Source organism: Streptomyces sp. NPDC026246 (assembly GCF_055567995.1).
Genome location: NZ_JBVHPJ010000002.1, coordinates 622207 through 679505 on the forward strand (window position 1 = coordinate 622207; position 57299 = coordinate 679505).

Consider the following 57299-nt stretch of genomic DNA (forward strand, 5'->3'; position numbering starts at 1 on the left):
CACCCGGGCCCGTTTCCCCATGGGGAGACGGGCCCGTCCCGATCCGTGCGGTGCCGGCGTCACCGGTGTCACCCGGGTCTCGTGCGTTTCGACTTTCCGGGATCGGGCGCCCGGGGGGAACCCGGGGTGGGGGCGGGGCGTCAGATCTGCGGCCGCCGGGGAGCCACCTCGGTGCGGTATCGGCCTCGCTCCGGCTGCGATCGCCGACCACCCTCTCCGCCGTACCGCGGCCGGCGGCCCCGCCGTCACCGGCACGTCCCCCCTCCAACCGTGCCGGTGGCGGCCCCTTCCGGCCGCTGCGCGTTCCCTTGACTGGCAGAAACTTCCCGGATATTGGTGACCGGTTGGAAGTTTCCTTCAGCGGATCCGAGCGGATCACCTCCGGAAGGAGCGCACGTGCACGACACCGGCACGGCAAGTACGGGAAGCACCGCACAACCCTCCAGACGCACGGTTCTCGCCGCCACGGCCGGCGTCACCGCGACCCTCGCGGCGACGGGCCCCGCGCACGCGGCCCCCGCCCCGGACGACAGCGGCCTGCGCGCGCTGGTCTCCCGGATGACGCTGGAGGAGAAGGTCGGCCAGCTGTTCGTGATGCGGGTCTACGGCCACTCCGCCACCGCCCCCGACCAGGCCGACATCGACGCCAACCTCAAGGAGATCGGCGTCCGTACGGCCGCCGAACTGATCGAGCGGTACCGGGTCGGCGGCATCATCTACTTCACCTGGGCGCACAACACCCGCGACCCGCACCAGATCGCCGACCTGTCCAACGGCATCCAGCGGGCCTCCCTCGGACTGCCCAGGGGCCTGCCCGTCCTCGTCTCCACGGACCAGGAGCACGGGATCGTGGCCCGGGTCGGCGAACCCGCGACCCTGTTCCCGGGGGCCATGGCCGTCGGTGCGAGCGGATCGCGCTCCGACGCGCGCACCCTGGGGCGGGTCGCCGGGCGCGAACTGCGGGCCATGGGGATCCGGCAGGACTACTCCCCCGTGGCCGACGTGAACGTCAACCCGGCCAACCCGGTCATCGGCGTACGGTCCTTCGGCGCCGACCCGCAGGCCGTGTCCGCGCTGGTGGCGGCCGAGGTCGCCGGGTACCAGCGGTCCGGCGTCGCCGCGACCGCCAAGCACTTCCCCGGGCACGGCGACACCAACGTCGACAGCCACACCGGCTTCCCCACCATCACGCACAGCCGGGAACTGTGGGAGAAGCTGGACGCCCCGCCGTTCCGGGCGGCGATCGCCGCCGGCATCGACTCGATCATGACCGCACACCTGATGGTCCCGGCCCTCGACGACTCCGGCGACCCGGCCACCCTCTCCCGCCCCATCCTCACCGGCATCCTTCGCGAACGCCTCGGCTACGACGGGGTCGTGGTCACCGACTCCCTCGGCATGGAGGGGGTGCGCACCAAGTACGGCGACGAGCGGGTGCCGGTGCTGGCCCTGAAGGCGGGGGTGGACCAGCTCCTCAACCCGCCGGACCTGGACCTCGCGTGGAACGCCGTGCTGAACGCCGTGCGCGAGGGGGAGCTGACCGAGGAGCGGCTCGACCGCTCGGTGCTGCGCGTCCTGCGGCTGAAGGCCAAGCTGGGGCTGTTCCGCGAGCCGTACGTCCGGCTCGGTGACGTCGACCGGACCGTGGGGACGCGGTCGCATCGCGCGGCGGCGGACCGGATCGCCGAGCGGAGCACCACCCTGCTCGTCAACGAGGGGCGGCTGCTGCCGCTGTCGCGGCGCCGGCACCCCAGGGTGCTGGTGGTCGGGGCCGATCCGGCCTCGCCGTCGGGGACGACCGGACCGCCCACGGGCGTGCTGGCGGGCGCCCTGTCCGAACTGGGCTTCACCGCCACCGCGCTGTCCACCGGCACGGCCCCCTCGGCGGCGACGATCGCCCGGGCGGTGGCGGCGGCGCGGGACGTGGACGCGGTGGTGGCGGCCACGTACAACGTCGGCGCGGCCGGCAGCCAGCGGACGCTGGTCGAGCAGCTCGTGGCGACGGGCACGCCGGTCGTGGCGGTGGCGATCCGCAACCCGTACGACGTGGCCCAGCTGCCGTCGGTGCCGGCGTACCTGGCCGCCTACTCCTGGACGGACGTCGAGGTGCGGGCCGCCGCCCGGGTCATCGCGGGGCGGGTGAGGCCGCGCGGGAAGCTGCCGGTGCCCGTGCAGCGGGCGGACGACCCGGAGCAGGTGCTGTACCCGATCGGGCACGGCCTGGCGTACTAGACGTACGCCACGGAACGGGCGCACCACCCCCAACGTGCGCAAAGCCTCCTGTGTCCCTGGCGTGCGCCCGTCGCGGCGGGCCACGCTGGGTGGGCACAACCGGGGGGTACGGCCATGCGTGGGAGATGTTCCGTGGGGGTGGTCTGCGGGCTGCCGGCGCTGCTCGGCGTGCTGCTGGGGGGCTGTCAGAGCCCCTCGGGCGGGCTGGGCGGGGACGGCCGGCCGAGCGGCCCCGCGACCGGACGGACCGCCCCGGCGTCACCGGCGCCGGCCCGGACGCCCGCCGGGTTCGGGGCGGTGTTCCTCGCGGTCGGCGAGTGCAGTTCGTTCGGCACGACGAGCTTCACCGAGGTGCCGTGCTCCGGGGAGCGGGCCGCGGCCCGGGTGACGGCCCGGCACACCGGCACGGTCCGGGACGGGCCGCGCTGTCCGCCCACCACCGACTTCGTGCTGCACATCAGCGAGCAGCGGCCCTCCTTCGACGAGGACGGCGACGGGGCGGTGCCGCGGGGGTACGCCTGCATGCGCAACCTCCAGCCGCCGCACCCGGGCGATCCCGGCGCCGGGGGCGGGCCCCGCACCATCGTGGGCGACTGCGTCTACGGCTCCGGCGGCGGGCAGGTCCGGGAGACGGCCTGCGACGGCGCGGGTGAGGAGAAGCCCGAGTACGAGGTCACACGGGCGGTCGCCGGGCGGGCGGACTGCCCGGGTACGACCGCCCTGTACGTGCGGCTGGGCGGCGAGCGGCCCGTGGGGTGCGCCCGGCCGCTGTGAGCGGCCGGGCGCGGGTGCGTCACGGACGCAGCGTCATCTCACGCCGCACGTCACGCTTGTCGAGCTTGCTGTCGAACTTCGCCAGCGGCTTGGCCGCCTGCGGGTCGGCCTGGACCGTGCCGGAGGCGACTCCCGCCCAGTCGAGGATGCGGGCGGTGGCCAGCGCCTTCTGCTCGGGCACCAGGCCCGCGACGTTGGCGCCGTGGTTCATGCCGGGGGCGGTGAAGACGTAGGAGTCCTTCGCGCCCTTGCCCACGCGGAACGGCTCCGCGCCCCACGGGTCGTTCTGCCCGTAGACGAAGAGCATGCGGCGGGCGTTGTGGCGGACCCAGGTGTCCACGTCGCGCATCGCCGACGGCTGGAACTTCATCGGGATGTCGCGCGGCACGAAGTTGCGCGGCGGCTGGTAGCCGTAGCGGATGTACCGCTTCTCGATGTACGGGAAGTGGATCGTGGGTGCGCCGAGCTGCGTGCCGGCCTGGTAGTAGTACGGCGTGTAGGTGGACAGCCCCTGGTCGGCGTAGGCGGAGAAGCCGGAGATGGCGTCGACGGAGTTCCAGATCTCCTCGTCCGTGGCCGTCTTGGCGTCGGCCGGGATCTGGTCGCAGTCGGCCAGCAGGCTGTACTGCCAGAAGCCCCACACGTAGTCCAGGACGGTGGCCTCGTAGGCCTTGTCCAGGCTGCCGATGGTGGTGAAGGTGAGGCCGTTCTCCTCGGCGTAGGCCGCGTACTTCTTCTCCAGCGGCTCGCGGCGCACCAGCGCCTCGCGCTGCACGGCGTTCAGCCGGTCGCGGCACTCCTCGGTGCCGACGCGGGCGAAGAAGCGGTCGTAGGCCGAGTCCTCCTTGTTGACCACGTCGTTGGGGGCGACGTAGGCGACCACGCCGTCCATGTCACGCGGGTAGAAGCGCTCGTAGTAGGTGGCGGTCATGCCGCCCTTGGAGCCGCCCGTGGAGATCCACTTCTTGCTGTAGACGCTCTTCAGCGCGGTGAAGACGCGGTGCTGGTCGCTGGCGGCCTGCCAGATGTCCAGCTTCGACCAGTCGGCCGGGGCGGGACGCGACGGCGTGAAGTAGCGGTACTCCAGGGAGACCTGGTTGCCGTCGACGATCTGCGTCGGCTCGCTGCGGCGGGGCGTCGTGGAGACGTTGTAGCCGCTGGTGAAGAAGACCGTCGGGCGCGCGACGTCCTTGTGCAGCACGGTGATGCGCTGCTGGAACGTGCCCTTGGACGGCTTGCGGTGGTCGATCGGCTGCGTGTAGTTCAGGACGAAGAAGCGGTAGCCGGTGTAGGGCTTCTCCTCGACCAGGCTCATGCCCGGGACGGACAGCAGCCTGTCCTTGATGTCGGTGGTGCCGGTGGCCCCGGCGGCGGTGGCCGCTCCCGCCGTGCTCAACGTGCCTATCAGCACCGTGAGCGCCAGCAGCCATCTGAGCGCCTTGCGCATGCGCACTCCCCTGTGAGACATATGTGCGCCGGAAGCTAGCGGACCAACTCACCGGAGCACCAGGGGACATGGGGAAAACCCTGTGCGCGGGGACGTACGGCCCCCCCGGGACGGGGTGTCAGCAGAGGATCCAGCCGGAGCTGAACCGGCCCGCCCCCACCCGGCCCTTGAGCCACACGCAGCGGCGTCCGGCGTGCACGGTCACCGGTCCCGCGTGGTGGGCGTACCGGCCCTCGTCGACGACCGGCCGGTTGCCCCGGGCCTGCACGCTCACGGACATCGCGCGCTTCACGCCGGGCCGCCTGGTGGTGGTCACGGCGCAGACGTAGCCGCCGCGCTTGTAGACGAGGACGGTGCCCGTGGAGAACGGCAGGGTGCGGACCTTGCGGCCGGGGCAGGACGCGGAGGCGGCCTGCGCCTGGCCCGGCACGGCGACGGCGAGCAGCCCCGCCGCGGTCAGCAGGGCCAGGCCGAGCGCGAGCCGCCGGCGTATCGGTCCACTGTCCACTGTCGTCCTCCGCGTCGTCCGCGACCATCGGCGTACGGCAGTACGGACGCATGACGTATGTCGGACGGTTGCACGGGCGTTACGAAACGGGCTCATCCGCGTGGTCAGCGGCTCACGCCGACCGGCTCCTCCGGCTCGGCGCCGACGAACGTCCGCCACAGGCGCGCGTAGCGCCCGCCGCGTGCGAGCAGTTCGTCGTGGGTGCCGTCCTCCGCGACGCGGCCGCTGTCCATGACGACGACCCGGTCGGCGCGGGCCGCGGTGGTCAGGCGGTGCGCCACCACCAGCGTCGTGCGGCGGCCCGCCAGGCGGTCGGTGGCCTGGTTGACCTGGGCCTCGGTGGCCAGGTCGAGGGCGGCCGTCGCCTCGTCGAGCAGCAGGACGTCCGGGTCGACCAGCTCGGCCCGGGCCAGGGCGATCAGCTGGCGCTGGCCCGCGGACAGATTGCGGCCGCGCTCGGCGACCTCGTGCAGGTAGCCGCCCTCCAGGGTGGCGATCATCTCGTGCGCGCCGACCGCCCGGGCCGCCGCCTCCACCTCGGCGTCGGTGGCGTCCGGGCGCCCGTAGGCGATGGCGTCGCGGACGGTGCCCTGGAAGAGGTACGCCTCCTGCGGGACGACCCCGAGACGGTGCCGGTAGGACGTGAGGTCCAGCTCCCGCAGGTCCCTTCCGTCGACGGTGACGCGGCCCGCGGTCGGGTCGTAGAAGCGGGCGACGAGCTTGACCAGCGTGGACTTGCCGGCGCCCGTCTCGCCGACGAACGCGACGGTCTGCCCGGCGGGGATGCGCAGGTCGATCCCGGCGAGGGCCGCCTCGCCCTCGTCCCCGTACGCGAAGCGCACGTCCTCGAAGGCGATGTCGCCGCGCAGGGAGGTGACCCGGGCGGGCGCCGCGGCGGGCTGCGTCGAGGCCGGCTCGCGCAGCAGCTCCTGGATGCGGCCCAGGGAGACGGTCGCCTGCTGGTAGCCGTCGAAGACCTGGGAGAGCTGCTGCACCGGCGCGAAGAACAGGTCGATGTAGAGCAGGTACGCCACCAGCGAGCCGATCGCCAGCGTCCCGTCGTCGACCCGGGCGCCGCCCACGATCAGCACGGCCGCGGCCGCGACGGACGACAGGAACTGCACGAACGGGAAGTACACGGAGATCAGCCACTGGCCGCGGATGCGGGCCTGCCGGTAGCTGTGGCTGCGCTCGGCGAACCGTCGCCCGCCGTCGCGCTCGCGCCGGAACGCCTGCACGATCCGCAGCCCCGACACCGACTCCTGGAGGTCGGCGTTGACCGCCGACACCCGCTCGCGGGCCAGCTCGTACGCCTTCACGCTCGCCCGGCGGAAGAAGAACGTGGCGATGATCAGCGGCGGCAGCGTCGCGAAGACGACCAGGGCGAGCTGCACGTCGATGACCAGCAGGGCGACCATGATGCCGAAGAAGGTGACGACCGAGACGAAGGCCGTGACCAGACCCGTCTGCAGGAACGTCGACAGCGCGTCGACGTCGGTGGTCATCCGGGTCATGATCCGCCCGGTCAGCTCCCGCTCGTAGTAGTCGAGCCCGAGGCGCTGGAGCTGGGCGAAGATCTTCAGCCGCAGCGCGTACAGGACCCGCTCGCCGGTGCGCCCGGTCATCCGGGTCTCGCCGATCTGGGCGGCCCACTGCACGGCCACCGTGCCCAGCCCCAGCAGGGCCGCCGCCCACACGGCGCCGAGCGCGGCCTGGGTGACGCCGGAGTCGATGCCGTGCCGGATCAGCACGGGCAGCAGCAGGCCCATGCCCGCGTCGGTGGCGACGAGGGCGAGGGCGATCAGCAGTGGGCGGCCGAAGCCGCGCAGCAGCCGGCGCAGTCCGTAGGAGTCCTCGGGGCGCACGGCCCGCGCCTCGTCGACGTCGGGCACGTCGGTGGCCGGAGGCAGCGCCTCGACCTGGGCGAGCAGCTCCGGGGTGGCGGGGCTGTCGGCGAGGGCGGTGTCCTGGCGCTCGCGGTCCCCGGTCCACAGCCGGGGGGTGACGCCGCGCTCGGCGTCGTACTCCGCGTCCAGCTCGTCCCGGACGGAGGTGTCCTCCTCGGGGCAGGCGGGCGGGGTGTGGCCCGGGGAGACTCCGCCCAGCTCGTCGGGGTCGGTGAGCAGCCGCCGGTAGAGGGCCGAGCGGCGCTGGAGCTCGTCGTGGGTGCCGATGTCGGCGAGCCGGCCGCCGTCGAGGACGGCGATGCGGTCGGCGAGGTTCAGGGTGGAGCGCCGGTGGGCGATCAGCAGCGTGGTGCGGCCGCGCATGACACCCTTGAGCGCCTCGTGGATCTCGTGCTCGACGCGGGCGTCCACGGCCGAGGTGGCGTCGTCCAGGACCAGCAGGCGCGGGTCGCTGAGGATGGCGCGGGCCAGGGCGATGCGCTGGCGCTGCCCGCCCGACAGGGTCAGTCCGTGCTCGCCGACGGTGGTGTCGTAGCCGTCGGGCAGGTCGGCGATGAACCGGTCCGCCTGGGCGGCCCGGGCCGCCTTCTCGATCTCCTCCTGCGTGGCGTCCGGGCGGCCGTAGGCGATGTTCTCGCGGACGGTGTCGGAGAAGAGGAACGAGTCCTCCGGGACCAGCCCGATCGCGGACCTCAGCGACTGCAGGGTCAGCTCGCGCACGTCGTGGCCGCCCACCAGCACGGCACCGCGGGTGACGTCGTAGAAGCGCGGCAGCAGCAGGGACACGGTGGACTTGCCGGAGCCGGAGGAGCCGACGACGGCGAGGGTCTCGCCGGGGCGGATCCGGAAGGACAGTCCGTCGAGGACCGGGCGGTCGGCGTCGTAGCCGAAGGAGACGCCGTCGAACTCGACCGTCGCGGGCGCGTCGGCCGGCAGGTCCTTGTCGCCGTCCCGGATGGCGGGCTCGGTGTCGATCAGCTCCAGGACGCGTTCGGTGCCGGCGCGGGCCTGCTGCGCGACGGTGAGCACCACCGCGAGCATCCGGACCGGCCCGACGAGCTGGGCCAGGTAGCTGGAGAACGCCACAAACGTGCCGAGCGTGATGTGCCCGCGCACCGCCAGCCAGCCGCCGAGCGCCAGCATCGCGACCTGGCCGAGGGCGGGGACGGCCTGCAGGGCCGGGGTGTAGACCGAGTTGAGCCGGACGGTGCGCAGCCGGCCCGCGTAGAGCCTGCGGCCGACCTGGCGCAGCTTGCCGGTCTCCTGCTCCTCCTGCCCGAAGCCCTTGACGACCCGGACCCCACTGACGGCCCCGTCGACCACACCGGCGACGGCGGCGGCCTGGGCCTGGGCGTACCAGGTGGAGGGGTGCAGCCGGGTGCGGCTGCGCCGGGCGATCCACCACAGGGCGGGCGCGACGGCCAGGGCGACCAGGGTCAGCGGCACGGACAGCCACGCCATGACCACCAGGGAGATCAGGAACAGGGCGAAGTTCCCGATGGTCATCGGGAGCATGAACAGCAGGCCCTGGATGAGCTGGAGGTCGCTGGTGGCACGGCCGACGACCTGGCCGGTGGACAGTTCGTCCTGGCGGCGGCCGTCGAGCCGGGTGATCGTGCCGAACATCTCCGTGCGCAGGTCGTGCTGGACGTCGAGGGCGAGCCGTCCGCCGTAGTAGCGGCGGACGTAGGCGAGGACGTAGACGGCCAGGGCGGCGGCGACGAGGAGCCCGGCCCAGGTGGTCATGGGCCGGGAGTGGTCGCTGACGACGTCGTCGATGATCACCTTGGTGATCAGCGGCACGAGCGCCATCACGGCCATGCCGGCCAGCGAGGAGCCGAGGGCGAGGACGACGTCCTTGGGGTGGCGCCATGCGTAGGCCCACAGCCGTCGTGCCCATCCCCGTTGCGGTGTCACACCCGTGCCTTCCGGTCGTCCTGGTCTGCCGGAAGGCACCAACGCCGTGAGCGGCCGATTTCATCCCGCCGTAACAATCCCGCCTGCCGGCGGGGAGGGCGGGCCGGGGCCCGTCAGCTCGCCGCCAGATCGCGGTGGATGACCTTGGCCACGGCCTGGATGGTGGCGATGCCGTAGCTCATGGTGCTGTTGCCATGGGTGAGCACCGTCATCGTGTAGTCGTGGCCACCGCCCTTGAACGCGCCGATGCTGTGCACGCGCCAGCCGTTGCCGGCGCGCTCCAGCCAGCCGTTCTTCACGGCCACGGTGACACCGGAGGGCACCCCGTACGGCGTCCCCCAGCGCTGGGACGACACGACCTGGCGCATCAGCTTCAGGATGTAGGCGCGGGAGCTGTCGCTGAGCACCGTGTTCTTGCCGGTGATGAGCTTGAGCAGCTTCTGCTCGTCGGTGACGGTGATCTGGGTGAGGCCCCAGTAGCCGTCGGCGCCCGGCTTGGTCTGGGTCATGCCGGCGGCCTTGAGGAAGTTCTTGATCTTCGTCATGCCGAGCTGCTTCCACAGCGCGGAGGTAGCGGCGTTGTCCGACTTGGTGATCATGGCCTTGGCGAGGCCGGCCTCGCGGTCGGTGAGGTACCGGTTGGTCTTCTTCGCGTCCCACAGCAGCGTGGCGAGCACGGTGACCTTCACGACGCTGGCCGAGTCGTAGGCCGTACCGGCGCGCAGCGTGCAGGTGGTGTTCGTGCTGCGGTCGTGGAGGCCGACGGCGACCGTGCCCTTGCGGGTGGCCAGCGCGGCGGTGATGTCCTTGGCCAGCTTGGCGGCCAGGCCGGCCTTGGCGGACGTGCAGGTCACGGCGGGCGGGGCAGCGGCGGCGGGGGTGGCGGCGGCGACGAGCGGCACGAGGACACCCGTACCCATGGCCACCGCCAGCACTCTCGCGCGGCGGGATATCCCAGAGGTCATGCACCCCTTGACCGCCGGGTGCCGTCGAATGGTTGTAGGGAGTGCGAAGGATTGTGCGAGTCGTTACCGGGTCGTAGGCATCGGCGAGCGCGGCGGACGCGCCGGCACCGTGCCGCTCAGTCCAGGTGCGTCGGCGCGAACATCCGCAGCACGGCCGGCAGCACCACCACCGAGGGGCCGGGCGACGCGAACGCCTTGGCGAGGTCCTGCTCCAGGTTCTCCGGCGTCGTGCGGACGCCGGGCACGCCGAAGGACTCGGCCAGGGCCACGTAGTCGGGCCGGGTCAGTTCGGTCGCGGTCGCCTCGCCGAACGCGTCGTTCATGTACTCGCGCAGGATGCCGTAGCCGCCGTCGTCGACGATGAGCCAGGTGACGTCGAGGTCGTACTGGCGGGCGGTGGCCAGCTCGGCGATCGAGTACAGGGCGCCGCCGTCGCCGGAGACCGCGAGGACCGGGCGGGCCGGGTCGGCCGCGGCCGCGCCCAGGGCCGCCGGGAAGCCGTAGCCGAGGCCGCCGGCGCCCTGCGCGGAGTGCATGTGGTTGGGGCCCTTGGCGTCGAAGGCCGACCAGGCCCAGTACGCCAGGATCGTCATGTCCCAGAAGGACGGGGAGTCGGCGGGCAGCGCCCGGCGCACGGACGCCAGCACCTCCTGCTCCAGGGTGAGTTCCTGGGCGGCGATGCGGCCGGCGACCTTCGCCAGCACCGCCCGGACGCGGTCCGCCGCGGTGGCGTCCTCTCGGGACGCGACCGTCTCCAGCAGGGCCTGGAGGGCGAGGCGGGCATCGGCGTGGATGCCGAGGGCCGGGTGGTTGGACTCCAGCTTGCCGAGGTCGGCCTCGATCTGCACGACCCGGCCGCGCGGCTTGAACGTGTGGTAGTTGGAGGAGAGTTCACCGAGTCCCGAGCCGACGACCAGCAGGACGTCCGCGTCCTCCAGGAAGTCGGTGGTGTACCGGTCCTCGATCCAGGACTGCAGGGACAGCGGGTGGTCCCAGGGGAACGCGCCCTTGCCGCCGGGTGTGGTGACGACGGGTGCCTGGAGCCGCTCCGCCAGCTGCTTCAGCTTCCCCGAGGCGTCCGCGCGGACCACGCCCCCGCCCGCGATGATCGCCGGCCGCGCCGCACGGGACAGCAGATCGGCGGCGACGGCGGTCAGTTCGGGGCGCGGCACCAGGTCCTCGGGGAAGGCGTCGCCGCCGGTGACGACCGGGATCGACGTCTCGGCGAGCAGCACGTCCTGCGGGATCTCCACCCACACCGGCCCGTGCGGGGCGGTCAGGGCCGACTTCCAGGCCGCCTCGATCGCCGAGGGGATCTGCGACTGGGTGCGCACGGTGTGCACGGACTTCACCACGCCCCGGAACGAGGCGGCCTGGTCGGGCAGTTCGTGCAGGTAGCCGTGGCGTCCGCCGCCCAGGCCCGCCGTCGGGACCTGGCTGCTGATCGCCAGCACGGGCGCGGAGGCGGCCGCCGCCTCCTGGAGCGCGGCGAGGGACGTCAGGGCGCCCGGCCCGGTCGACAGCAGCAGCGGCGCGGCCTCACCGGTGATGCGGCCGTACGCGTCCGCCGCGAAGCCGGCGTTGTTCTCCACCCGCAGGCCGATGTAGCGCAGGTCGGAGCGGCGCAGTGCGTCGAACATGCCGAGCGCGTGCTGGCCGGGCAGGCCGAAGACGGTCGTGGCGCCGAGCCCGGCCAGCGTCTCCACGACCAGGTCTCCGCCGTTGCGGCCGGGAGGAGGGTTGAGGGCGGCCTCCGTCTGGGCGGGCGTCGGGCGGAGCACCAGGTCGTGGTCGTGAGTCACTTGGCTTCCGAGTCCTTCCGGGCCGCCGCGATCTGGCGGGACATGATCGTGGTCAGTTCGTACGCCGTGTGGGACGCGGCCACCGACGTGATCTCGGCGTGATCGTACGCGGGGGCCACCTCGACGACGTCGGCCGAGACGAGGTTGCAGGAGGCCAGGCCGCGCAGGATCTCCAGCAGTTCGCGCGAGGTCATGCCGCCGGCCTCGGGGGTGCCGGTGCCGGGGGCGTGGGCCGGGTCGAGGCAGTCGATGTCGATGGAGATGTACAGCGGCCGGTCGCCGATGCGCTGGCGGAGCTGGTCGGCGACCTCGTCGGCGCCGCGCCGGTAGACGTCCGCCGAGGTGACGATGCCGAAGCCCATCTTCTCGTCGTCGGTGAGGTCCTGCTTGCCGTACAGCGGGCCGCGGGTGCCGACGTGGGAGAGCGCCTCGGTGTCGAGGATGCCCTCCTCGACCGCGCGGCGGAACGGGGTGCCGTGCGTGTACTCGGCGCCGAAGTAGGTGTCCCAGGTGTCCAGGTGGGCGTCGAAGTGCAGCAGGGCGACGGGGCCGTGCTTCTTCGCCACCGAGCGCAGCAGGGGCAGCGCGATGGTGTGGTCGCCGCCGAGGGTCATCAGCCGGGCGCCCGTGCCGAGCAGGTCGTCCGCGGCGGCCTCGACGGTCTCCACGGCCTCGTTGATGTTGAACGGGTTCACGGCGATGTCGCCGCCGTCCGCGACCTGCGCCAGCGCGAAGGGCGAGGCGTCCTGCGCCGGGTTGTAGGGGCGCAGCAGCCGGGACGCCTCACGGATCGCGTTGCCGCCGAAGCGGGCGCCCGGCCGGTACGAGACACCGGAGTCGAACGGCACGCCGACCACGGCGACGTCGGCGCGGCCGACCTCGTCGAGCCGGGGCAGCCGGGCGAAGGTGGCGGGACCGGCGTACCGCGGGACGCGGGAGGAATCGACGGGGCCGCGCGGGGTCTCGTTGCTGCTCATGAAGTAATGCCTTCTTTCCTACGCTTCATCGCGTATGTACTGCTTGCCCTACGACTCTACTGGGCGGCCGGGACAGCTTCGGACGCGAGTTCGGGTGATCGCCCGGCCAGGCGTTCGCGCCAGGCGGTGAGAACGGCGGCGTCGGTGGCGGGAGTCGCCAGGGAGACGATCACGTACGCGGCGAGCGAGGCCAGCAACCCGTAGTAGACCGGCTCGTTGGCGAGGATCCCGTGGGTCGCCATCAGCACGACGACGGCGACGCCGCCGACCACCACGGAGGCGAGAGCGCCGTACACCGTGCCGCGCTTCCACACCAGGCCGCCGAGGATCGGCACGAGCAGGCCGCCGACGAGCAGGTTGTAGGCGACGGTCAGGGCCTCCACGACGTTGTCGATGGCGATGGCCGTGCCGATCACCCCCAGGCCCATGATCAGGATGAACGCCCGGTTGCCCTTCACCTCGTCGTGATCGCCCTCCGGCGCCTTCCCGCCGATCCCCCGCAGCCGCGACCAGATGTCGTTGTTGGCGACGGTGGCGCAGGCGATCAGCGCGCCGGAGGAGGTGGACATCACGGCGGCCAGCGCGGCGGCGAGCACCAGCCCGCGCACCCCGACGGGCAGTTCGTCCTTCACGATGGTGGCGAAGGCGTCGTCCGGGCTGCCCAGCTTCGGGTACAGGACCTTGGCCGCCGTGCCGATGACGGCACCGGCGAGGGCGTAGGCGAGGCAGTACGTGCCCGCGACGGTGCCGCCCCACTTGGCGGTGCGGTCGCTGCGGGCGGTGAAGACCCGCTGCCAGATGTCCTGCCCGATGAGCATGCCGAACGTGTAGATCAGCACGTAGGTGAAGATCGTCTCGCCGCCGATGCCCAGCGGGTCGAAGTACTCGGTGGGCAGCTGGGCCTTCATCGCACTGAACCCGCCGGCCTTGACGACGGCGATGGGCAGCAGCAGGAGCAGCACACCGATCGTCTTCACGACGAACTGCACCATGTCGGTCAGCGTGATCGACCACATGCCGCCGAGCGTGGAGTACGCCACGACGATCGAACCGCCGAGGACGATCGCCAGCGTGCGGTTGAGGTCGAACAGCACGTCGAAGATCGTGGCGTAGGCGATGGTCGAGGTCACCGCGAGCATCAGCGTGTACGCCCACATGACCAGACCGGAGATGACCCCCGCGCGGCCGCCGCCGTAGCGCAGGTCCAGCATCTCGGAGACGGTGTAGACCTTCAGACGGGCGATGCGGGCGGAGAAGAAGACGGACAGGGCGAGCAGGCCCAGGCCGATGGTGAACACCATCCAGGCGCCGGACAGGCCGTACTGGTAGCCCAGTCCCACCCCGCCGATGGTGGAGGCGCCGCCGAGGACGATCGCCGCCATGGTGCCTGAGTACATGGCCGGGCCGAGGCGGCGGCCGGCCACGAGGAACTCGCTCTTGGACCGGGCGCGGCGCATGCCCCACCAGCCCATGGCCAGCATGCCGGCCAGGTAGACGACGATCACGAGGTAGTCGACGGCCATGGGGCCTCCTTCGCACACGCTCGATCGTGGGGACGAGGTTGACGAGCACTGACCCTAGGTGGCCGGAAAGCGACTGCGAAGTGTACGTTTCATCCATCCGAACCGCTCGGTATGGAGGGAACGCACACCATGCCGGAACCGGCCGTCCCGCCCACCCCGCCGGTACGGCTGTCCGCGCTGCTGGCCCGCGAGGACCTGGGCCTGCGCCAGGTCGCCGGTCCGGACGACCCGGACCGGGTCGTCCACTGGGTGCACACCTCGGAGATGGCCGACCCGTTCCCGTACCTGCTCGGCGGGGAACTGCTGCTCTCGGCCGGTGTGCACATCCCGCAGGACGCCGCGGCGGACTACTTCGACGACTACGTGTCCCGGATCGTGGCCGCGGGCGGCGCGGCGCTGGGCTTCGGCGTGGCCCCGGTGCACGACACCGTGCCGGACGCCCTGGCCCGGGCCTGCGCACGGCACCGCCTGCCCCTGCTCGAGGTGCCGCCGCGCACCACCTTCTCGGGTGTCGCCCGCGCGGTCTGGCAGCTGATGGCCCGGGCGCGCCTCGCGGAACTGCGCCGCGTCGCCGACGCCCAGCAGCGCCTCGCCTCCGCGGCCTCCCGCCCCGACCCGGTCCCCTCGGTCCTGCGCCAGCTCGCCCGGCGGCTTGCGGGATGGGCGGTGCTCTACGGACCGGACGGCGCGCGGCTCGCGGCGGCCGGCCGGGAGCCCGCGGCCGAGGTGTGCGAGGCCCTGGCGGCGCTGGCGGGCGTGGTACGACCGGCGGGTGACCCGGCCGAGCGCCCCGGGCCCACCTCCGCCGCCGACACCACCGCCGGACTCCACCTCGCCGCGTACGCGCTCGGCGCCGGGCACGGCTTCGTGCTCGGAGTGGCCGCCCCCGCCCGCGACCCCGGCGACCACACCATCGCCTCCGTCGCCGCCGTCCTGCTGTCCCTCCTCACCGGCGAGCAGCACGGCGGCACCGGCGCCGCCCGCTCCGCCGCACTCGTGCGGCTGCTGCTGGGCGCGCCGCCCGGGGAGGTCGCCCCGCTGCTGGGCGACGGGGACTGGGTCGTCGTGCACGCGCGGCCGGACGGGGACGGCCCCGCGGACCCCGTCGCCGCCTCCGCCCTGGGCGCCGCGCTCGGCTCCGCCCTGGTCGACCCGGCGGGCGACGCCGTACGCGTCCTGGTGCCGGCCGGCCACGCCCCGGCCCCGCTGCCCGGCTGGACCCTCGGCGTCAGCGCCGCCGTCGACCCGGCCGACCTCGCCGCCGCCGACACGCAGGCGGCCCGCGCCCTGGCCCGGGCCCGCGCCACCCGCGCCCCGCTGCTCCGGCACGCGCCGCGCCCCGCCCTGGCCGACCTGGTCCCGCCGGGCGAGGCGGCGGCCCACGCCCGCGCGCTCCTCGCCCCGGTCACGGCCCACCCCGCGCTCACCGAGACCCTGCGCACCTGGCTCTCCCTGCACGGCAGTTGGGACCGTACGGCCGTGGCCCTGTCCGTGCACCGCAACACCGTCCGCCAGCGCGTCGCCCGCTGCGCGAGCCTGCTGGGGAGCGACCTCGACGACCCGGACGTCCGCATGGAACTGTGGTTCGCGCTGCGGCGCCTGTGAGTACCCGCGCCCACCCGGGACCGGTCCCGCCCTGAGTACGTGACGCACGTCCCAGCGCGCGATACGCCAGGGACGTCCACCTGGGCCTGCTCCACAATGGGACCCATGCCGATAACCGGGACCCCCAGCCGCGCCGAACTCGTCGACCACCTCGTACGGACGCGCATCGCGGGCGACGTCGCCACCCCGCGCGAGAACAACCTCTCCCACTACCGCAAGCTGGCGAACGGCGACCGCCACTACTGGCTCGGCCTGGAACTCGGCGACCGCTGGACCGACGAGCAGGACGTCCTCGCGGTGATGGCGGAGCGCGTCGGCGTCAACGACGACCCCGGGCACCGGTACGGCCAGGACACGATCGACCCCGAGTTGACGGTCTCGGGCCTGGAGCGGCTCGCCGCACGGCTGCGCAAGGCGGCCGACGGCGGCCAGCGCGTCCTGTTCGCCACCGGCCACCCCGGCGGCCTGCTCGACGTCCACCGCGCGACCGCGGCGGCCCTGCGCACGGCCGGCTGCGAGATCGTCGTCATCCCCGACGGGCTGACCACCGAGGAGGGCTACGTCATGCAGTTCGCGGACGTGGCGGTCCTGGAACACGGCGCGACGCTGTGGCACACCCACTCGGGCGAACCGATGAAGGCGATCCTGACGGCCCTGGAGCGCCAGGGCCGCCCGCTGCCCGACCTGGTCGTCGCCGACCACGGCTGGGCGGGCTACGCCGGACAACACGGCGTGGACTCCGTCGGCTACGCCGACTGCAACGACCCGGCCCTGTTCCTGGCGGAGGCCGAGGGCACCGTGCAGGTGACGGTGCCCCTGGACGACCACGTGATCAGCCCCCGCCACTACGACCCGATGACGGCGTACCTCCTCTCGGAGGCGGGGCTGAGCCAGGGCTGACCCGGGCCCTGCCCGGTCAGCCCCGGGCGCGGGGGACGCGGACGACGCCCTCCTGGATGACCGTGATGGCCAGCCGGCCGTCCTGCGTGTAGATGCGCGCCTGGCCCAGTCCCCGGCCGCCGTGCGCGGACGGGGACTCCTGGTCGTACAGCAGCCACTCGTCGGCGCGGAACGGCCGGTGGAACCACATCGCGTGGTCCAGCGAGGCCCCGACGACGTCCCCGACGGCCCAGCCGCCGCGCCCGTGCGCGAGCAGCACGGAGTCCAGCAGCGTCATGTCGGAGACGTACGTGGCGAGGACGACGTGCAGCAGGGGGTCGTCGATCCCGCTGTCGAGCTTGCCATTGGTGCGGAACCACACCTGCGAGTGCGGCTCCCGCGGCTCGCCGAACCTCCCGTACGGCGGCTCGTCGACGTACCGCAGGTCGACGGCGGCCCGGGCCTCGACGAACCGCTCGACCACCTCGGGATCGAGGTGGGCGTAACCGCGCAGCCGCTCCTCACCGGTCGGCAGCGTGGCGGGGTCGGGCGAGGCGGGCATCGGCTCCTGGTGGTCCAGCCCGTCCTCCGCCACCTGGAACGACGCCGACAGGTGGAAGATCGGCTTGCCGTGCTGGACGGCGACGACACGGCGCGTGGTGAAGGAACGCCCGTCCCGGATCCGGTCCACGGTGTAGACGATGGGCGCGCCGGGATCGCCCGGCCGCAGGAAGTACGCGTGCAGCGAGTGCGCGGGCCGGTCGGCCGGGACGGTCCGCCCGGCGGCGACGAGCGCCTGGGCCGCGACCTGCCCGCCGAAGACCCGCGGGACGACGGCGGACCGGGAACGGCCGCGGAAGATGTCCTCCTCGATCTGCTCGAGGTCGAGCAGATCGAGGAGGTCCTGGAGTGCCTGGCTCATGAGGTAGTTGTACCGGCCAGTGATCGTGCGCCGGTGCCGGGGCCCTACAGGCCCATGTCCTTGGCGATGATCGTCTTCATGATCTCGCTGGTGCCGCCGTAGATGCGGTTGACGCGGTTGTCCGCGTACAGGCGGGCAATCGGATACTCGTTCATGTAGCCGTAGCCGCCGTGCAGCTGGAGGCAGCGGTCGATGACGCGGTGGGCGACCTCGGTGCAGAACAGCTTCGCGGAGGCGGCCTCGGCGGGGGTGAGCTCGCCGGCGTCCAGCGCCTCGGTCGCGCGGTCGGCGACGGCCTCGGCGGCGTCCACCTCGGCCTGGCAGGCGGCCAGCTCGAACTTGGTGTTCTGGAAGTGCGCGACGGGCTTGCCGAAGACGGTGCGCTCCTGCACGTACTGCTTGGCGAACCGGACCGCGGCCTTGGCCTGGGCGTAGGCGCCGAAGGCGATGCCCCAGCGCTCGGAGGCCAGGTTGTGACCGAGGTAGTAGAAGCCCTTGTTCTCCTCGCCGAGGAGGTCCTCGACGGGCACCTTGACGTCGACGAACGCCAGCTCGGCGGTGTCGGAGGTCTTCAGGCCGAGCTTGTCGAGCTTGCGGCCGACGGAGTAGCCCTCGGACTTGGTGTCCACCGCGAACAGGGAGATGCCGTGGCGGCGGTCCTCGGCGGTGGGCGCGGAGGTGCGGGCGCACACGATCACGCGGTCGGCGTGCACGCCGCCGGTGATGAAGGTCTTGGCGCCGTTGAGGACGTAGTGCGTGCCGTCCTCGCTGAGCTTGGCCGTGGACTTCATGCCCGCGAGGTCGGAACCGGTGCCCGGCTCCGTCATCGCGATGGCCCACATCTCCTCGCCGGTGACGAACTTCGGCAGGAACCGCTTCTTCTGCTCGTCCGTCGCCAGCATCTTGAGGTAGGGCAGGGCGAGCAGCACGTGCACGCCGGAGCCGCCGAACTGGACGCCGGCGCGGGCGGTCTCCTCGTACAGCACGGCCTCGAACTTGTGCGAGTCGAGACCGGCGCCGCCGAACTCCTCCGGCACGTTGATGCCGAAGATGCCCAGCTCACCGAGCTTGTAGTAGAAGTCGCGGGGCGCCTGGCCCGCCGCGAACCACTCGTCGTAGACGGGCACGACCTCGGCCTCGATGAAGGCGCGAAGGGTCTCCCGGAACGCCTCGTGATCCTCGTTGAACACCGTACGGCGCACGCCGCCACCTCCACGACTATGTCTAAGCGCTTGCTCAGCCCAAGATACCGACGAGTATCGAGGGGCGTCCAGGGTGGGACGGGGGTAACGCTCGTCACGCTGGGGGTGGGGGTTGGGTGGGGGTGGAGTTGCGGTGGGGTGCGGGCGCCGGGGGGCAGGTGCGGGGGGTGCGGTCCCGGCCGGGGTCCGGGGCGGAGCCCCGAAGCGGCCGGGCCTCCTGGCCCACAGCTCCGGGCGGGTGGGTGGGCAAAGGCCGGGGTGCAGGGGGCGCAGCCCCCGCGGGGTCCGGGGCGGAGCCCCGAAGCGGCCGGGCCTCCCGGCCCACAGTTACGGGCGGGTGGGTGGGCGAACGCCGGGGGCCAGGGGGCGCAGCCCCCGCCGGGGTCCGGGGCGGAGCCCCGAAGCGGCCGGGCCTCCTGGCCCACAGCTCCGGGCGGGCGGGTGGGTGAACCGCCGGGGGCGGAGCCCCGAAGCGGCCGGGCCTCCTGGCCCACAGCTCCGGGCAAGTGGGTGGGCGAAGGCCCCTAAGACTCCGCCGCCGCGAACGCCCCCCGGGCCATCCGATGCAGCAACTCCGCCGTCGCCCCCCGCCCGGGCAACACCCCACCCCTCCCCAGATGCGGCGTCGAGTTCAGCAACCCGAACACCGAGTGCACAGCGGACCGCGCCGCAGGCTCACCCAGCCCCGGGTAGACCTCCCGCACGACCCCCACCCACAGCTCCACGTACTGCCGCTGCAGCTGCCGCACCATCTTCCGGTCGCTGTCCCGGAGGCGATCCAGCTCCCGGTCGTGCAGGGTGATCAGAGGCCGGTCGTCGAGCGCGAAGTCGATGTGCCCCTCGATCAGCGAGTCCAGCAGCCCTTCCGCCCCAGCCCCGTCCGCCTCCGCCACCCTCCGCTTCGCCCCGGTCAGCAACTGCCCGCTGATCCCGACCAGCAGCTCCGCGAGCATCGCGTCCTTGCCCGGGAAGTGCCGGTACAGCCCGGGTCCGCTGATCCCGACCGCGGCGCCTATCTCGTCGACCCCGACCCCGTGGAAGCCCCGCTCGGCGAACAGCCGCGCGGCCTCCTTGAGGATCTGTTCACGGCGGGTGGGGGCGTCGGTTCTGGTGGCCATGAAATCGATTCTAGACAGCGAGGTTAGCGCTCGTTAACCTGAAGGAAATGCGTTAACGCTCATTAACACGTGAGGGGACCCGCAGGATGCACGAGGCACCGGAGCTCACGAGCGCGGCAGACCCCGCGTCGGAGGCCTTTCGGGCCAACGAGGAGGCGCACAGCACCCTCGTGGAGGAGCTGCGCGCCAAGCTCGCCAGAGCCGCACAGGGCGGCGGCGAGAAGGCCCGCGCCCGCCACACGGCGCGCGGCAAGCTGCTCCCCCGCGACCGGGTGGACACCCTCCTCGACCCCGGATCACCGTTCCTGGAGCTGGCCCCGCTCGCGGCCGACGGGCTGTACGAGGACCAGGCCCCGGCCGCCGGCGTCATCGCCGGCATCGGCCGGGTCAGCGGCCGCGAGACCGTGATCGTCGCCAACGACGCCACGGTCAAGGGCGGCACGTACTACCCGATGACGGTGAAGAAGCACCTCCGCGCCCAGGAGGTCGCCCTGGACAACCGCCTCCCCTGCGTCTACCTGGTGGACTCCGGCGGCGCCTTCCTGCCCATGCAGGACGAGGTCTTCCCGGACCGCGACCACTTCGGCCGCATCTTCTACAACCAGGCCCGCATGTCCGGCGCCGGCATCCCCCAGATCGCCGCCGTCCTCGGCTCGTGCACGGCCGGCGGGGCGTACGTCCCGGCGATGAGCGACGAGGCCGTGATCGTCCGCAACCAGGGCACGATCTTCCTCGGCGGGCCGCCCCTGGTGAAGGCCGCCACCGGCGAGGTCGTCACCGCGGAGGAGCTCGGCGGCGGCGAGGTGCACTCCCGCGTCTCGGGCGTCACGGACCACCTCGCGGAGAACGACGCGCACGCCCTGCGCATCGTCCGCACGATCGTCTCCACGCTGCCGGCCCGCGGCCCCCTCCCCTGGGAGGTCACCGAGCCCGTCGAGCCCAAGGTCGACCCGCACGGCCTGTACGGCGCGGTCCCGGTCGACTCCCGCACCCCGTACGACGTGCGCGAGATCATCGCCCGGGTCGTCGACGGGTCGCGGTTCGCCGAGTTCAAGTCCGAGTTCGGTCAGACCCTGGTCACCGGATTCGCCCGGATCCACGGCCATCCGGTCGGCATCGTCGCCAACAACGGCATCCTGTTCGCCGAGTCCGCCCAGAAGGGCGCCCACTTCATCGAGCTGTGCGACCAGCGCGGCATCCCGCTGGTGTTCCTGCAGAACATCTCGGGCTTCATGGTCGGCAAGGACTACGAGGCGGGCGGCATCGCCAAGCACGGCGCCAAGATGGTCACGGCCGTGGCCTGCACCCGCGTACCGAAGCTCACGGTCGTGGTCGGCGGCTCGTACGGCGCGGGCAACTACTCGATGTGCGGCCGGGCGTACTCCCCCCGCTTCCTGTGGATGTGGCCGAACGCCAAGATCTCGGTCATGGGCGGCGAGCAGGCCGCCTCGGTCCTCGCCACGGTCAAGCGCGACCAGTTGGAGGCCCGCGGCGAGTCCTGGCCGGCCGAGGACGAGGACGCCTTCAAGGCCCCCATCCGCGCCCAGTACGAGCGCCAGGGCAGCGCCTACTACGCGACGGCCCGCCTGTGGGACGACGGTGTCATCGACCCGATGGACACCCGTCAGGTCCTGGGCCTGGCCCTGACCGCCTGCGCCAACGCGCCCCTGGGTGACCCCCAGTTCGGCGTCTTCCGGATGTGAGGGGACGGACGACGATGTTCGAGACAGTACTGGTGGCCAACCGTGGCGAGATCGCCGTACGCGTCATCCGGACGCTGCGGTCGATGGGCGTGCGCTCGGTGGCGGTCTTCTCCGACGCGGACGCCGACGCCCGGCACGTCCGCGAGGCGGACACGGCGGTCCGGATCGGCCCCGCTCCCGCCTCCGAGAGCTACCTGTCGGTGGAGCGCCTGCTGGAGGCCGCGGCCCGCACGGGCGCCCAGGCCGTCCACCCCGGCTACGGCTTCCTCGCCGAGAACGCGGCCTTCGCGCGCGCCTGCGCCGAGGCGGGTCTGGTCTTCATCGGTCCCCCGGCGGACGCGATCGCGCTGATGGGCGACAAGATCCGCGCCAAGGAGACGGTCCAGGAGGCCGGTGTACCGGTGGTGCCCGGCGGACGTGACCCGGAGCTGGCCGAGGCGGCCCGCGCGCTGGGCGCGCCGGTGCTGCTGAAGCCCAGCGCGGGCGGCGGCGGCAAGGGCATGCGCCTGGTGCGGGACCTGAGCCGGCTGGAGGACGAGATCGCGTCGGCCCGCCGCGAGGCCCGCGCCTCCTTCGGCGACGACACGCTCCTGGTGGAGCGGTGGATCGACCGGCCCCGCCACATCGAGATCCAGGTCCTCGCGGACGGCCACGGCAACGTGGTCCATCTGGGCGAGCGCGAGTGCTCCCTGCAGCGCCGCCACCAGAAGATCATCGAGGAGGCGCCGAGCGTCCTGCTCGACGAGGAGACGCGTGCCGCGATGGGCGAGGCGGCGGTCCAGGCGGCCCGCTCCTGCGGCTACCGGGGCGCGGGCACGGTGGAGTTCATCGTCCCGGGCACCGACCCGTCGTCGTACTACTTCATGGAGATGAACACCCGCCTCCAGGTCGAGCACCCGGTCACCGAGCTGGTCACGGGCCTGGACCTGGTGGAGTGGCAGCTGCGCGTGGCGGCCGGTGAGCCGCTCGGCTTCACCCAGGAGGACGTACGGCTCACGGGCCACGCGGTGGAGGCCCGCATCTGCGCCGAGGACCCGGCCCGCGGCTTCCTCCCCTCCGGCGGCACGGTGCTCCGGCTGCGCGAACCCCAGGGCCACGGGGTGCGCACCGACTCGGGCCTCACCGAGGGCACGGAGGTCGGCAGCCTCTACGACCCCATGCTCTCCAAGGTCATCGCGTACGGCCCCGACCGGGCGACGGCCCTGCGCAAGCTCCGCGCGGCCCTGGCCGAGACGGTCACGCTCGGCGTGCAGACCAACGCCGGCTTCCTGCGCCGCCTGCTGGCCCACCCCGCGGTGGTCTCCGGCGACATGGACACCGGCCTGGTCGAGCGCGAGGTGGAGGGCCTGGTCCCCACGGACGTGCCGGAGGAGGTCTACGAGGCGGCCGCCGCGGTGCGCCTGGAGGCTCTGAAGCCCGAGCCGGGCGGCTGGACGGACCCCTTCTCGGTCCCCAGCGGCTGGCGCCTGGGCGGTGAGCCGAAGCCGCCGGTCTTCCACCTGAGGGTGCAGGAGCCGCTGGAGTACTCCCCGCGCGGCACGGCCGCGGTCACCGACGACCGGGTCGCGGTGACCCTGGACGGCGTCCGGCACACCTTCCACCGCGCCGCGGACTGGCTCGGCCGGGACGGCGACGCCTGGCACGTCCGTGACCACGACCCGGTGGCCGCGTCCCTCACCCGGGCGGCCCACGGGGGCGCCGACTCGCTGACCGCGCCGATGCCCGGCACGGTGACGGTGGTGAAGGTGGCCGTCGGCGACGAGGTGAGCGCCGGTCAGAGCCTGCTGGTGGTGGAGGCGATGAAGATGGAGCACGTCATCTCCGCCCCGCACGCCGGCACGGTCGCCGAACTGGACGTCTCGCCGGGCACCACGGTCGCCATGGACCAGGTCCTGGCGGTCATCGCACCGCACGAGGAGGCGGCGGAATGACAGCACCGGGACTCCCGATGGCCGTGCCGGCCCGGGACCTGCCCAGCCGGGTCCGCATCCACGAGGTGGGCGCGCGCGACGGCCTGCAGAACGAGAAGGGCACGGTCCCGACGGAGGTGAAGGCGGAGTTCATCCGCCGCCTGGCCGGCGCCGGCCTGACGACGATCGAGGCGACGAGCTTCGTCCACCCCAAGTGGGTCCCCCAACTGGCGGACGCCGAGGCGCTGTTCCCGATGGTCGGGGACCTCCCGGTGGAGCTCCCCGTCCTGGTGCCGAACGAACGCGGCCTGGACCGCGCGCTGTCCCTGGGCGCCCGGCGGGTCGCCGTCTTCGCCAGCGCCACGGAGTCCTTCGCCAAGGCCAACCTCAACCGCACGGTGGACGAGGCCCTGGCCATGTTCGAGCCGGTGGTGAGCCGGGCGAAGTCCGAGGGCGTGCATGTCCGCGGCTACCTCTCCATGTGCTTCGGCGACCCGTGGGAGGGCGCGGTCCCCGTCCCGCAGGTGGTCAAGGTCTGCCGCGCCCTGCTGGACATGGGCTGCGACGAGCTGAGCCTGGGCGACACCATCGGCGTCGCGACCCCCGGTCACGTCGTCGCGCTCCTCGCCGCCCTGGACGAGGGCGGGGTGCCGCCGTCCGCGCTCGGCGTGCACTTCCACGACACCTACGGCCAGGCCCTCGCCAACACCCTCGCGGCGCTCCAGCAGGGCGTCACGACGGTCGACGCCTCGGCGGGCGGCCTGGGCGGCTGCCCGTACGCGAAGTCGGCGACGGGCAACCTCGCCACCGAAGACCTCGTGTGGATGCTGAGGGGCCTCGGCATCGACACCGGAATCGACCTCGGCCGCCTCGTCGCCACGAGCACGTGGATGGCCGCCCGACTGGGCCGACCCAGCCCCTCCCGCACCGTACGAGCTCTGTCCCACGAGGGCACCGAGGAGCAGTGATCACCATGGACTACCGTCTCTCCCCCGAGCTGGAGGAACTCCGCCGCACGGTCGAGGAGTTCGCCCACGAGGTGGTGGCGCCGAAGATCGGCGACTTCTACGAGCGGCACGAGTTCCCGTACGAGATCGTGCGGGAGATGGGCCGCATGGGCCTGTTCGGCCTGCCGTTCCCGGAGGAGTACGGCGGCATGGGCGGTGACTACCTGGCGCTCGGCGTGGCCCTGGAGGAGCTGGCCCGGGTCGACTCCTCGATCGCCATCACCCTGGAGGCGGGAGTCTCGCTCGGCGCGATGCCGATCCATCTGTACGGCACCGAGGCCCAGAAGCAGGAGTGGCTCCCCCGCCTGTGCGCGGGCGAGATCCTGGGCGCGTTCGGCCTGACCGAGCCGGACGGCGGCAGTGACGCGGGCGCGACCCGGACGACGGCCCGTCTCGACGAGTCGACGAACGAGTGGGTCATCAACGGCACGAAGTGCTTCATCACCAACTCCGGCACGGACATCACGGGCCTGGTGACGGTCACGGCGGTCACCGGCCGCAAGCCCGACGGCCGGCCGCGGATCTCCTCGATCATCGTCCCCTCGGGCACGCCCGGCTTCACGGTCGCGGCCCCGTACTCCAAGGTCGGCTGGAACGCCTCGGACACCCGCGAGCTGTCCTTCGCGGACGTCCGCGTCCCGGCGGCGAACCTTTTGGGCGAGGAGGGCCGCGGTTACGCCCAGTTCCTGCGGATCCTCGACGAGGGCCGCGTCGCCATCGCGGCGCTGGCGACGGGTCTGGCGCAGGGCTGTGTCGACGAGTCGGTCAAGTACGCCAAGGAACGCCACGCGTTCGGCAAGCCGATCGGGTCGAACCAGGCCATCCAGTTCAAGATCGCGGACATGGAGATGAAGGCCCACACGGCCCGCCTGTCCTGGCGCGACGCGGCGGTCCGTCTGGTGACCGGCGCGTCCTTCAAGAAGGAGGCGGCCCTGGCCAAGCTCCACTCGTCGACGGTCGCGGTGGACAACGCCCGCGAGGCCACCCAGATCCACGGCGGCTACGGCTTCATGAACGAGTACCCGGTCGCCCGTATGTGGCGCGACTCCAAGATCCTCGAGATCGGCGAGGGCACGAGCGAGGTGCAGCGCATGCTGATCGCCCGGGAGTTGGGGCTGGTCGGCTGAGACCGGAGCACCCGGCCGAGACGGCCGGACGGCGGGCGCGGTGATCCGGGTCACTGCGCCCGTTCGCATGCGGCGCCCCGTCCTCGGGCACTGACCCCAGGGCCCCCCTGGACAGATACCGAGGTTAGGCTAACCTAAGCCTGATCTCAGCCAAGCGGCTGTCGGCCGTACCCGCAGTGGCTCCGTACGCACGAAAGCAGACCCCGTCATGTCGAACGCCAGAACCGCCCGTCTCTCCCGTCGCGGCCTGCTCGCCGCCGGTGGTGCCCTCGGGCTCGGCGCCCTCGTGACCGCGTGTGGCAGTGAGGACTCCAAGGACGGCGGCTCCGACGCGAAGGGCGCCGGCACGTCCGGCTCCTGGTCGTTCAAGGACGACCGCGGCACGACCGTGAAGCTCGACAAGGTCCCCGCGAACATCGTCGCGTTCACCGGCGTCGCCGCCGCCCTGTACGACTACGGCGTCGAGGTGAAGGGCGTCTTCGGCCCGACGAAGACCGAGGACGGCAAGGCCGATGTCCAGGCCGGCGACATGGACGTCAGCAAGCTGACGATCCTCGGCAACACCTGGGACCAGTTCAACGTCGAGAAGTACGCGGCCCTCGCACCGGACGTGCTGATCTCCACCATGTTCGACGACGCCGGCACCCTCTGGTACGTCCCGGAGACCTCCAAGGACAAGATCGCCAAGCTCGCCCCGAGCGTCGGCGTCTCCGTCTACGACCGTCAGATCACCGCCCCGCTGCAGCGGATGTGGGAGCTGGCCGGGTCCCTGGGCGGCGACATGAAGGCCGCCAAGGCCACGGACGCCAAGAAGCGCTTCGAGGCGGCCTCCGAGCGGCTGCGCAAGGCCGCCAAGGCCCACCCCGACATCAAGGTGATGGCCGGCTCCGCGAGCCAGGAGCTGTTCTACGTCTCCGGCACCAACCTCTCCATCGACCTGGAGTACTTCAAGGCGCTCGGCGTGAACTTCATCGAGCCGCCGGAGAAGGCCAAGACCCAGGGCGGCGGCTGGTTCGAGAGCCTCAGCTGGGAGAACGTCGACAAGTACCAGGCCGACATCATCATGATGGACGACCGCAGCTCGGCCATCCAGCCGGCCGACATCACCAAGGCGACCTGGAAGAAGCTGCCCGCGGTCAAGGCCGGTCAGGTCATCCCGCGTTCGGCCGAGCCGATCCTGTCCTACGACAAGTGCGTGCCGCTGGTGGAGAACCTCGCCAAGGCGATCGAGACGGCCAAGAAGGTCGGCTGAACGCCTCCCCCCGAGGGAACTGCGCGCGAACGGCGGCCTGCCGTGTCCGCCTCGTCGCGCGGTTCCCCGCGCCCCTGACAGGGCGCCACCCCACCGCCCGGTGACACATCAGGAGTCCTCATGACCACCGCCGTGGCCGCCCCGTTCCGGTTCTTCTCCCTCCGGGTCGTACGGACGAGGCGGCTCGGCCCGTCCCTGGCCCGGGTCACCTTCGCGGGGCCCGATCTGCACGCCTTCCACTCCGAGGGCCGCGACCAGTCGCTCTCCCTGTTCCTGCCGCACCCGGGCCAGAGCGAGCCGGTCGTGCCGCTGGAGCTGGGGGACGGCTGGTGGCAGGGCTGGCGCGAACTGCCGGACGACGTACGGGCCGTGATGCGGTCGTACACCCTGCGCGCGCTGCGCCGGGACCCGGACGAGATCGACGTCGACTTCGTCCTGCACGGCGTCGGGCCGGGCGCCCACGGCGAGGCCGGTCCCGCCGCCCGATGGGCCGCCCGGGCCGCCGCGGGCGACCGGGTGCTGCTGCTGGGGCCGGCCGTCGCCGACAACCGGGCGATCCGCTTCCGGCCGCCCGTGGACAGCGACCTCGTGGTCGTCTGGGGCGACGAGACCGCCGCACCGGCCGCCTCGGCCGTCGTCGAGTCGCTGCCGGCGGGCACCCGCGCCCGGGTCTGGCTGGAGGTGCCCCACGCCGGGGACGTCCAGGACCTGACGACCGCCGCGGACGCCGAGATCACCTGGCTCGTGCGGGACGAAGGGGCACCCACCGCCCTGGACGCCGTCCGGGCGGCGGAGTTCGGCCCCGCCCGGCGGCCCTACGTCTGGCTGGCCGGCGAGTCGGGGTGCGTGAAGGAACTGCGCCGGCACTTCGTGACGGAGCGCGGCGTCGACCGCCGCCGGGTCACGTTCGTCGGCTACTGGCGCCGGGGCGTCAGCGAGGAGCAGCTGCGCGCCGAGGGCTGAGGCCGCGGCGCCGGGCGGCCCTGGGTCCGCGTGATCACGGTCACGGGCCACCCCCACCCCTCCCGCATCAACTTAGGTTAGGCTAACCTAAGTTGAACCCGCGGTTCAGCCCGTCACCGTTCCGCCCCGGACTGTCCCCACCGGAGGACCCGCACATGCGCTCGCACCTGCTCAACGACACCACGGCGGAGCAGTACCGCCGCTCCGTGACCGACGGAGTCGAGCGGGTGGCCGCCAAACTCGCCGCCACCGACCGGCCGTTCACCGGTGTGACCGTCGACGACCTCGCTCCCCGCATCGACGGGATCGACCTCGACCAGCCGCTGCACGACACGGCCGCGGTGCTCGACGAACTGGAGGAGGTCTACCTCCGGGACGCGGTCTACTTCCACCACCCCCGCTACCTGGCGCACCTCAACTGCCCGGTCGTCATCCCGGCCGTGCTCGGCGAGGCCGTCCTGTCCGCCGTCAACTCCTCCCTCGACACCTGGGACCAGTCGGCCGGCGGCACCCTCATCGAGCGCAAGCTCGTCGACTGGACGAACGCCCGCATCGGCCTCGGCGAGAACGCCGACGGCGTGTTCACCTCCGGCGGCACCCAGTCCAACCTCCAGGCGCTGCTGCTCGCCCGGGAGGAGGCCAAGACCGACACGTTCGCGAAACTGCGCATCTTCGCCTCCGAGGTCAGCCACTTCAGCGTGAAGAAGTCCGCGAAGCTCCTCGGCCTCGGACCGGACGCCGTGGTGTCCCTGCCCGTCGACCACGACAAGCGCATGCGGACCGTCGCCCTCGCCCGTGAGCTGGAGCGCTGCGTGGAGGCCGGCCTGGTGCCCATGGCCGTCGTCGCCACCGCGGGCACCACCGACTTCGGCTCCATCGACCCGCTGCCCGAGATCGCCGAGCTGTGCGAGCAGTTCGGCACCTGGATGCACGTCGACGCCGCCTACGGCTGCGGTCTGCTCGCCTCCCTCAAGCACCGGGACCGCCTGACCGGCATCGAGCGCGCCGACTCCGTCACCGTCGACTACCACAAGTCCTTCTTCCAGCCGGTGAGTTCGTCCGCCGTCCTGGTGCGGGACGCCGCCACCCTCCGGCACGCCACCTACCACGCCGAGTACCTCAACCCGCGCCGCATGGTGCAGGAACGTATCCCCAACCAGGTGGACAAGTCCCTGCAGACCACGCGGCGCTTCGACGCCCTGAAGCTGTGGATGACCCTGCGCACCATGGGCGCCGACGGCATCGGGCAGCTCTTCGACGAGGTGTGCGAACTGGCCCGGGAGGGCTGGCGGCTGCTCGCCGCGGACCCGCGCTTCGACGTCGTCGTCGAACCGAGCCTGTCCACCCTGGTCTTCCGCTACATCCCGGCGGCCGTGACCGACCCGGCCGAGATCGACCGCGCCAACCTCTACGCCCGCAAGGCCCTGTTCGCCTCCGGGGACGCCGTCGTCGCGGGCACCAAGGTCGGCAGCCGCCACTACCTGAAGTTCACCCTGCTGAACCCCGAGACGACGGTGTCCGACATCGCCGCCGTCCTCGACCTGATCGCCGGCCACGCCGAGCAGTACCTGGGAGAGTCCCTTGACCGCGCGTCCTGACAACCGAACCAGCACCCACGACTTCGTGGGGATCGGGCTCGGCCCCTTCAACCTCGGCCTGGCCTGCCTCACCGAGCCCATCGAGGAACTCGACGGCGTCTTCCTGGAGTCCAAGCCCGACTTCGAGTGGCACGCCGGCATGTTCCTGGACGGCGCCCACCTCCAGACCCCGTTCATGTCGGACCTGGTCACCCTCGCCGACCCCACGTCCCCGTACTCCTTCCTCAACTACCTGAAGGAGAAGGGCCGGCTGTACTCGTTCTACATCCGGGAGAACTTCTACCCGCTGCGCGTCGAGTACGACGACTACTGCCGCTGGGCCGCTGGCAAGCTGAGCAGCATCCGCTTCGGCACCACCGTCACCGAGGTGACGTACGAGGACGAGCTGTACGTCGTCCACACCGCCGGCGGCGACACCTACCGCGCCCGGCACCTCGTGCTCGGCACCGGCACCCCGCCCCACATCCCCGAGGCGTGCCGGGACCTGGGCGGCGACTTCCTCCACAACTCCCGCTACCTGCAGCACAAGGCGGAGCTGCAGAAGAAGGAGTCCATCACCCTGGTCGGCTCGGGCCAGTCGGCCGCCGAGATCTACCAGGACCTGCTCAGCGAGATCGACGTCCACGGCTACCGGCTCAACTGGGTCACCCGCTCCCCGCGTTTCTTCCCGCTGGAGTACACCAAGCTCACGCTGGAGATGACGTCCCCGGAGTACGTCGACTACTTCCGCGAGCTGCCCGAGGCGACCCGCTACCGCCTGACGGCCGAGCAGAAGGGCCTGTTCAAGGGCATCGACGGCGACCTGATCAACGAGATCTTCGACCTGCTCTACCAGAAGAACCTCGCCGGCCCCGTCCCCACCCGGCTGCTGACCAACTCCTCCCTGAACAGCGCCCGGTACGAGAACGGCACCTACACCCTCGGCTTCCGCCAGGAGGAGCAGGGCAAGGACTTCGAGCTGGTCTCCGACGGCCTGGTCCTCGCCACCGGCTACAGGTACGCCGAGCCGGAGTTCCTGGCGCCGGTGAAGGACCGCCTCGTCTACGACTCGCAGGGCAACTTCGACGTGGCGCGCAACTACGCCGTCGACATCACCGGCCGGGGCGTGTTCCTGCAGAACGCCGGTGTCCACACGCACAGCATCACCAGCCCCGACCTGGGCATGGGCCCGTACCGGAACGCGTACATCATCCGCGAGCTGCTCGGCTCGGAGTACTACCCGGTGGAGAAGACGATCGCGTTCCAGGAGTTCGCCGTATGAGCAGCAGCACCGGCATCGGCCGGCTCACCATCCGCCCCCTGGACCCCCTGAAGGACGCCGGGACACTGCACGGCTGGGTCACCCACCCCAAGGCGGCCTACTGGATGATGCAGGACGCGAAGCTCCACGATGTCGAGCGCGAGTACATGCGCATCGCGGCGCACGAGCACCACGACGCCTTCCTCGGCCTGCACGAGGGCAGGCCCGCGTTCCTCATGGAGAAGTACGACCCCCGGTACGTGGAGCTGACCGGGCTGTACGAGCCGCAGCCCGGCGACGTCGGCATGCACTTCCTGGTCGCGCCGACCGACCGGCCGATCCACGGTTTCACCAGGGCCGTCATCACGACCGTGATGGAGGAGCTGTTCGCCGACCCGCGCACCCGGCGGGTCGTGGTGGAGCCCGACGTCGGCAACAAGGCAGTACACGCGCTCAACGAGGCCGTCGGTTTCGTGGCCGAGCGCGAGATCGACAAGCCGGAGAAGCGCGCGCTGCTGAGCTTCTGCACGCGTGAACAGTTCCTGGCCGCCCGAGGAGTAGCCGTATGACCCTGTCCGACGCCGTGGCGCACCTGTCCCCCCACCGCTGGGCGCGGGCCAACCGCCTGCTGATCCGCAAGGCGCTCGCCGAGTTCACGCACGAGCGCCTCCTCACCCCGGAGGCCGACGGCGAGGGCCGGTACGCCGTCCGCAGCGACGACGGACAGACCCGGTACACCTTCACCGCGGTGATCCGCGCCCTCGACCACTGGCAGGTGGACGCCGAGTCGATCACCCGGCACCGGGACGGCGCCGACGTCCCGCTGTCCGCGCTGGACTTCTTCATCGAGATGCAGAAGTCGCTGGGCCTGAGCGACGAGATCCTGCCGGTCTACCTGGAGGAGATCTCCTCCACCCTCTCCGGCACCTGCTACAAGCTCACCAAGCCGGCCGTGCCGGCGGCGGAGCTGGCGCGCGCCGGCTTCCAGACCATCGAGACCTCGATGACCGAGGGCCACCCCTGCTTCGTGGCCAACAACGGGCGGCTCGGGTTCGGCATCCACGAGTACCTGTCGTACGCGCCGGAGACGGCGAGCCCGGTCCGGCTGGTCTGGCTGGCCGCGCACCGCTCGCGGGCCGCGTTCACCGCCGGCGCCGGCGTCGAGTACGAGTCGTTCCTGCGCGAGGAGCTGGGCGGCGAGACCGTCGAGCGCTTCCACGCCGTGCTGCGCGAGCAGGACCTCGACCCGGCCGACTACCTGTTCATCCCGGTCCACCCCTGGCAGTGGTGGAACAAGCTCTCCGTCACCTTCGCCGCCGAGATCGCGCGACGGCACCTGGTGTGCCTGGGCGAGGGCGACGACGAGTACCTCGCCCAGCAGTCCATCCGGACCTTCTTCAACCGGTCCAGCCCCGAGAAGCACTACGTCAAGACGGCCCTGTCCGTCGTCAACATGGGCTTCATGCGCGGCCTGTCGGCGGCCTACATGGAGGCCACCCCGGCCATCAACGACTGGCTGGCCCAGCTCATCGAGGGCGACCCGGTGCTGCGGTCCACCGGCCTGTCGATCATCCGGGAGCGGGCCGCCGTCGGCTACCGGCACCTGGAGTACGAGCAGGCGACCGACCGGTACTCGCCCTACCGCAAGATGCTCGCCGCGCTGTGGCGCGAGAGCCCCGTGCCGTCGCTGGAGGAGGGCGAGTCGCTGGCCACGATGGCGTCCCTGGTGCACGTCGACGACCAGGGCGCGTCGATCGCGGGCGCGCTGATCGAGCAGTCGGGCCTCACCCCGACGGAGTGGCTGCGCCGTTACCTCCAGGCCTACTTCACCCCGCTGCTGCACAGCTTCTACGCCTACGACCTGGTGTACATGCCGCACGGCGAGAACGTGATCCTGGTGCTGAAGGACGGGGTGGTGCAGCGGGCGATCTACAAGGACATCGCCGAGGAGATCGCGGTCATGGACGTGGACGCGGTGCTGCCGCCGGCGGTCGAGCGGCTGCGGGTGGACGTCCCCGAGGACACGAAGCTGCTGTCGATCTTCACGGACGTCTTCGACTGCTTCTTCCGGTTCCTCGCGGCGAACCTCGCCACCGAGGGCGTCCTGGAGGAGGACGACTTCTGGCGCACGGTCGCCGAGGTCACCCGGGCCTACCAGGAGTCGGTGCCGGAACTCGCCGACAAGTTCCGCCGGTACGACATGTTCGCCCCCGAGTTCGCCCTCTCCTGCCTCAACCGCCTCCAGCTGCGCAACAACCGGCAGATGGTCGACCTCGCCGACCCGTCGGGAGCCCTCCAGCTGATCGGCACCCTGAAGAACCCGATCGCCGGCTTCTGACCCCGAACGGACGGGCACCCCGGAGTACGGTCCTCCGGGGTGCCCGTCATCGCTCCCGTCAGGGGCGCGGGAAGCTGCGCGCTCGGCCCTCACCGGCCCGCGGACGCGTCACTGCGCACTCCACGGCACCTGCGGCGACCGGTACCACTGGATGCCCAGCGCGTCCCACCGCTCCGCCTGCGCGGCGAGCCGCACCTTGTACCGCTCCCAGTCGTGGGAGGCCGCCGGCGACCACCCCAGCTCGGCGACGCCGGGCAGGCGCGGGAACGCCATGAACTCGATGTGCTCGGACTCCTCCAGCGTCTCCGACCACATCGGCGCCTCGACCCCCTTCACCGCGCCTTCCGGCACGCCCGGCAGGTAGGCCCCGGGGTCCCAGTCGTAGGAGCGCTGCACCTCGACGTACCCCGCCCAGGACAGCCCCAGGGGCGTGTCCTTGGTGTACTTCATGTCCAGGTAGAGCCGGTCGGCCGGGGACAGGATCAGCCCCGTACCGTTCTGCGCGGCCTTCACGACCCGCGCCTTCTCCTCCGCCGACGTACGGTCCAGACCCCAGTACTGCGCGAGGGCGCCCTTGGCCGGGGTCGCCCCGGTCAGCTGGTGCCAGCCGACCACGGTCTTGCCGTACTTCGCCACGATCGGCTGCACCCGGTCCATGAACCGCACGTAGTCCTCGTGGCTGGTGGAGTGCGCCTCGTCGCCGCCGATGTGCAGGTACCGGCCGGGGGTGAGCGCGGCCAGCTCGCGGATCACGTCGTCCACGAAGTCGTACGTGACGTCCTTGCCGACGCACAGCGAGCTGAAGCCGACCGCGGTGCCGGTGTACAGCGGCGGGGCAACGCCGTCGCAGTTCAGCTCGGCGTAGGAGGCGAGGGCGGCGTTGGTGTGGCCGGGCATGTCGATCTCGGGGACGACCTCCAGGTGGCGGGAGGCGGCGTACCGGACGATCTCCTGGTAGTCGGCCTTGGTGTAGTGGCCGCCGGGGCCGCCGCCGACCTCCGTGGAGCCGCCGTACGTGGCGAGGCGCGGCCAGGAGTCGATGGCGAGGCGCCAGCCCTGGTCGTCGCTGAGGTGCAGGTGCAGCTTGTTGAACTTGTACAGGGCGAGCTGGTCGATGTAGCGCTTGACCTGCTCCACGGTGAAGAAGTGCCGGGAGACGTCGAGCATGGCCCCGCGCCAGGCGTAGCGGGGGGTGTCGGTGACGGTGCCGCCGGCGACCGTCCACGGACCGGGCTGGACCGTGTCCTTCTCGACGGCCGCGGGCAGGAGCTGGCGCAGGGTCTGCACGCCGTGGAAGAGGCCCGCGGGGGTCCTGGCGCTGAGGGTGACCGACCGGGGCGAGCTGCTCAGCCGGTAGCCCTCGGCGCCGAAGTCGCCGCGGGTGAGGGCCAGTCGGATGCCGCCCTCGCCGTGTGTGGTGACCGGCAGGCGGTAGCCGGTGGAGGGCCGCAGGAGGTCCGCGAGGTACTGCGCGACCTGCCGCGCCTCGCGCGAGCCGTCGACGCGGATGTGCGTACCGCGCGTGATCCGGTACGGGGCGCCGCCGGGCGTGACGGACGAGGGTGCCGGGACGACCCGGTCCAGCGGGGTGGGAGCCGCCGCACGGGCCGGGGTGGCGCCGGTGGCGCAGACGCCCATTGCGACGAGCAGCAGGGAACCGAGAAGGCGAAGCGTTCTGTGGTGCTGTCCTACGAGACCGTCTCTCACAAAACCGTCCCTTCCGTGAGCCGTTGAGCTCCAAGAGGTCTGGACCACTCTCTCGTGAGACGGGTGGAACAATCCACCCCATGGCGGAAATCATCCAGAGGGACGGCACGTGGATCTTCGACGGCGGCGCCCTGCGGCTGACCCCCGGGCGGGACAAGAACGTCAGTGTGCTGCGCAGGGAGCTGGGTGAACTGACGGTCCCGCTGGACGCGTTGGCGGGCGTCTCGTTCGAGCAGGGAAAGAAGGCCGGCCGTTTGCGGCTGCGCCTGCGCGTCGGGGCCGACCCCCTGTTGCACGCGACCGGCGGGCGGCTCACCGAGCCCCACGACCCGTACCAGCTCACCGTCGAGCCGGACCGCTACGGCGTCGCGGAGTACCTCACCGACGAGGTGCGCAACGCGCTGCTGCTGGACCGGGTGCCGACCGGCCCCGTGACCGAGTTCCTGCTGCCCGGTCCCGCCGTGCCCCTGTCGGCGTCCGCCGGGGACGGCACCGCGAGCTTCGACGGCGAGCGCATACGCCTGGAGTGGAACTGGAAGACGGAGGACGCCAAGGCCGCCGCCGGGGCCCGTACGCTCGCACTCGCCGACGTCACCGGCGTGGAGTGGCAGCCCGCGGCCGGGCTGGAGAACGGCCATCTGCGCTTCTCCGTGCGCAACGCGCCCACCAGGACCCCGCCCAAGTACGACCCGAACGCCGTGGAGCTGTGGGGCTTCAAGAAGGACCCACTGATGGCGCTGGTCGCGGCGGCGGTCCAGGCCAGGCTTCCGCACCCGGCCCGGCCCGCGCCCGACGGACGGGACGTGCGGCCCGAGGTGCCCTCCGCCCCGGCCGCCCCCGCCGAGGACGACCACGACGCCCTGCTGCGGCGCCTGCGCGAACTGGGGGAGCTGCACCGCGCGGGCGTGCTGACGGACGACGAGTTCGCCCTGGCCAAGCAGGCGGTCCTCCGACGGATGTGACCCGGCCCGAGCGAGGTGTCTCCATGACGTCCGAAATCTCCCCGTTCGGCGGCGCCCCCAGGGCTTCCCACGAGGCGTCTGCCCGGAATCGGGCAGGATTCTTGCGAAAGAGCGGCCGGTGCCTCAGGATCATCGGGTGCACGACGAACTCGTTGATCATCTGACGCGGTCCAGCCCCCTCGGCCGGGGCGAGGCGCTGCGTGTGATCCAGGACGTGCTCGCCTACTTCGACGAGACGACCGAGGAGTACGTCCGTCGCCGCCACCGCGAGCTCCAGGCCCAGGGCCTGGTGAACGCGGCGATCTTCGAGCGGATCGAGGCGGACCTCAAGTACCGCGCGGTGGCCCCGCCGGAGCTCTCGCTCCGGCAGCTGCGGCGCATCGTCTACGGCTAGGAATACGTATACATGTGCGGAATCGTCGGTTACATCGGGAAGCGTGACGTCGCGCCCCTGCTCCTGGAGGGCCTGCAGCGCCTGGAGTACCGCGGCTACGACTCCGCGGGCATCGTCGTCACCTCCCCGAAGACGTCGGGCCTGAAGATGGTCAAGGCCAAGGGCCGCGTCCGCGACCTGGAGGCCAAGGTCCCGGCCCGCTTCAAGGGCACGACCGGCATCGCCCACACCCGCTGGGCCACCCACGGCGCCCCGTCCGACGTGAACGCCCACCCGCACATGTCGGCCGACAACAAGGTCGCCGTCGTGCACAACGGCATCATCGACAACGCCGCCGACCTGCGCCGCAAGCTGGAGGCGGACGGCGTCGAGTTCCTCTCGGAGACCGACACCGAGGTCCTCGTCCACCTCATCGCCCGTTCGCAGGCGGAGAAGCTGGAGGACAAGGTCCGCGAGACCCTCCGGCTCATCGAGGGCACCTACGGCATCGCCGTCATGCACGCCGACTTCCCCGACCGGATCGTCGTCGCGCGCAACGGTTCCCCGGTCGTCCTCGGCATCGGCGAGAAGGAGATGTTCGTCGCCTCCGACATCGCCGCACTGGTCGCCCACACCCGCCAGATCGTCACCCTCGACGACGGCGAGATGGCCACCCTCAAGGCCGACGACTTCCGCACCTACACCACCGAGGGCACCCGCACCACCGCCGAGCCCACCACCGTCGAGTGGGAGGCCGCCTCCTACGACATGGGCGGCCACGACACCTACATGCACAAGGAGATCCACGAGCAGGCCGACGCCGTGGACCGCGTGCTGCGCGGCCGCATCGACGACCGCTTCTCCACCGTGCACCTGGGCGGCCTGAACCTGGACGCCCGCGAGGCCCGGCGCATCCGCCGTGTGAAGATCCTCGGCTGCGGCACCTCGTACCACGCGGGCATGATCGGCGCCCAGATGATCGAGGAGCTGGCCCGCATCCCCGCCGACGCCGAGCCCGCCTCTGAGTTCCGCTACCGCAACGCGGTCGTCGACCCCGACACCCTCTACGTCGCCGTCTCCCAGTCCGGTGAGACCTACGACGTGCTGGCCGCCGTGCAGGAGCTCAAGCGCAAGGGCGCCCGCGTCCTGGGCGTGGTGAACGTGGTCGGCTCGGCGATCGCCCGCGAGGCCGACGGCGGCATCTACGTGCACGCCGGCCCCGAGGTCTGCGTCGTGTCCACCAAGTGCTTCACCAACACCACGGTCGCCTTCGCCCTGCTCGCCCTGCACCTCGGCCGCACCCGCGACCTCTCGGTCCGCGACGGCAAGCGGATCATCGAGGGCCTGCGCAGGCTGCCCGCGCAGATCGCCGAGATCATGGAGCAGGAGGAGGAGGTCAAGAAGCTGGCCCAGCAGTTCGCCGAGGCCCGCTCGATGCTCTTCATCGGCCGCGTCCGGGGCTACCCGGTGGCCCGCGAGGCGTCCCTGAAGCTCAAGGAGGTCTCCTACATCCACGCCGAGGCCTACCCCGCCTCCGAGCTCAAGCACGGCCCGCTGGCCCTGATCGAGCCGGCCCTCCCCACGGTCGCCATCGTCCCCGACGACGACCTGCTGGAGAAGAACCGCGCCGCCATGGAGGAGATCAAGGCCCGTAGCGGCCAGATCCTCGCGGTCGCCCACCGGCACCAGGAGAAGGCCGACGAGACGATCGTCGTCCCGAAGAACGAGGACGAGCTGGACCCGATCCTGATGGGCATCCCGCTCCAGCTCCTGGCCTACCACACGGCTCTGGCCCTCGGCCGCGACATCGACAAGCCCCGCAACCTCGCCAAGTCGGTGACGGTGGAGTAACCGACCCCGTTTCAGGGGCGCGGGGAACTGCGCGAGCAACCACGACATACCCGCACAGGCCGAGAAGACAGGGACGGACCCCCACGTGCTGCCACCGCGCACGGGGGGTCCGTCTCGTCGCCGGGAAGCCGCCCGACTCCCCAGCCGGCGCAGCTAACCGGTGGCCGTCACTCCCCGGCCGGCAGCGCGTCCCGGAAGTGCCGTCGGCCAGTGCGCCAACGCGGCGGTCGCCGCGTACCAGGCCACCGCACCCGCGGCGACGGCGAACCAGCCCCCGACCTTCGCGAGCCCGTCGTTCTCCGCGAACGCGGCGACCGCGAGCAGCACCAGGGCCACGAAGAACAGCCCGTACACGCCCCGTCCGAGCTGATCCCCGCCCGCCAGCGTGAGGGACAGCGCCGCGAGGGCGAACAGCAGCAGGAAAAGCCCCGCCTCGCCGGCGGCGGCCACGTCGGCCACGGCCCAGGTGAACCACAGCGCCCCGAGCACGGAGAACGCCGTACCGCCGGCGGCGTCGCCCTCGCGGAGGGCCACCATCCCGGCGACGAACAGGGCTACTCCGCCCACGTACTGGGCGATCGACGAGGCGTCGGCGGCCGAGACGCCGTCGAGCACGGCGGTGTTCCCCAGACCGAAGGCCAACAGGGTGATTCCGAGGGCGAGTCGACCGGCCACGGTCGTGATTCCGCTTCCCGCGGGAACGTCTTTGTCCACGGCGGGCTCCCTTCGTGCAGGTGCAGTGGTGCGATGTCCCGTATATGCCCTTCACAAGGGCACAAACACCTGCGCGCGCAGGGAAATTCACGCAGTGCACAAGGGAGTTGGGCAGCGGCGGAGGTCAGGGAATGACGATGACGGGCCGCTGCGCCCGCTTGGCGAGCCGCCCCGCGACGGACCCGAAGAGCCGCCCGACGAGGCCGTGGGTCGATCCGACGACGATGGCGTCCGCCTCGTACTCCCGGCCGACCTCCTCGAGCTCGTGGCAGATGTCACCGCCGCGCTCGACCAGGATCCAGGGCACCTCGGCGAGGTAGTCCGCACAGGCCAGCTCCAGCCCGAGCACCTCGGTCCGGTGGTCCGGCACGTCCACGAAGACGGGCGGCTCGCAGCCCGCCCACACGGTGGTCGGCAGCCGGTTGGCGACGTGGACGATGATCAGGCCCGACCCGGAGCGATGGGCCATGCCGATCGCGTAGGCCAGGGCGCGCTCACTGGACGTCGAGCCGTCGAAGCCGACGACGACCCCGTGCTTGAAAGCGGGATCGCACGAATGGCGTGGCTCTTCCGCCGCCAGGGGCTCGGCCGCCGTGGGATCGGCGACGGGCCGCTTGCGGTCCGCGGGTTCGAAGAATTCGTGACCGGCCATGGCTGTCTCGGCGTTGTGATCCTTTATGGGTGGGACGACAGTGTGCGGCGGAGCTGTGTCCGGGAATGGTCTTCCCCACCCCATACCCCCAAGGGTACGGCGGCACGCTTCTTTGGCCCAGCTCCCGCCCGTCGTGCGTGCGGGTTCCAGGGAGCATGCACGAGGCGACGCCCGTAACGCAATGGTTGCTGCCCTGTACAGGCGGTTTGCACAGGATTCACTGACCCGTGGCCGTCATCGGGCGACACAGTGACCGACGCCCCGGCCGCGCGTTGAACCCCGTGAGCCACGCCACAGGGAGCCCAGCCATGTCCGCACCACGCCCCGCCCCCCGGGCGGACCGCGCGACCCCGCCCCGGCGGGACACCGCGACGGACGTGGTCCGCTGGGCGGTCTTCAGCTGCCTGCTCGTCCCGGTCGTGCTCCTCGCCTACGGCGCCACCCTGGCCGGCGCGGCCGGCACGGCCCTCGGGCTCGCGGCCGTCACCGGCGCCTGCCGGGTCCTGCTGCGCCAGTCCGAGCGCGGCGCGGCCCGGCTCGCGGCCGAGGACCGGGCACCCCACCGGGGCAGGCGCCACCGCACGGGGACGGGGTCCCACCGCGGCGGGCGGCACACTGGAGGAGAGACACCGGTCGGCTGACCGGTTTCCGTACCTCGGCACGCTGGTTTTCAGCCAACTTCTCGTACCCGTACATCCCCCCGCCCCCTCACCCCCCAACCCCCGTTCGACCTGCAGGGAAAGGGTCCCCGGGCGACGGCGCACCCTACGTGGATTGGCCACTGCGACGAGGCGCACTTCCCTGCACGCCCCACGAGTGCAACGCTTCGTGATCGAATGCTTTACGCCAAGTTGCCAAGTCGACAATGTGCCGAGTGCCGAACCGGCCACCTCGACGCAATGCGACACAGTAGATTCGATCTTGACTGTCTACGGCGGGGGACTCGTGCAGGACCGAGGGGAAACGTGCAGGAGCGACACAACCGAGGAGCCGCGACCACCGAGGGGGGCTTAGCAGGATGAGCCACGACTCCACTGCCGCGCCGGAAACCGCGGCCCGGAAACTCTCCGGGCGCCGCCGCAAGGAGATCGTCGCGGTGCTGCTGTTCAGCGGCGGCCCCATCTTCGAGAGTTCCATACCGCTGTCGGTGTTCGGGGTTGACCGCCAGGACGCCGGCGTACCGCGCTACCGACTACTGGTGTGTGGAGGCGAGGAAGGCCCGCTGCGGACCACAGGGGGCCTCGAACTCACCGCACCACACGGCCTGGAGGCGATCTCACGCGCGGGCACGGTCGTCGTGCCGGCCTGGCGCTCGATCACCTCACCACCACCGGAGGAGGCGCTCGACGCGCTGCGCCGCGCCCACGAGGAGGGTGCCCGCATCGTCGGGCTGTGCACCGGCGCCTTCGTGCTGGCGGCGGCCGGTCTGCTGGACGGCCGTCCGGCGACCACCCACTGGATGTACGCACCGACGCTGGCCAAGCGCTATCCGTCGGTGCACGTGGACCCGCGTGAGCTGTTCGTCGACGACGGCGACGTGCTGACCTCGGCGGGCACCGCGGCGGGCATCGACCTGTGCCTGCACATCGTGCGCACGGACCACGGCAACGAGGCTGCCGGGGCCCTGGCGAGGCGGCTCGTCGTGCCGCCGCGCCGCAGCGGCGGGCAGGAGCGCTACCTCGACAGGTCTTTACCCGAGGAGATCGGCGCCGACCCGCTCGCCGAGGTCGTCGCCTGGGCGCTGGAGCACCTCCACGAGCAGTTCGACGTGGAGACGCTGGCGGCCCGCGCGTACATGAGCCGGCGTACGTTCGACCGCCGCTTCCGCTCGCTGACCGGGAGCGCTCCGCTGCAGTGGCTGATCACGCAGCGGGTGCTCCAGGCCCAGCGGCTGCTGGAGACGTCGGACTACTCGGTGGACGAGGTGGCCGGACGCTGTGGCTTCCGGTCGCCGGTCGCCCTGCGCGGGCACTTCCGGCGGCAGCTGGGTTCGTCCCCGGCTGCGTACCGGGCGGCGTACCGTGCCCGGCGTCCGCAGGGCGAACGCCCGCAGGAGTCCGAGACCGCCCCGGGCGGCCACGGCTCCGGAATGCCGGGCCATCCCGGCCACCCGGGCCACCACGCCCAGGTGCCCACCCCGCTGCACCCGGACCACCCCGTGCCGCACCAGTCCCGCCGCACGGCGGCGGCGAGCGCGGTCGGCGGGTCCCCGACCCTCTCGGCGAGCCTGCCGGGCCAGCGCAGCGGAACGTGAGGCGGTAGACACCGGGCGGGCCGGCGTGACACCGGCCCGCCCGCTCCCGCTCCTGACTCCGGCACCCCGCGCCGTAGGGTTGGGCGCATGAACGATCGCATGGTGTGGATCGACTGCGAGATGACCGGCCTCTCGCTGTCGGACGACGCGCTCATCGAGGTGGCCGCCCTCGTCACGGACTCGGAGCTGAACGTGCTCGGCGAGGGTGTGGACATCGTCATCCGGCCGCCGGACCAGGCCCTGGAGACGATGCCGGACGTGGTGCGCCAGATGCACACCGCCTCCGGCCTGCTCGCGGTGCTGGAGAACGGCACGACTTTGAAGGACGCTGAGGAACAGGTCCTGGCGTATGTGAAGGAGCACGTCAAGGAGCCCGGCAAGGCCCCGCTGTGCGGCAACTCCGTCGGCACCGACCGCGGCTTCCTGCTGCGGGACATGCCCACGCTGGAGGACTACCTGCACTACCGGATCGTCGACGTGTCGTCGATCAAGGAGCTGGCCCGCCGCTGGTACCCGAGGGCGTACTTCAACAGTCCGCAGAAGAACGGCAACCACCGCGCCCTGGCCGACATCCGCGAGTCGATCGCGGAGCTGCGCTACTACCGCGAGGCCGTCTTCGTCCCGCAGCCCGGGCCCGACTCCGACACCGCGCGGACGATCGCGGCGAAGCACGTCCTGCCTGCGCAGTAGGCCGGACCGGGGACCGCCGAGGGGCGCCGCGAAAGGCGGGCGCGAGCACCCCTTCGGACCCTGTACACTTTTTCTCGGCCGGTCGGGGAAGACACTGATCTCCACACCGGTCATGGTGGGTGTAGCTCAGCTGGTAGAGCACCTGGTTGTGGTCCAGGATGCCGCGGGTTCGAGTCCCGTCACTCACCCTGAACGACGAGGGGCTTTCCCGGGAGACCGGGAAAGCCCCTCGTTCGTGTTTCCGGCGGCCGGCCCACGGCGCCCCGACTCCCCCACGCGAGCGGGCCGTTCCACGACGGAACGGCCCGCACCGCCGTCAGGAGGACGCCCGCGGCACCAGTTCCGTCGCCAGGACCAGCTGACGCCGCTGAAGACCCCGGGTCGCCGCCGGGCGGCGATCGGCGACCTCGGACAGGAGGAGGTCGATCATCCGGCGGCCCATCTCCTCGATGGGCTGGCGCACGCTGGTGAGGGGCGGGTCCATGTGCCGGGCTATGGCGGAGTCGTCGTAACCGACGAGCGCCACGTCGTCCGGGATGCGGCGGCCCGCCTCGCGCAGGGCCTGCCGGGCGCCGGCCGCGGTGACGTCGGAGGCGGCGAAGACCGCGTCCAGGTCCGGGTGGCGCTCCAGCAGCGCCGTCATCGCGCGCAGACCGCCGTCCTCGGTGAAGTCGCCCGCCTCGATCAGCGTCTCGTCCGCCGCGTGACCGGCGTCGCTCAGGGCGTCGCGGTAGCCGTCGATACGGCGCTGGGCACCGTAGACGTCGAGGCGGCCGGTGATGTGGGCGACGCGGCGCCGGCCGCGGGAGAGCAGGTGCTCCACGGCCTGCCGGGCGCCTCCGTAGTTGTCCGAGTCCACCGAGGCCAGCGTTTCCCCGGCCGAGCGGGGGCCGCTGATGACCGCGGGGATCTCCAGCTGCGCGAGCAGGTCGGGCAGCGGGTCGTCGGCGTGCACCGAGACCAGCAGCACACCGTCCACCCGGTGGGCCGCAAGGTACTGGGCGAGGCGCTGACGCTCACGGTCGCTGCCCGCGAAGATCAGCAGCAGCTGCATCTCCGTCTCCGACAGCTCCGCCCCGACACCCTTGAGCATGTCCGAGAAGTACGGCTCCGCGAAGAACCGGGTCTCCGGCTCGGGCACGACGAGCGCGATCGCGTCCGTGCGGTTCGCGGCCAGGGCGCGCGCCGCGGTGTTGGGGACGTAGCCGAGCTCGGCGACCGCCGCCTCGACCGCGGCGCGGGTGGCGTCGCTGACCCGGGGTGAACCGTTGATCACCCGGGAGACGGTGCCGCGGCCCACACCGGCGCGCGCCGCCACCTCTTCGAGGGTGGGCCGGCCCCCGCTCCGGCCCCGCGCTCCGTGGCTTGCCATGGGCTCCGCCTTCCGTCGTGTGTCACGCTGGCTGGAATCTAACAGCCCCGTCAGAGCCGGTGACCGCCCCTGTGAGCCGATGCTCCCGGTGCCTTCCGCTTGGGGCGCCGCACGGTCCGCACGTACGGTACGGCGACGGAAACGAGTCAGGCCCGCCGGTGCGCGGACGCCCCCACGGGCCGAGTTAACAGCCCGATAACTGAACGCATTTCGCCGTGCTCGGTCCCTTGACACCCTCGCCCCGACCCGCAACCCTTCAACACATCACTGATGGGAGCGCTCCCACAGTACCTGACACATACACATCCCGCACGTTCCCCACCCGAGCCGCAGCGAGTAAAAAGGGCCCAACAATGCAGTTGGCCCGGGGGGTCGGCACGTCAGGGCAACAGGAGGACCTCAGATGCGAGCACGTAGGGCGGTAGTGCTGGCGGCGGTGGCGTCGCTGGGCGCCGGGCTGCTGGCCGGTTGTGCCGACGACGGCGGCAGCGACTCGGATTCGTCGGGCGGCGGTGGCGGCAAGACCGTCATCACCCTGGGTCTGTTCGGCACCTTCGGCTTCAAGGAGGCCGGACTCTACGCGGAGTACGAGAAGCTCCACCCCGACGTCAAGATCCAGGAGAACGTCACCGAGCGCAACGAGAACTACTACCCGGCGCTCGTCAACCACCTCACGACCAACAGCGGCCTGATGGACATCCAGGGCGTCGAGGTCGGCAACATCGCCGAGGTCGTGGCCACCCAGGCGGGCAAGCTCGAGGACCTCTCCAAGGCCCCCGGCGTGAAGAAGGACAACTACCTCGACTGGAAGTGGCAGCAGGCCACCACCAAGGAGGGCCAGACGATAGGTCTGGGCACCGACGTCGGCCCGATGGCGATCTGCTACCGCAAGGACCTCTTCGAGAAGGCCGGCCTGCCGACCGACCGCGAGGAACTGGCGAAGATGTGGTCGGGCGACTGGCAGAAGCTGATCGACGTCGGCCAGAAGTACAAGAAGAAGGCGCCCGAGGGCACCACGTTCATGGACTCCCCCGGCGGCCTGATGAGCGCCATCATGTCCAGCGAGAAGGTCCGCTACTACGACGAGTCCGGCGAGGTCATCTACAAGGACAACCCGGTCGTCAAGAAGTCGTTCATGATGACCGCGAAGGCGGCCGAGGACGGACTGGTGGGCGCGCAGACCCAGTTCCAGCCGGCCTGGGACACCACCATCGCCAACGGCAAGTTCGCGGCGATGTCCTGCCCGCCGTGGATGCTCGGCTACATCGAGAGCAAGTCCAAGCCGGAGGCCCAGGGCAAGTGGGACGTGGCCCCCGCGCCCAAGTCCGGCAACTGGGGCGGCTCGTTCCTGAGCGTGCCCAAGAGCGGCAAGCACGTGAAGGAAGCCACCGAGCTGGCCGCCTGGCTGACCGCTCCGGAGCAGCAGGCGAAGCTGTTCGAGAAGCGCGGCAGCTTCCCCAGCACGCCGTCGGCGTACGACACCCCGGCCGTGCAGAACGCGAAGAACAAGATGACCGGTGACGCCCCGATCGGCAAGATCTTCGCCGAGGCGGCCGAGACGAGCCCGGTCCAGGTCATCGGCCCGAAGGACCAGATCATCGGGTCGGCGCTGAACGACAACGGTCTGGTGCTGGTCACCAAGGGCAAGTCGCCCGAGGAGGCCTGGAACACGGCCGTGAAGACCATCGACAACAACCTGGACAAGTGACCCGTATGGCCACCCGCCCCGACACCGCCGCGCTCCCCTCCAAGGAGGGGGGCGCGGCCCCGGCCGGTCCGGCGACGGGCACGCCGTCCGCGCCGGACGAGCGCCGCCGGGCCCGGTTGTCCCGACGCTGGCAGCGGGACGTGCGCTGGAGCCCCTACGCCTTCGTCTCGCCGTTCTTCCTGCTGTTCGTGGCCTTCGGCCTGTTCCCGCTGGTCTACACGGGCTGGGCCTCGCTGCACCAGGTGGAGCTCACGGCGCCCACCGACATGAACTGGGTGGGGCTGCGCAACTACACCCGGATCTTCGACGACGACTTCTTCTGGAACGCGGCGAAGAACACCCTGACCATCGGCATCATCTCCACCGTGCCGCAGTTGCTGATGGCCATGGGCATCGCGCACATCCTCAACTACAAGCTGCGCGGTTCGACCTTCTACCGGGTCGTGATGCTCGCGCCGTACGCGACCTCGATCGCCGCCGCCTCCCTGGTGTTCGTGCTGCTCTTCGGCCGCGACTACGGCATGATCAACTGGGTTCTGAACATGGTCGGCATCGACCACATCGACTGGCAGAACGACCGGTGGCCCTCGCAGATCGCCGTCTCCACCATCATCATCTGGCGCTGGACCGGCTACAACGCGCTGATCTACCTGGCGGCGATGCAGGCCATCCCGAACGACCTGTACGAGTCGGCGGCGCTGGACGGCGCCAATCGCTGGCAGCAGTTCTTCCACGTGACGCTGCCGTCGCTGCGGCCCACGATCCTGTTCACGGTCGTCGTGTCGACCATCGGCGCCAGCCAGGTCTTCGGCGAGCCGCTGCTGTTCGACGCCAACAAGGGCGCCTCGGGCGGCGCCGAGCACCAGTTCCAGACCCTCGGCCTGTACCTGTACGAGCAGGGCTGGGTGAACCAGCACCTCGGCCGGGCCTCGGCGATCGCGTGGACGATGTTCCTCATCCTGATCGTCGTCGGCATCGTCAACTACGTCATCTCGCGCCGGCTGCGCGCCAGTGCTTAAGGAGTGTGGCCGTGACGACGACTGTGACGCCCCCCGAGACCAAGACCCCCGCCCCGCAGCCGAAGCGCTCGCGTCTGCCCAAGTCCGCCCGGGCGGGCGGCACCCTGCACGCCGGCCCGGTCGCCTACGTGATCCTGGGCCTGTTCACCCTCGTCTCGCTCTTCCCCCTGATCTGGACGGCGATCGCCGCCTCCCGGGACAACCAGCGGCTGGCCGAGACGCCGCCGCCGTTCTGGTTCGGCGCCAACCTGTTCAAGAACCTGGAGATCGCCTGGCGGGACGCCAATCTGGGTGAGGCGTTCCTCAACACCACGATCGTGGCCGGGATCTCGGCGGCGACCATCGTGGTCCTGTCGACGATCGCCGGGTTCGCCTTCGCCAAGCTGCGGTTCAAGGGCCGCAACGCCCTGATGCTGGTGGTGATCGGCACGATGATGGTGCCGCCGCAGCTCAGCGTGATCCCGCTGTACATGATGGTCGCCGAGCTGGACTGGACCGACCAGTTGCAGGCGGTCATCTTCCCCTCGCTGGTCAGCGCGTTCGGTGTGTTCTTCATGCGGCAGTACCTGATCCAGGCGCTGCCGGACGAGATCATCGAGGCGGCCCGGGTGGACGGCGCGAGCAGCTGGCGCGTGGTGTGGCACGTGGTGTTCCCCACGGCCCGGCCCGCCATGGCGGTGCTCGGCATGCTGATGTTCGTGCAGGCCTGGAACGACTTCCTATGGCCGTTCCTGGTGCTGACCCAGACCGGCAACCCGACCGTGCAGGTCGCCATCGCGGGCCTCGGCCGCGGCTACACGCCCGACCAGTCCCTGATCATGGCGGGCGCGCTGCTGGGCACACTGCCGCTGCTGCTGGTCTTCGCGATCTTCGGCAAGCAGATCGTGGGCGGCATCATGCAGGGCGCCGTCAAGGGGTAGCTCTTTTCCGGGGGCCGGGCCGGTGCCGCTCCGGCCCCGGTCCCTCTTCCTCTTCCCCTCCCCTCCCTTCCCTCTTCACTCTCCGGTCTCCACGACCTCTTTGGGAGCGCTTCCATGCCTGACTCCGAGAACACGGCCACCGCGGTGACCTTCCCTCCTGCCTTCCTGTGGGGCGCGGCGACCTCCGCGTACCAGATCGAGGGCGCGGTGCGGGAGGACGGCCGTACGCCGTCGATCTGGGACACCTTCAGCCACACGCCCGGCAAGACGGCCGGCGGCGAGCACGGTGACGTCGCCGTCGACCACTACCACCGCTACCGCGACGACGTGGCGCTGATGGCGGAACTGGGCCTGGGCGCCTACCGCTTCTCCGTCTCGTGGTCGCGGGTACAGCCGACCGGGCGCGGCCCGGCCGTGCAGAAGGGCCTGGACTTCTACCGCCGGCTGGTCGACGAACTGCTGGAGAAGAACATCAAGCCGGCCGTCACCCTCTACCACTGGGACCTGCCGCAGGAGCTGGAGGACGCGGGCGGCTGGCCGGAGCGGGACACCGCGTACCGGTTCGCCGAGTACGCGCAGCTCGTCGGTGAGGCGCTCGGGGACCGCGTCGAGCACTGGATGACCCTCAACGAGCCGTGGTGTGCCGCGTTCCTGGGGTACGCCTCGGGCGTGCACGCCCCGGGCCGCACCGACCCGCTCGCCGCGCTGCGTGCCGCGCACCACCTGAACCTCGCCCACGGCCTGGGCGCCGTCGCGCTGCGGTCGGTGATGCCGGCCCGCAACCAGGTGGCGATCGCCCTCAACTCCGCCGCGGTCCGGCCGCTTTCGCAGGATCCGGCGGACCTGGCAGCGGCCCGCAAGATCGACGATCTGGCCAGCGGCGTCTTCCACGGCCCGCTGCTGCACGGCGCCTACCCGGAGTCGCTGTTCACCGCGACGGCCGGTGTCACGGACTGGTCGTTCGTCCTCGACGGCGACCTGGAGCAGATCCACCAGCCCCTGGACGCCCTCGGCCTGAACTACTACACGCCCTCCCTGGTGTCGGCCGCGGACCCGGCCGCCAAGGGGCCCCGGGCGGACGGGCACGGGGCGAGCGAGCACTCACCGTGGCCGGGCGTGGACGACGTGGCCTTCCACCAGACCCCGGGCGAGCGCACCGAGATGGGCTGGACGATCGACCCGACCGGGCTGCACGAGCTGATCATGCGCTACTCCCGCGAGGCACCGGGTCTCCCGCTGTACATCACGGAGAACGGCGCGGCCTACGACGACAAGGTCGACTCGGACGGCCGGGTGCACGACCCGGAGCGGGTCGCCTACCTGCACGGCCATCTGTCGGCGGTGCGCCGTGCGATCGCCGACGGCGCGGACGTCCGGGGCTACTTCCTGTGGTCGCTGCTGGACAACTTCGAGTGGGCGTACGGCTACGGCAAGCGCTTCGGCGCGGTGTACGTCGACTACGCGACGCTGGAGCGCACCCCGAAGACGAGCGCCCACTGGTACGGGCAGGCGGCCCGGACGGGCACGCTGCCCGAGGTGCAGGCGTTCTGATCCGGGCGGGGGGCGGGGCGCGGCACGCTTAGGGGAGTGCCGCGCCCCTCCCCCGTCGCACGACGGGCGGTCAGCCCTCACGCCGGGCGGTCGGGAGCCGCCGCCGTCGGTGGTCGTCGGGACGTGACCGTCCGTGTCCCGTTCAGACGGCACCACCGGGGCGACGGCTCGGCAGGGCGTCCGGCACGGCCGGGATCACCGAAGGGCCCCTCCGCCGCGCTCGTCAGGCCGCTTCGGGCCCGGGTGAGGCGCGATGCGGCGCGTACGCGGTGGTCAGCGGGGGCGGGAGCGGTGTGTCGCCGTCAGGCGGCCGGGGCGGCGGCGGCGCATCTGGCGGTGTCCCTTGCCTCCGGGCGCCCGTCCGGTCGGCTGGATCCAGAGGCGCACCTCGGTGCCGCCGAGCACCGAGGAACCGATGCGGACGTCCCCGCCGGTCGACTCCGCCAGCCGGCGCACGATGTCCAGGCCGAGCCCGGTCGAGCCGTCGCTCCCGGAACCACTCCCCCGGGCCATCGCGGCCTCCGGGTCGGGTATGCCGGGTCCGGCGTCGGACACCAGGACGATCACCGCGTCCTCGCCGTTGTGCACGTCGACCGCGAAGGCCGTGCCTTCCGGGGTGTGCCGGAAGACGTTGCCGAGCAGCGCGTCGAGCGCGGCGGCCAGGTCGGCGCGGGCCACGGGTATGCGTACCGGCCGGTCGGCCCCGGCCACCCGCCACTTGCGCCCCTCGTCCTCGGCGAGCGCCGACCAGAAGGCCATCCGTTCGCGCACCACCTCCGCCGCGTCGCAGCCGGCGCCCGGACCGGCCGCGGCCGTCTGGGGTTTGGCCTCGCGGGCGGTGCGGATGATGGTGTCGACCTCGCGCTCCAGTTGCTCGACCGCGGTGCGGGTCTGGTCGGCGGCCGGTCCCTCGCCCAGGGATGCGGTGTTCAGCCGCAGCACGGTCAGGGGCGTGCGCAGCCGGTGGGAGAGGTCGGCGGCCAGCTCCCGCTCATTGGCCAGGAGCTGCACGACCTGGTCGGCCATGGAGTTGAACGCGACTGCCGCGAGCCGCAGTTCCGTCGGGCCCTCCTCGGGCACGCGGGCGCCGAGCTTGCCCTCCCCCAGCTCGCCGGCCCCTTCGACCAGCCGTCGGGCGGGCCGGACCATGCGCACGCCCAGCCGGTCGGCGACCGCGACGGAGCCGAGGATCAGCGCGATGCCGACCGCGGCGAGCACCGCCCAGGCCGTGCCCACGCCGTTGGTGACTTCCGACTCCGGCACGTACACCTCGACCACCGCGATCTCTCCGGTGCTGAGCGCGACCGGCTGGAGCAGGGTGGAGCCGCCGGGGACGCCGGTCGTGGAGGCGCGGCCCAGTCTGCGCACGGCCGCGATGTCCTGACCGGCGGCGCGCTGCCGGCCCAGTTCCAGGGCCTGCTGGCCGTCACCGGCCGGTATGTGCACGGCCATCCCGGCGTCGGAGCCGGCGGAGGCGACGACCCGCTCCAGCTGGTCGCGGTCGGTGGTGATGGACAGGGCGGGGGCGACGGCCGCCGCCTCCCGCTCGGCGTTGGAGAAGGCCCGGTCGCGGGCCATCTCGCGGATCACGAGGCCGAGGGGCACGGCGAAGGCGAGCACCACCATGGTGGTCACCGCCAGCGACACCTTGACCAGGGCCCACCTCATCGCGGTGCCCCCGGTGGCTCCAGCTTCACGCCGACGCCCCGAAGGGTGTGCAGATAAAGGGGGTTGGCCGCCGTCTCGCCCAGTTTCCTTCTCAGCCAGGACAGATGGACGTCGATGGTCTGGTCGTCGCCGTACGACTGCTGCCACACCTCGGCGAGCAGTTCCTTGCGGGGTACGACGACGCCGGGGCGGCGGGCCAGGAAGGCGAGCAGGTCGAACTCGCGGCGGGTGAGGTCGAGTCGCGTGCCGTCCAGCTCGGCCTGGCGGCGCAGCGGGTCCACGGTGAGCCCGCCGACCCGGAGCACCGACGACGTCTCCTGCTCCCCCGAGCGGGAGCGGGCCCGGCGCAGGACGGCCGCCATGCGGGCCGACAGGTGATCGACCGAGAAGGGCTTGGTCAGGTAGTCGTCCGCTCCGGCGTTGAGCAGCCGGACGACCTCCGTCTCCTCGTCCCGGGCGGTGGCGACGATCACCGGCACGTCCGTGATGCCGCGCAGCATCTTCAGGGCCTCGGACCCGTCGAGATCGGGCAGTCCGAGGTCCAGGATGACCACGTCGAAACGGAAATGGGCGACCTCGCGCAGCGCCTCCAGCGCCGTCCCCACACTGCGCACGGTGTGCGCGGCGTCGGTCAGGTGGCGGATGAGCGCCGAGCGTACGAACTGGTCGTCCTCGACCACGAGCACACTTGCCATGCGCCGCACCGTACGCCATCCCGAACAGCCCGGTGCGGGCCTGTGGACAACTCCCCGTCACCGCGGCGGCCGGCCCCCCGGCGGGCTGCTTCTGTGGACAACACGTGGGACCGGTGAGGCAGTATGGCCGCGATGCGCAGAGGACTCGTACACGTGATGGCCTGGCTGCTCGCCACGGGCGCGGCGGTCACGCTGTCGTGGTGGGGTGTCCACACGGTGATGGCGGGCACCGCCTACGACCCGCCGCGCGCCCTGCCCATCAAGGCCGCCGACGCGGCCGCCCGGGCGTCCGGGCCGCCGGTCGCTCCGTCGCCCGAGTCGCCCCCGCCGAAGCGCCGGACGCCCGGTTCACCGCCGGCGTCCGGGAAGCCGAGCCCCGCCCCGGCGCGCACGCCGGGCCCGTCGCGCGCTCCCTCCCCCACGGCGGCCCCCGCCGCCACCGGCGAGGTCAAGAGCTACGACACGGAGGGCGGGCGGGCGGTCTTCGACCTCGGCAAGGCGTCGGCCTCCCTCGTCTCGGCGACCCCCGGCGCGGGTTGGTCGATGCAGGTGTGGAAGACCGAGTCGTGGATCCGTGTGGAGTTCGCCTCGGGCGCGGACCGGGTGTCGGTGTTCTGCACCTGGCACGACGGCCCGCCGCGCGTGGAGATCGGCACCTACTGACCGGCGGGCCGGCACACGGCCCGTGAGGTCACCGGAACGCCGACGGGGGCGGCGCGGGCGATGCCACCGCCGCGAGGTCCGTCACCGGGAGCGCCCCGCCGGCGAAGTCCGTGAGCGCCCGGCCGTGTTCCACCCGGCCGGGGTGCGGGTCGGAGGCGGCCCGGCGGGTCAGTTCGGCGACGGGCAGCGGGTGGTCGCCCGCGACCAGGACGGCGTTCCCGAAGCGCTTGCCGCGCAGGACGGTCGGGTCGGCGACCAGCGCGAGTTCCGCGAACCGGGCGGCCGCGGTGGCGATCTGGCCGCGCAGATGGGTCAGCGGCGGCCCGTCGGCGAGGTTGGCGGCGTGGACACCGCCGGGCTTGAGCACCCGGCGGACGTCGTCGAGGAACTCGGTCGAGGTCAGGTGGGCCGGCGTGCGGGCCCCGCCGAACACGTCCGTGATGACGAGGTCCGCCCAGCCGTCCGGCACCTTGGCGAGCCCTTCCCGGGCGTCGGTGGACCGCACCCTGATGCGCGCGTTGGGGTCCAGCGGCAGCTCGCGGCGCACCAGCCGGACCAGGGCCGCGTCCCGTTCGACGACCTGCTGGGTGGAGCGGGGCCGGGTGGCGGCGACGTACCGGGCGAGGGTGAGCGCTCCGCCGCCGAGGTGCACGGCGTGCAGGGGGCGGCCGGGCGGGGCGGCGAGGTCGATCACGTGGCCGAGCCGGCGCTGGTACTCGAAGGACAGGTACGCCGGGTCGTCCAGGTCGACGTGGGACTGCGGCGCTCCGTCGATCACGAGGGTCCAGGCCCGGTTGCGCTCGCGGTCGGGTATCAGTTCGGCGAGTCCGCCGTCGACGTGCTCGACGACGGCCTGCTCACCGGCCTGTCTGCGCCGGCCGCTCCTGGACTTCCCCATCGGGCCATTATCGCGGGTGGCCCGGCGGGCCGGACATACGCTCCATCGGGGGCGGGCCGTCAGCGGCAGCTGTCCGCGGCCCTGATCATGCGGGCCGCCTCGTCCAGAGCCTCGCGCAGGACGGCCGGGTCCGTGGCGAGGTCCGCCTCGCCGGGCGGCAGCAGCCAGTCGGAGCCCTCCACCGGAGGCTCGGGCGCCAGGCGCAGTCCCCGGCCGTCGGTGCGGGTGCAGGTGCTGCCGGGGACGTCCCATCCGGCGGCGGTTCCGGGCGGGACCAGGAAGCCGAGCGTGTCGCCCCCGTCGTCGTGCAGCACTGGCCCCACGGCGTCCCCGGGGGCGCGCCGCAGGATGTCCACGGCCTCCAGTCCCTGCCGCGCCGGCACCGTCACCACGTCGCAGCCCACCGCCGGTCTGCACGGCGGCGTACGAGAATCGTCGATCCGGCTGGTATCCATCCCGGCCTCCACCACGAGAACCCCTGCTCGGACAAGCGGTCGGGAGACGGGGGCCTCCTCCCGGTCCACCGGTTCAACGCGGCGGGGCGTCAACGGCTACGGCAGAAGTCAGCCACAAAGGATGGCACTTCATGGCAGATCACGGATGAGATATCCGGTTTGTAGCCAAACACAGCGTGAGGACTTCGACACAGCAGGTACGTTCTTGCCCGCCGGACACAAGGCGGATCCGCGGACAACGCACGCAACTCGCCCGAAGCCCGGCATGGTTCGACGGTTCGCACGAGAGGACCCGGCCATGGCGTCGTCCACGATGGCCTCGTCTCAGCCCGACCGGCCCGCACGGCCGAACCCCGTCTTCCGGCGGCTGCGCGGCCGGCGCTCGCCGGCCGAGTTCGCCGCGGCGATCCGCCGGGCCGGACTCGAGATCGGGGAGCAGGTCAGTTGTGACGCGCGCTACGTCGGACGGGTCGAGGCCGGCGAGATCCGCTGCCCCAACTACGCGTACGAACGGGTGTTCCTGCACATGTTCCCGGGCCGAACCCTGACCGACCTGGGCTTCGCGCCCCGCTCGTCCGTACGCGGACGCCGGGCGCGCGACAGCGAGGACACGCCCCCGACGCACACCCCGAACCCCGCGGACGCCCCCAGTGAGACCAACCGGGTGTGCGAGCCGTATGAAACGCGGAACCCGTACGACCCGTACCACCCGCACGACACCTACGAGGAGAGCGACGTGCTGCGTCGCGCATTCATGACCAGCGGGGGCGCCACGGTGGCTGCCGCCTCGCTGGGACCCGCCGGCTTCTCCAGGGACGCCTCGGCCGCCCAGGGCGCCGTACGCCGCGCCGGGGCGAGCGACGCCGGCGCCCTGGAGGAAGCCGTTCGCCGGATCCGGCTGCTCGACGACCGGCACGGGGCGGACGGGCTCTACCGCCGCGCCGCCGCCCCCCTGCGCGCGGCCTACGCCCTGCTCGACGCGGGCGCGACCCGGCAGACGACCGCGGACCGCCTCTACTCGGGCGCCGGCGAACTGGCCATCTCCGTGGGCTGGCTGGCGCACGACTCCGGGCGCTTCGACGACGCCCGCTCCCACTACGCCGAGGCCCTGGCGACCGCCCGGATGACCGGCGACCCGGGGCTGGAGGCGCACGCCTTCTGCAACACGGCGTTCCTCGCGCGCGACGCGGGCCGGCCGCGCGAGGCGGTCCGGGCGGCCCAGGCCGCGCAGCGCGTCGCCCGCCCGGTGGGCTCCGCCCGGCTGATGTCGCTGCTCGCGCTGCGCGAGGCGGGCGGCTGGGCCGGACTCGCCGACCGCGTCGCCTGCGAACAGGGTCTGGCCCGGGCGCAGACCCTCTTCGAACGCGGTCCCTCCGACGCCGACCCCGAGTGGATGAGCTTCTACGGCGAGGCCGAACTGGAGGGGCTGGAGGCCCAGTGCTGGTCGACGCTCGGCGACTGGCCCCGGGCGGCCCGGCACGCACGCCGGGCGGCGCGGCTGCAGGACCGGCACTTCACGCGGAACATCGCCCTGTACACGGCGGAACTGGCGGACGATCTCGCCCGGGGCGGCCGGCCGGACGAGGCGGCGGTCGCCGGGATGCGGGTGCTGGACCTGCTGGAGGAGGTCCAGTCGTCCCGGATCCAGACGATGCTGGCGGCCACGGCACGGGTGCTGCTGCCGCACCGCCGCGCCTCGGGGGTGTCGGCGTTCCTGGACCGGCACGCCTCGCTGCCGCGCACGGCCTAGAGGGCTGCACCCCGGGCAACGCCCCCCTCCCCGCGGTCCTCCCGTGGTCCCTCCGCAGTCCTCCCGCGGTCCCTCCGCCGTCCCTCCGCGGAACCCCCCGCGGTCCCGCAGCATCGCGCTGCGCGGGCCGTCGGGCACGGGAGTCGGGACCGGCACGGCCGTGTCGTGCCATGCCGCTGGGCGAGTGCGGGCCGTCCCCTCCTGCCCACGCCGGCGACGGCGAGCGGGCCGCAGCGGCCGCCGTCGTGCCCCGGGGACCGGCCGGGGCTCCGGCGGCTCAGGCCAGGTGCCCCAGGTCGTTCCAGCTCTCGATCGCGGGCTCGCCGTACGCCCAGCCCAGGACCGACAGCGACGTCGGGTTGAGGCGGATGCGGGCCGCGAAGTCGATCGGCAGCCCCAGCCAGCGCGCCCCGATGGAGCGCAGGATGTGCCCGTGGGCGAAGACCAGCACGTCACGGTCGGCCGAGCGCGCCCAGGCCACCACCTCGTCCGCGCGGGCCGTGACCTCGGCGAGCGACTCGCCCTCCGGGACGCCGTCGCGCCAGATGAGCCAGCCGGGCCGGACGGCCTGGATCTGCGCCGGGGTCATGCCCTCGTACGCCCCGTAGTCCCACTCGAGCAGGGCGTCCCAGGTGCGGGCGCGGTCGCCGAAGCCGGCCAGGTCGCACGTCTCACGCGCGCGTGCCAGCGGGCTGGTGCGCACCTCGACCCCGGCCAGCCCGTCGTACGGCGCGCGGTGCAGGCGCTCGCCGAGCAGCTTGGCGCCGCTCCGGCCCTCCTCCAGCAGCGGTACATCGGTCCGGCCCGTGTGCTTGCCGGACAGGGACCACGCGGTCTGTCCGTGGCGGGCCAGGAGGATGCGCGCGGCCATGGGGAACCTTTCGAAGTGCAACGCGAGTGGGACTCTCCTCCATCATCGCGCACGCCGCCGGCGGGCAACCCGGGGGGCGATCCCTGCGTCTTCGAGGTCCGGAGGCCGCCCCCCGGGGCGCGCGTACACGCCGTAAAGTGGCACGCCGACCGGCTGCACATGAGGACGAAGGGGGAGGGCGATCGGATGCCGCACACCGAGACACCGGGCACCGAGGCGGCCCCTGCGCCCAGGTTGCGCTGGTGGACGGAGCTGCCGCTCATCCTGCTGGTGTACGGGTGCTACACGGCGGGCCGGCTGCTCGCCCGGGGTGACGTCTCCACGGCGGTCGACCACGGCCTGGCGATCCTGCGGATCGAGAAGGCGCTGTACCTCAACGCCGAGCACCCGCTGAACCGCCTCTTCACGCGCGAGCCCTGGATAGGCATACCCGCCGACTTCTGGTACGCCTCCCTGCACTACGTGGTCACGCCGGTCGTCCTGGTGTGGCTCTTCCGCTCCCGCGCGGTGCGCTACCGCGCCGCCCGCACCTGGCTGATGACCTCGACCCTCATCGGCCTGATCGGCTTCACCCTGCTGCCGACCTGCCCGCCGCGGCTCCTCGACGCCGGTCACGGTTTCGTCGACACGATGGCCCAGTACAGCTCCTACGGCTGGTGGGGCGGAGCGGCCAGCGCGCCGCGCGGCATGGGCGGCATGACCAACCAGTACGCCGCGATGCCCAGTCTGCACGTGGGCTGGGCCCTGTGGTGCGGGGTCATGCTGTGGCGCTTCGGCGGTACGCGCCTGATGAAGGCGGCCGGTGTCGCCTACCCCCTGATCACCACGATCGTGGTGATGGGCACCGCCAACCACTACTTCCTGGACGCGGCCGCGGGCGCCCTCGTCATGGGTGCCGGTCTGCTCCTCGCGCCGGTCGTGATGCGCGCCGCCGACCGCGTGAAGGCCCGGTTCGTCACGGCGGCCGCAGCGGTCCCGGCGGACTCTCCCGCCGCTGGTTCCCCGATTGTCAGTGCCGGATGCCAGACTTCCGCGGGTGAGCGAATTCCACGGCAGCGCGAGGCGCGGCTCGCAGCCGGAGCCGAACCGAGTACCTCCCCCAAGGACGCGGGGGACGGCGCTCCGACACCGGCTCGCTGAGCTGCGCGGCGACGCACCCGCGAAGGCACTGGACGCGCGTGCTCTGGCGGCGCTGGCCGCCAACCCCGGCTGCGCGCGGCGCGCGATCCTGGACGGGGCGGGGGTGAACAAGGCGGTGCTGGCCGACGCGCTCGGCTCGCCGTCGGCCTTCGGGCAGTCGCAGTTCGCGCTCACCCGGGGCAACGCCTTCGAGGCGAAGGTCAAGGCGGACGGCGGCGCGGAGCTGCTGCGGCTGGTGCACGAGAAGCTGGACCGCTCCGGGGAACCCCCCACCGCCGCGCGCGTGCCCGACCTGACCGCGACCGGCCCCCAGGGGCGCACCGCCCGTACGGCGCTGGAGCTGCGGGAGGCCGCCGCGCACCCGGGCGCGTGGACGCTGCTCGACCACCCGATGCTCGCGCTGGACGTCGCGGGCTCCCCGGCCTACCTGGAGCCGGACGCCGTCGTGGTGCACCCGGACGGCAGCTGGA

47 protein-coding genes and 1 tRNA gene (1 of these 48 running past the window's edge) are annotated in these 57299 nt (G+C 72.1%); 29 read left to right on the forward strand and 19 right to left on the reverse strand.

What is annotated here, in order from left to right; translation table 11 throughout:
• Positions 1-396: 396 nt before the first annotated feature.
• Together ACZ4M5_RS06920 and ACZ4M5_RS06925 are read left to right on the forward strand one after the other, a co-directional pair.
• Positions 397-2232, forward strand: coding sequence for a glycoside hydrolase family 3 protein (locus tag ACZ4M5_RS06920; RefSeq protein ID WP_467733830.1), 1836 nt, complete (start codon positions 397-399; stop codon positions 2230-2232).
• Positions 2233-2346: 114 nt separating this feature from the next.
• Positions 2347-3006 carry a hypothetical protein gene (locus ACZ4M5_RS06925; RefSeq protein ID WP_467733832.1) on the forward strand — a complete coding sequence of 220 codons (660 nt, stop codon included), beginning with the start codon at positions 2347-2349 and terminating at the stop codon, positions 3004-3006.
• Positions 3007-3025: 19 nt separating this feature from the next.
• Here ACZ4M5_RS06925 and ACZ4M5_RS06930 read toward each other — a convergent pair whose 3' ends face one another.
• The 7 genes from ACZ4M5_RS06930 to ACZ4M5_RS06960 all read right to left on the reverse strand — a co-directional run bounded on the left by ACZ4M5_RS06930 (position 3026) and on the right by ACZ4M5_RS06960 (position 14052).
• Complete coding sequence (locus ACZ4M5_RS06930; RefSeq protein ID WP_467733834.1) at positions 3026-4453, reverse strand: S28 family serine protease; 1428 nt, start codon at positions 4451-4453, stop codon at positions 3026-3028.
• A 118-nt stretch (positions 4454-4571) separates the two neighbouring features.
• On the reverse strand, positions 4572-4961 hold the full coding sequence (locus ACZ4M5_RS06935; RefSeq protein ID WP_467733836.1) for a hypothetical protein: 390 nt from the start codon (positions 4959-4961) through the stop codon (positions 4572-4574).
• A gap of 104 nt (positions 4962-5065) precedes the next feature.
• Positions 5066-8785, reverse strand: coding sequence for an ABC transporter ATP-binding protein (locus tag ACZ4M5_RS06940; protein WP_467733838.1), 3720 nt, complete (start codon positions 8783-8785; stop codon positions 5066-5068).
• 113 nt (positions 8786-8898) lie between these two features.
• On the reverse strand, positions 8899-9750 hold the full coding sequence (locus ACZ4M5_RS06945; protein WP_467733840.1) for a serine hydrolase: 852 nt from the start codon (positions 9748-9750) through the stop codon (positions 8899-8901).
• Between the two features lie 116 nt (positions 9751-9866).
• A complete protein-coding gene (locus ACZ4M5_RS06950) occupies positions 9867-11552 on the reverse strand; it encodes a thiamine pyrophosphate-binding protein (protein WP_467733842.1) in 1686 nt (561 codons plus the stop codon).
• On the reverse strand, positions 11549-12529 hold the full coding sequence (gene speB / locus ACZ4M5_RS06955; RefSeq protein WP_053674033.1) for an agmatinase: 981 nt from the start codon (positions 12527-12529) through the stop codon (positions 11549-11551). Before speB ends, ACZ4M5_RS06950 begins: the two co-directional genes overlap by 4 nt.
• 56 nt (positions 12530-12585) lie before the next feature.
• Positions 12586-14052 carry a sodium:solute symporter family protein gene (locus ACZ4M5_RS06960; protein WP_467733845.1) on the reverse strand — a complete coding sequence of 489 codons (1467 nt, stop codon included), beginning with the start codon at positions 14050-14052 and terminating at the stop codon, positions 12586-12588.
• A 129-nt stretch (positions 14053-14181) separates the two neighbouring features.
• Between ACZ4M5_RS06960 and ACZ4M5_RS06965 the strand changes: the two genes are divergently transcribed.
• Entirely contained in the window at positions 14182-15657 is a 1476-nt protein-coding gene (locus tag ACZ4M5_RS06965) for a PucR family transcriptional regulator (RefSeq protein ID WP_467733847.1), read from the forward strand.
• Between the two features lie 105 nt (positions 15658-15762).
• Positions 15763-16557 carry a phosphatase gene (locus ACZ4M5_RS06970; RefSeq protein ID WP_467733849.1) on the forward strand — a complete coding sequence of 265 codons (795 nt, stop codon included), beginning with the start codon at positions 15763-15765 and terminating at the stop codon, positions 16555-16557.
• Positions 16558-16573: 16 nt separating this feature from the next.
• Here the strand turns inward: ACZ4M5_RS06970 and ACZ4M5_RS06975 are convergent, their stop codons facing one another.
• The 3 genes from ACZ4M5_RS06975 to ACZ4M5_RS06985 form a co-directional block, all read right to left on the reverse strand.
• Positions 16574-17458, reverse strand: coding sequence for an acyl-CoA thioesterase (locus ACZ4M5_RS06975; RefSeq protein WP_467733851.1), 885 nt, complete (start codon positions 17456-17458; stop codon positions 16574-16576).
• A 44-nt stretch (positions 17459-17502) separates the two neighbouring features.
• The gene (locus ACZ4M5_RS06980) at positions 17503-18660 is read right to left on the reverse strand and encodes an acyl-CoA dehydrogenase family protein (RefSeq protein WP_467733852.1); all 1158 of its coding nucleotides are present in this window, start codon (positions 18658-18660) and stop codon (positions 17503-17505) included.
• Between the two features lie 524 nt (positions 18661-19184).
• Positions 19185-19778, reverse strand: a complete 594-nt coding sequence (locus tag ACZ4M5_RS06985; RefSeq protein WP_398110138.1) for an SACE_7040 family transcriptional regulator — start codon at positions 19776-19778, stop codon at positions 19185-19187.
• Between the two features lie 86 nt (positions 19779-19864).
• Between ACZ4M5_RS06985 and ACZ4M5_RS06990 the strand changes: the two genes are divergently transcribed.
• The 10 genes from ACZ4M5_RS06990 (at position 19865) to ACZ4M5_RS07035 (ending at position 32916) form a co-directional block, all read left to right on the forward strand.
• Positions 19865-21481, forward strand: a complete 1617-nt coding sequence (locus tag ACZ4M5_RS06990) for a carboxyl transferase domain-containing protein (protein ID WP_467733853.1) — start codon at positions 19865-19867, stop codon at positions 21479-21481.
• 14 nt (positions 21482-21495) lie between these two features.
• A complete protein-coding gene (locus ACZ4M5_RS06995) occupies positions 21496-23412 on the forward strand; it encodes an acetyl/propionyl/methylcrotonyl-CoA carboxylase subunit alpha (protein ID WP_467733855.1) in 1917 nt (638 codons plus the stop codon).
• Positions 23409-24359, forward strand: coding sequence for a hydroxymethylglutaryl-CoA lyase (locus ACZ4M5_RS07000; RefSeq protein WP_467733857.1), 951 nt, complete (start codon positions 23409-23411; stop codon positions 24357-24359). The genes ACZ4M5_RS06995 and ACZ4M5_RS07000 overlap by 4 nt, the downstream gene beginning before the upstream one ends.
• Before the next feature lie 5 nt (positions 24360-24364).
• On the forward strand, positions 24365-25525 hold the full coding sequence (locus ACZ4M5_RS07005; protein ID WP_467733859.1) for an acyl-CoA dehydrogenase family protein: 1161 nt from the start codon (positions 24365-24367) through the stop codon (positions 25523-25525).
• A gap of 208 nt (positions 25526-25733) precedes the next feature.
• Positions 25734-26777, forward strand: coding sequence for an ABC transporter substrate-binding protein (locus ACZ4M5_RS07010; RefSeq protein ID WP_467733861.1), 1044 nt, complete (start codon positions 25734-25736; stop codon positions 26775-26777).
• A 120-nt stretch (positions 26778-26897) separates the two neighbouring features.
• Positions 26898-27740, forward strand: a complete 843-nt coding sequence (locus tag ACZ4M5_RS07015) for a siderophore-interacting protein (protein ID WP_467733863.1) — start codon at positions 26898-26900, stop codon at positions 27738-27740.
• Positions 27741-27895: 155 nt separating this feature from the next.
• The gene (gene desA, locus ACZ4M5_RS07020; protein WP_467733865.1) at positions 27896-29338 is read left to right on the forward strand and encodes a lysine decarboxylase DesA; all 1443 of its coding nucleotides are present in this window, start codon (positions 27896-27898) and stop codon (positions 29336-29338) included.
• The gene (locus tag ACZ4M5_RS07025) at positions 29322-30599 is read left to right on the forward strand and encodes a lysine N(6)-hydroxylase/L-ornithine N(5)-oxygenase family protein (protein WP_467733867.1); all 1278 of its coding nucleotides are present in this window, start codon (positions 29322-29324) and stop codon (positions 30597-30599) included. Before desA ends, ACZ4M5_RS07025 begins: the two co-directional genes overlap by 17 nt.
• Entirely contained in the window at positions 30596-31147 is a 552-nt protein-coding gene (locus ACZ4M5_RS07030; protein ID WP_467733869.1) for a GNAT family N-acetyltransferase, read from the forward strand. The genes ACZ4M5_RS07025 and ACZ4M5_RS07030 overlap by 4 nt, the downstream gene beginning before the upstream one ends.
• Positions 31144-32916 (forward strand): IucA/IucC family protein, encoded by a 1773-nt coding sequence (locus tag ACZ4M5_RS07035; RefSeq protein WP_467733871.1) that lies wholly within the window; start codon positions 31144-31146, stop codon positions 32914-32916. Before ACZ4M5_RS07030 ends, ACZ4M5_RS07035 begins: the two co-directional genes overlap by 4 nt.
• 108 nt (positions 32917-33024) lie before the next feature.
• Here the strand turns inward: ACZ4M5_RS07035 and ACZ4M5_RS07040 are convergent, their stop codons facing one another.
• Entirely contained in the window at positions 33025-34554 is a 1530-nt protein-coding gene (locus ACZ4M5_RS07040; RefSeq protein ID WP_467733873.1) for a beta-N-acetylhexosaminidase, read from the reverse strand.
• Positions 34555-34703: 149 nt separating this feature from the next.
• Here ACZ4M5_RS07040 and ACZ4M5_RS07045 point away from each other — a divergent pair, with 149 nt between their 5' ends.
• The 3 genes from ACZ4M5_RS07045 to glmS all read left to right on the forward strand — a co-directional run bounded on the left by ACZ4M5_RS07045 (position 34704) and on the right by glmS (position 37809).
• Entirely contained in the window at positions 34704-35585 is an 882-nt protein-coding gene (locus ACZ4M5_RS07045) for a DUF4429 domain-containing protein (RefSeq protein ID WP_467733875.1), read from the forward strand.
• Positions 35586-35721: 136 nt separating this feature from the next.
• The gene (locus ACZ4M5_RS07050; protein WP_369196586.1) at positions 35722-35979 is read left to right on the forward strand and encodes a hypothetical protein; all 258 of its coding nucleotides are present in this window, start codon (positions 35722-35724) and stop codon (positions 35977-35979) included.
• A gap of 12 nt (positions 35980-35991) precedes the next feature.
• On the forward strand, positions 35992-37809 hold the full coding sequence (gene glmS / locus ACZ4M5_RS07055) for a glutamine--fructose-6-phosphate transaminase (isomerizing) (RefSeq protein WP_467733877.1): 1818 nt from the start codon (positions 35992-35994) through the stop codon (positions 37807-37809).
• A 153-nt stretch (positions 37810-37962) separates the two neighbouring features.
• On the opposite strand, the gene ACZ4M5_RS07060 is transcribed toward glmS, so the two are convergent.
• Together ACZ4M5_RS07060 and ACZ4M5_RS07065 are read right to left on the reverse strand one after the other, a co-directional pair.
• Positions 37963-38523 (reverse strand): GPR1/FUN34/YaaH family transporter, encoded by a 561-nt coding sequence (locus ACZ4M5_RS07060; protein WP_467733879.1) that lies wholly within the window; start codon positions 38521-38523, stop codon positions 37963-37965.
• Between the two features lie 124 nt (positions 38524-38647).
• Positions 38648-39175 carry a universal stress protein gene (locus ACZ4M5_RS07065; protein ID WP_298555056.1) on the reverse strand — a complete coding sequence of 176 codons (528 nt, stop codon included), beginning with the start codon at positions 39173-39175 and terminating at the stop codon, positions 38648-38650.
• A 308-nt stretch (positions 39176-39483) separates the two neighbouring features.
• Between ACZ4M5_RS07065 and ACZ4M5_RS07070 the strand changes: the two genes are divergently transcribed.
• The 4 genes from ACZ4M5_RS07070 to ACZ4M5_RS07085 all read left to right on the forward strand — a co-directional run bounded on the left by ACZ4M5_RS07070 (position 39484) and on the right by ACZ4M5_RS07085 (position 42307).
• Positions 39484-39816, forward strand: a complete 333-nt coding sequence (locus ACZ4M5_RS07070) for a hypothetical protein (RefSeq protein WP_467733881.1) — start codon at positions 39484-39486, stop codon at positions 39814-39816.
• A gap of 377 nt (positions 39817-40193) precedes the next feature.
• Positions 40194-41429: a helix-turn-helix domain-containing protein gene (locus tag ACZ4M5_RS07075; RefSeq protein ID WP_467733883.1), complete on the forward strand. Its 1236-nt coding sequence runs from the start codon at positions 40194-40196 to the stop codon at positions 41427-41429.
• 87 nt (positions 41430-41516) lie between these two features.
• Positions 41517-42119, forward strand: a complete 603-nt coding sequence (gene orn, locus ACZ4M5_RS07080; RefSeq protein WP_467733885.1) for an oligoribonuclease — start codon at positions 41517-41519, stop codon at positions 42117-42119.
• Positions 42120-42234: 115 nt separating this feature from the next.
• Positions 42235-42307: transfer RNA gene (locus ACZ4M5_RS07085), tRNA-His, on the forward strand.
• A 128-nt stretch (positions 42308-42435) separates the two neighbouring features.
• On the opposite strand, the gene ACZ4M5_RS07090 is transcribed toward ACZ4M5_RS07085, so the two are convergent.
• Positions 42436-43491 carry a LacI family DNA-binding transcriptional regulator gene (locus ACZ4M5_RS07090; RefSeq protein WP_467733887.1) on the reverse strand — a complete coding sequence of 352 codons (1056 nt, stop codon included), beginning with the start codon at positions 43489-43491 and terminating at the stop codon, positions 42436-42438.
• Between the two features lie 403 nt (positions 43492-43894).
• Between ACZ4M5_RS07090 and ACZ4M5_RS07095 the strand changes: the two genes are divergently transcribed.
• The 4 genes from ACZ4M5_RS07095 (at position 43895) to ACZ4M5_RS07110 (ending at position 48689) form a co-directional block, all read left to right on the forward strand.
• A complete protein-coding gene (locus tag ACZ4M5_RS07095; protein WP_467733889.1) occupies positions 43895-45199 on the forward strand; it encodes an ABC transporter substrate-binding protein in 1305 nt (434 codons plus the stop codon).
• 5 nt (positions 45200-45204) lie between these two features.
• Positions 45205-46218, forward strand: coding sequence for a carbohydrate ABC transporter permease (locus tag ACZ4M5_RS07100; protein WP_467734274.1), 1014 nt, complete (start codon positions 45205-45207; stop codon positions 46216-46218).
• Between the two features lie 11 nt (positions 46219-46229).
• The gene (locus tag ACZ4M5_RS07105) at positions 46230-47138 is read left to right on the forward strand and encodes a carbohydrate ABC transporter permease (protein ID WP_467733891.1); all 909 of its coding nucleotides are present in this window, start codon (positions 46230-46232) and stop codon (positions 47136-47138) included.
• A 114-nt stretch (positions 47139-47252) separates the two neighbouring features.
• A complete protein-coding gene (locus tag ACZ4M5_RS07110) occupies positions 47253-48689 on the forward strand; it encodes a GH1 family beta-glucosidase (RefSeq protein WP_467733893.1) in 1437 nt (478 codons plus the stop codon).
• A gap of 273 nt (positions 48690-48962) precedes the next feature.
• Here ACZ4M5_RS07110 and ACZ4M5_RS07115 read toward each other — a convergent pair whose 3' ends face one another.
• Together ACZ4M5_RS07115 and ACZ4M5_RS07120 are read right to left on the reverse strand one after the other, a co-directional pair.
• On the reverse strand, positions 48963-50357 hold the full coding sequence (locus ACZ4M5_RS07115; RefSeq protein ID WP_467733895.1) for a sensor histidine kinase: 1395 nt from the start codon (positions 50355-50357) through the stop codon (positions 48963-48965).
• Positions 50354-51052, reverse strand: a complete 699-nt coding sequence (locus ACZ4M5_RS07120) for a response regulator transcription factor (protein ID WP_467733897.1) — start codon at positions 51050-51052, stop codon at positions 50354-50356. Before ACZ4M5_RS07120 ends, ACZ4M5_RS07115 begins: the two co-directional genes overlap by 4 nt.
• A 132-nt stretch (positions 51053-51184) precedes the next feature.
• Between ACZ4M5_RS07120 and ACZ4M5_RS07125 the strand changes: the two genes are divergently transcribed.
• Positions 51185-51715: a hypothetical protein gene (locus tag ACZ4M5_RS07125; protein ID WP_467733899.1), complete on the forward strand. Its 531-nt coding sequence runs from the start codon at positions 51185-51187 to the stop codon at positions 51713-51715.
• A gap of 28 nt (positions 51716-51743) precedes the next feature.
• Here ACZ4M5_RS07125 and ACZ4M5_RS07130 read toward each other — a convergent pair whose 3' ends face one another.
• Both ACZ4M5_RS07130 and ACZ4M5_RS07135 read right to left on the reverse strand, forming a co-directional pair.
• A complete protein-coding gene (locus tag ACZ4M5_RS07130; protein WP_467733901.1) occupies positions 51744-52613 on the reverse strand; it encodes a spermidine synthase in 870 nt (289 codons plus the stop codon).
• Positions 52614-52672: 59 nt separating this feature from the next.
• Positions 52673-53068 carry a hypothetical protein gene (locus ACZ4M5_RS07135; protein WP_467733903.1) on the reverse strand — a complete coding sequence of 132 codons (396 nt, stop codon included), beginning with the start codon at positions 53066-53068 and terminating at the stop codon, positions 52673-52675.
• A gap of 298 nt (positions 53069-53366) precedes the next feature.
• On the opposite strand from ACZ4M5_RS07135, the gene ACZ4M5_RS07140 reads away from it, so the two are divergent.
• On the forward strand, positions 53367-54818 hold the full coding sequence (locus tag ACZ4M5_RS07140; RefSeq protein WP_467733905.1) for a hypothetical protein: 1452 nt from the start codon (positions 53367-53369) through the stop codon (positions 54816-54818).
• A gap of 277 nt (positions 54819-55095) precedes the next feature.
• Here the strand turns inward: ACZ4M5_RS07140 and ACZ4M5_RS07145 are convergent, their stop codons facing one another.
• Positions 55096-55689: a histidine phosphatase family protein gene (locus ACZ4M5_RS07145; RefSeq protein ID WP_467733907.1), complete on the reverse strand. Its 594-nt coding sequence runs from the start codon at positions 55687-55689 to the stop codon at positions 55096-55098.
• A 186-nt stretch (positions 55690-55875) separates the two neighbouring features.
• Here ACZ4M5_RS07145 and ACZ4M5_RS07150 point away from each other — a divergent pair, with 186 nt between their 5' ends.
• Both ACZ4M5_RS07150 and ACZ4M5_RS07155 read left to right on the forward strand, forming a co-directional pair.
• The gene (locus tag ACZ4M5_RS07150) at positions 55876-56829 is read left to right on the forward strand and encodes a phosphatase PAP2 family protein (protein ID WP_467733909.1); all 954 of its coding nucleotides are present in this window, start codon (positions 55876-55878) and stop codon (positions 56827-56829) included.
• Positions 56726-57299, forward strand: partial view of a hypothetical protein gene (locus ACZ4M5_RS07155; RefSeq protein WP_467733911.1) — the start only. 599 nt of this gene lie beyond the right edge of the window; only the first 574 of its 1173 coding nucleotides appear in the window; the start codon lies at positions 56726-56728; its stop codon lies beyond the right edge, outside the window. Before ACZ4M5_RS07150 ends, ACZ4M5_RS07155 begins: the two co-directional genes overlap by 104 nt.

Bases quoted from the DNA above. Each gene is read 5' to 3' on its own strand.
- ACZ4M5_RS06925 (WP_467733832.1), top strand. From the start codon at position 2,347: ATGCGTGGGAGATGTTCCGTGGGGGTGGTCTGCGGGCTGCCGGCGCTG.
- ACZ4M5_RS06930 (WP_467733834.1), bottom strand. From the start codon at position 4,453: ATGCGCAAGGCGCTCAGATGGCTGCTGGCGCTCACGGTGCTGATAGGC.
- ACZ4M5_RS06945 (WP_467733840.1), bottom strand. From the start codon at position 9,750: ATGACCTCTGGGATATCCCGCCGCGCGAGAGTGCTGGCGGTGGCCATG.
- speB (WP_053674033.1), bottom strand. From the start codon at position 12,529: ATGAGCAGCAACGAGACCCCGCGCGGCCCCGTCGATTCCTCCCGCGTC.
- ACZ4M5_RS06960 (WP_467733845.1), bottom strand. From the start codon at position 14,052: ATGGCCGTCGACTACCTCGTGATCGTCGTCTACCTGGCCGGCATGCTG.
- ACZ4M5_RS06965 (WP_467733847.1), top strand. From the start codon at position 14,182: ATGCCGGAACCGGCCGTCCCGCCCACCCCGCCGGTACGGCTGTCCGCG.
- ACZ4M5_RS06970 (WP_467733849.1), top strand. From the start codon at position 15,763: ATGCCGATAACCGGGACCCCCAGCCGCGCCGAACTCGTCGACCACCTC.
- ACZ4M5_RS06975 (WP_467733851.1), bottom strand. From the start codon at position 17,458: ATGAGCCAGGCACTCCAGGACCTCCTCGATCTGCTCGACCTCGAGCAG.
- ACZ4M5_RS06985 (WP_398110138.1), bottom strand. From the start codon at position 19,778: ATGGCCACCAGAACCGACGCCCCCACCCGCCGTGAACAGATCCTCAAG.
- ACZ4M5_RS06990 (WP_467733853.1), top strand. From the start codon at position 19,865: ATGCACGAGGCACCGGAGCTCACGAGCGCGGCAGACCCCGCGTCGGAG.
- ACZ4M5_RS06995 (WP_467733855.1), top strand. From the start codon at position 21,496: ATGTTCGAGACAGTACTGGTGGCCAACCGTGGCGAGATCGCCGTACGC.
- ACZ4M5_RS07000 (WP_467733857.1), top strand. From the start codon at position 23,409: ATGACAGCACCGGGACTCCCGATGGCCGTGCCGGCCCGGGACCTGCCC.
- ACZ4M5_RS07005 (WP_467733859.1), top strand. From the start codon at position 24,365: ATGGACTACCGTCTCTCCCCCGAGCTGGAGGAACTCCGCCGCACGGTC.
- ACZ4M5_RS07010 (WP_467733861.1), top strand. From the start codon at position 25,734: ATGTCGAACGCCAGAACCGCCCGTCTCTCCCGTCGCGGCCTGCTCGCC.
- ACZ4M5_RS07015 (WP_467733863.1), top strand. From the start codon at position 26,898: ATGACCACCGCCGTGGCCGCCCCGTTCCGGTTCTTCTCCCTCCGGGTC.
- desA (WP_467733865.1), top strand. From the start codon at position 27,896: ATGCGCTCGCACCTGCTCAACGACACCACGGCGGAGCAGTACCGCCGC.
- ACZ4M5_RS07030 (WP_467733869.1), top strand. From the start codon at position 30,596: ATGAGCAGCAGCACCGGCATCGGCCGGCTCACCATCCGCCCCCTGGAC.
- ACZ4M5_RS07035 (WP_467733871.1), top strand. From the start codon at position 31,144: ATGACCCTGTCCGACGCCGTGGCGCACCTGTCCCCCCACCGCTGGGCG.
- ACZ4M5_RS07040 (WP_467733873.1), bottom strand. From the start codon at position 34,554: ATGGGCGTCTGCGCCACCGGCGCCACCCCGGCCCGTGCGGCGGCTCCC.
- ACZ4M5_RS07045 (WP_467733875.1), top strand. From the start codon at position 34,704: ATGGCGGAAATCATCCAGAGGGACGGCACGTGGATCTTCGACGGCGGC.
- glmS (WP_467733877.1), top strand. From the start codon at position 35,992: ATGTGCGGAATCGTCGGTTACATCGGGAAGCGTGACGTCGCGCCCCTG.
- ACZ4M5_RS07065 (WP_298555056.1), bottom strand. From the start codon at position 39,175: ATGGCCGGTCACGAATTCTTCGAACCCGCGGACCGCAAGCGGCCCGTC.
- ACZ4M5_RS07070 (WP_467733881.1), top strand. From the start codon at position 39,484: ATGTCCGCACCACGCCCCGCCCCCCGGGCGGACCGCGCGACCCCGCCC.
- ACZ4M5_RS07075 (WP_467733883.1), top strand. From the start codon at position 40,194: ATGAGCCACGACTCCACTGCCGCGCCGGAAACCGCGGCCCGGAAACTC.
- orn (WP_467733885.1), top strand. From the start codon at position 41,517: ATGAACGATCGCATGGTGTGGATCGACTGCGAGATGACCGGCCTCTCG.
- ACZ4M5_RS07090 (WP_467733887.1), bottom strand. From the start codon at position 43,491: ATGGCAAGCCACGGAGCGCGGGGCCGGAGCGGGGGCCGGCCCACCCTC.
- ACZ4M5_RS07095 (WP_467733889.1), top strand. From the start codon at position 43,895: ATGCGAGCACGTAGGGCGGTAGTGCTGGCGGCGGTGGCGTCGCTGGGC.
- ACZ4M5_RS07100 (WP_467734274.1), top strand. From the start codon at position 45,205: ATGGCCACCCGCCCCGACACCGCCGCGCTCCCCTCCAAGGAGGGGGGC.
- ACZ4M5_RS07110 (WP_467733893.1), top strand. From the start codon at position 47,253: ATGCCTGACTCCGAGAACACGGCCACCGCGGTGACCTTCCCTCCTGCC.
- ACZ4M5_RS07115 (WP_467733895.1), bottom strand. From the start codon at position 50,357: ATGAGGTGGGCCCTGGTCAAGGTGTCGCTGGCGGTGACCACCATGGTG.
- ACZ4M5_RS07120 (WP_467733897.1), bottom strand. From the start codon at position 51,052: ATGGCAAGTGTGCTCGTGGTCGAGGACGACCAGTTCGTACGCTCGGCG.
- ACZ4M5_RS07125 (WP_467733899.1), top strand. From the start codon at position 51,185: ATGCGCAGAGGACTCGTACACGTGATGGCCTGGCTGCTCGCCACGGGC.
- ACZ4M5_RS07130 (WP_467733901.1), bottom strand. From the start codon at position 52,613: ATGGGGAAGTCCAGGAGCGGCCGGCGCAGACAGGCCGGTGAGCAGGCC.
- ACZ4M5_RS07135 (WP_467733903.1), bottom strand. From the start codon at position 53,068: ATGGATACCAGCCGGATCGACGATTCTCGTACGCCGCCGTGCAGACCG.
- ACZ4M5_RS07140 (WP_467733905.1), top strand. From the start codon at position 53,367: ATGGCGTCGTCCACGATGGCCTCGTCTCAGCCCGACCGGCCCGCACGG.
- ACZ4M5_RS07145 (WP_467733907.1), bottom strand. From the start codon at position 55,689: ATGGCCGCGCGCATCCTCCTGGCCCGCCACGGACAGACCGCGTGGTCC.
- ACZ4M5_RS07150 (WP_467733909.1), top strand. From the start codon at position 55,876: ATGCCGCACACCGAGACACCGGGCACCGAGGCGGCCCCTGCGCCCAGG.